52 protein-coding genes (2 of these 52 running past the window's edge) are annotated in these 57671 nt (G+C 59.0%); 18 read left to right on the forward strand and 34 right to left on the reverse strand.

Annotated elements, in window-relative coordinates; all coding sequences use genetic code 11:
• The 6 genes from K0B93_RS16900 to K0B93_RS16925 form a co-directional block, all read right to left on the reverse strand.
• Window positions 1-2108, reverse strand: the 5' portion of a protein-coding gene (locus K0B93_RS16900; RefSeq protein WP_219868433.1) for a putative bifunctional diguanylate cyclase/phosphodiesterase. It extends 166 nt beyond the left edge of the window; 2108 of the gene's 2274 nt are visible here — the first part of the coding sequence; its start codon is at window positions 2106-2108; its stop codon lies beyond the left edge, outside the window.
• 89 nt (window positions 2109-2197) lie between these two features.
• Window positions 2198-3319 (reverse strand): dihydrolipoamide acetyltransferase family protein, encoded by a 1122-nt coding sequence (locus K0B93_RS16905; protein ID WP_219868434.1) that lies wholly within the window; start codon window positions 3317-3319, stop codon window positions 2198-2200.
• Window positions 3316-4308 carry an alpha-ketoacid dehydrogenase subunit beta gene (locus K0B93_RS16910; protein WP_219868435.1) on the reverse strand — a complete coding sequence of 331 codons (993 nt, stop codon included), beginning with the start codon at window positions 4306-4308 and terminating at the stop codon, window positions 3316-3318. Before K0B93_RS16910 ends, K0B93_RS16905 begins: the two co-directional genes overlap by 4 nt.
• Entirely contained in the window at window positions 4308-5384 is a 1077-nt protein-coding gene (pdhA, locus tag K0B93_RS16915; RefSeq protein WP_219868436.1) for a pyruvate dehydrogenase (acetyl-transferring) E1 component subunit alpha, read from the reverse strand. The genes K0B93_RS16910 and pdhA overlap by 1 nt, the downstream gene beginning before the upstream one ends.
• A 187-nt stretch (window positions 5385-5571) precedes the next feature.
• Complete coding sequence (locus K0B93_RS16920) at window positions 5572-5910, reverse strand: zinc ribbon domain-containing protein YjdM (protein ID WP_219868437.1); 339 nt, start codon at window positions 5908-5910, stop codon at window positions 5572-5574.
• Window positions 5911-5978: 68 nt separating this feature from the next.
• On the reverse strand, window positions 5979-6551 hold the full coding sequence (locus K0B93_RS16925; RefSeq protein WP_219868438.1) for a histidine phosphatase family protein: 573 nt from the start codon (window positions 6549-6551) through the stop codon (window positions 5979-5981).
• A gap of 121 nt (window positions 6552-6672) precedes the next feature.
• On the opposite strand from K0B93_RS16925, the gene K0B93_RS16930 reads away from it, so the two are divergent.
• The 6 genes from K0B93_RS16930 to K0B93_RS16955 all read left to right on the forward strand — a co-directional run bounded on the left by K0B93_RS16930 (window position 6673) and on the right by K0B93_RS16955 (window position 13618).
• Window positions 6673-7125: a YaiI/YqxD family protein gene (locus K0B93_RS16930; protein ID WP_219868439.1), complete on the forward strand. Its 453-nt coding sequence runs from the start codon at window positions 6673-6675 to the stop codon at window positions 7123-7125.
• 111 nt (window positions 7126-7236) lie between these two features.
• A complete protein-coding gene (locus tag K0B93_RS16935; RefSeq protein WP_219868440.1) occupies window positions 7237-9027 on the forward strand; it encodes an ABC transporter ATP-binding protein in 1791 nt (596 codons plus the stop codon).
• Window positions 9028-9109: 82 nt separating this feature from the next.
• On the forward strand, window positions 9110-9883 hold the full coding sequence (locus K0B93_RS16940) for an ABC transporter ATP-binding protein (protein WP_219868441.1): 774 nt from the start codon (window positions 9110-9112) through the stop codon (window positions 9881-9883).
• Entirely contained in the window at window positions 9873-10802 is a 930-nt protein-coding gene (locus K0B93_RS16945; RefSeq protein ID WP_219868442.1) for an ABC transporter substrate-binding protein, read from the forward strand. Before K0B93_RS16940 ends, K0B93_RS16945 begins: the two co-directional genes overlap by 11 nt.
• A complete protein-coding gene (gene fhuB, locus K0B93_RS16950) occupies window positions 10792-12819 on the forward strand; it encodes a Fe(3+)-hydroxamate ABC transporter permease FhuB (RefSeq protein ID WP_219868443.1) in 2028 nt (675 codons plus the stop codon). The genes K0B93_RS16945 and fhuB overlap by 11 nt, the downstream gene beginning before the upstream one ends.
• Window positions 12806-13618, forward strand: a complete 813-nt coding sequence (locus K0B93_RS16955) for a (2Fe-2S)-binding protein (protein ID WP_219868444.1) — start codon at window positions 12806-12808, stop codon at window positions 13616-13618. Before fhuB ends, K0B93_RS16955 begins: the two co-directional genes overlap by 14 nt.
• A gap of 129 nt (window positions 13619-13747) precedes the next feature.
• Here K0B93_RS16955 and K0B93_RS16960 read toward each other — a convergent pair whose 3' ends face one another.
• Window positions 13748-15925 carry a TonB-dependent siderophore receptor gene (locus K0B93_RS16960; RefSeq protein ID WP_219868445.1) on the reverse strand — a complete coding sequence of 726 codons (2178 nt, stop codon included), beginning with the start codon at window positions 15923-15925 and terminating at the stop codon, window positions 13748-13750.
• Between the two features lie 212 nt (window positions 15926-16137).
• On the opposite strand from K0B93_RS16960, the gene K0B93_RS16965 reads away from it, so the two are divergent.
• Window positions 16138-17259, forward strand: coding sequence for a PQQ-dependent sugar dehydrogenase (locus K0B93_RS16965; RefSeq protein WP_219868446.1), 1122 nt, complete (start codon window positions 16138-16140; stop codon window positions 17257-17259).
• On the opposite strand, the gene K0B93_RS16970 is transcribed toward K0B93_RS16965, so the two are convergent.
• On the reverse strand, window positions 17253-17666 hold the full coding sequence (locus tag K0B93_RS16970) for a GFA family protein (protein ID WP_219868679.1): 414 nt from the start codon (window positions 17664-17666) through the stop codon (window positions 17253-17255). The two genes, K0B93_RS16965 and K0B93_RS16970, sit on opposite strands and share 7 nt — an antisense overlap.
• Window positions 17667-17786: 120 nt before the next feature.
• On the opposite strand from K0B93_RS16970, the gene dkgB reads away from it, so the two are divergent.
• Window positions 17787-18596, forward strand: coding sequence for a 2,5-didehydrogluconate reductase DkgB (gene dkgB, locus K0B93_RS16975; protein WP_219868447.1), 810 nt, complete (start codon window positions 17787-17789; stop codon window positions 18594-18596).
• On the opposite strand, the gene K0B93_RS16980 is transcribed toward dkgB, so the two are convergent.
• The 4 genes from K0B93_RS16980 to K0B93_RS16995 all read right to left on the reverse strand — a co-directional run bounded on the left by K0B93_RS16980 (window position 18532) and on the right by K0B93_RS16995 (window position 21520).
• Window positions 18532-19245 carry a DUF6064 family protein gene (locus K0B93_RS16980; RefSeq protein ID WP_219868448.1) on the reverse strand — a complete coding sequence of 238 codons (714 nt, stop codon included), beginning with the start codon at window positions 19243-19245 and terminating at the stop codon, window positions 18532-18534. The genes dkgB and K0B93_RS16980 overlap by 65 nt on opposite strands.
• Complete coding sequence (locus tag K0B93_RS16985) at window positions 19242-20177, reverse strand: aldo/keto reductase (protein ID WP_219868449.1); 936 nt, start codon at window positions 20175-20177, stop codon at window positions 19242-19244. The genes K0B93_RS16980 and K0B93_RS16985 overlap by 4 nt, the downstream gene beginning before the upstream one ends.
• Window positions 20178-20243: 66 nt before the next feature.
• Window positions 20244-20936, reverse strand: coding sequence for a glutathione S-transferase N-terminal domain-containing protein (locus K0B93_RS16990; protein WP_228743575.1), 693 nt, complete (start codon window positions 20934-20936; stop codon window positions 20244-20246).
• Window positions 20937-21046: 110 nt separating this feature from the next.
• Window positions 21047-21520: a sterol desaturase family protein gene (locus K0B93_RS16995; RefSeq protein ID WP_219868451.1), complete on the reverse strand. Its 474-nt coding sequence runs from the start codon at window positions 21518-21520 to the stop codon at window positions 21047-21049.
• A 329-nt stretch (window positions 21521-21849) separates the two neighbouring features.
• Here K0B93_RS16995 and dacB point away from each other — a divergent pair, with 329 nt between their 5' ends.
• Window positions 21850-23406, forward strand: coding sequence for a D-alanyl-D-alanine carboxypeptidase/D-alanyl-D-alanine-endopeptidase (dacB, locus tag K0B93_RS17000; RefSeq protein ID WP_219868452.1), 1557 nt, complete (start codon window positions 21850-21852; stop codon window positions 23404-23406).
• A gap of 65 nt (window positions 23407-23471) precedes the next feature.
• Here the strand turns inward: dacB and K0B93_RS17005 are convergent, their stop codons facing one another.
• Both K0B93_RS17005 and K0B93_RS17010 read right to left on the reverse strand, forming a co-directional pair.
• Window positions 23472-24872 carry a DUF4397 domain-containing protein gene (locus K0B93_RS17005; RefSeq protein WP_219868453.1) on the reverse strand — a complete coding sequence of 467 codons (1401 nt, stop codon included), beginning with the start codon at window positions 24870-24872 and terminating at the stop codon, window positions 23472-23474.
• A 158-nt stretch (window positions 24873-25030) separates the two neighbouring features.
• Window positions 25031-25273, reverse strand: a complete 243-nt coding sequence (locus K0B93_RS17010; RefSeq protein WP_219868454.1) for a DUF2798 domain-containing protein — start codon at window positions 25271-25273, stop codon at window positions 25031-25033.
• Between the two features lie 141 nt (window positions 25274-25414).
• Here K0B93_RS17010 and K0B93_RS17015 point away from each other — a divergent pair, with 141 nt between their 5' ends.
• A complete protein-coding gene (locus K0B93_RS17015) occupies window positions 25415-26320 on the forward strand; it encodes a DUF6279 family lipoprotein (protein WP_219868455.1) in 906 nt (301 codons plus the stop codon).
• Here the strand turns inward: K0B93_RS17015 and K0B93_RS17020 are convergent.
• The 5 genes from K0B93_RS17020 to K0B93_RS17040 are packed head-to-tail and all read right to left on the reverse strand — an operon-like array spanning window position 26317 to window position 30950.
• The gene (locus K0B93_RS17020; protein WP_219868456.1) at window positions 26317-27087 is read right to left on the reverse strand and encodes an SDR family oxidoreductase; all 771 of its coding nucleotides are present in this window, start codon (window positions 27085-27087) and stop codon (window positions 26317-26319) included. The two genes, K0B93_RS17015 and K0B93_RS17020, sit on opposite strands and share 4 nt — an antisense overlap.
• Window positions 27088-27103: 16 nt before the next feature.
• On the reverse strand, window positions 27104-27793 hold the full coding sequence (locus tag K0B93_RS17025; RefSeq protein WP_219868457.1) for a histidine phosphatase family protein: 690 nt from the start codon (window positions 27791-27793) through the stop codon (window positions 27104-27106).
• Window positions 27793-28857, reverse strand: coding sequence for a phosphotransferase family protein (locus K0B93_RS17030; protein WP_219868458.1), 1065 nt, complete (start codon window positions 28855-28857; stop codon window positions 27793-27795). The genes K0B93_RS17025 and K0B93_RS17030 overlap by 1 nt, the downstream gene beginning before the upstream one ends.
• A 36-nt stretch (window positions 28858-28893) precedes the next feature.
• Entirely contained in the window at window positions 28894-29715 is an 822-nt protein-coding gene (locus tag K0B93_RS17035) for an SDR family oxidoreductase (RefSeq protein WP_219868459.1), read from the reverse strand.
• 23 nt (window positions 29716-29738) lie between these two features.
• Window positions 29739-30950: an acyl-CoA dehydrogenase family protein gene (locus tag K0B93_RS17040; protein WP_219868460.1), complete on the reverse strand. Its 1212-nt coding sequence runs from the start codon at window positions 30948-30950 to the stop codon at window positions 29739-29741.
• A 123-nt stretch (window positions 30951-31073) separates the two neighbouring features.
• Between K0B93_RS17040 and K0B93_RS17045 the strand changes: the two genes are divergently transcribed.
• Window positions 31074-31967, forward strand: coding sequence for a LysR family transcriptional regulator (locus K0B93_RS17045; protein WP_219868461.1), 894 nt, complete (start codon window positions 31074-31076; stop codon window positions 31965-31967).
• 9 nt (window positions 31968-31976) lie between these two features.
• Here the strand turns inward: K0B93_RS17045 and K0B93_RS17050 are convergent, their stop codons facing one another.
• Both K0B93_RS17050 and K0B93_RS17055 read right to left on the reverse strand, forming a co-directional pair.
• Window positions 31977-32333 carry a hypothetical protein gene (locus K0B93_RS17050; protein WP_219868462.1) on the reverse strand — a complete coding sequence of 119 codons (357 nt, stop codon included), beginning with the start codon at window positions 32331-32333 and terminating at the stop codon, window positions 31977-31979.
• 28 nt (window positions 32334-32361) lie between these two features.
• Window positions 32362-33126 carry an EAL domain-containing protein gene (locus tag K0B93_RS17055; RefSeq protein ID WP_219868463.1) on the reverse strand — a complete coding sequence of 255 codons (765 nt, stop codon included), beginning with the start codon at window positions 33124-33126 and terminating at the stop codon, window positions 32362-32364.
• A gap of 194 nt (window positions 33127-33320) precedes the next feature.
• Between K0B93_RS17055 and K0B93_RS17060 the strand changes: the two genes are divergently transcribed.
• Window positions 33321-34475: an isocitrate/isopropylmalate dehydrogenase family protein gene (locus K0B93_RS17060; protein ID WP_219868464.1), complete on the forward strand. Its 1155-nt coding sequence runs from the start codon at window positions 33321-33323 to the stop codon at window positions 34473-34475.
• 73 nt (window positions 34476-34548) lie between these two features.
• Here K0B93_RS17060 and K0B93_RS17065 read toward each other — a convergent pair whose 3' ends face one another.
• From K0B93_RS17065 to K0B93_RS17075, 3 genes are all read right to left on the reverse strand, one after another.
• A complete protein-coding gene (locus K0B93_RS17065; RefSeq protein ID WP_219868465.1) occupies window positions 34549-35121 on the reverse strand; it encodes a DUF1439 domain-containing protein in 573 nt (190 codons plus the stop codon).
• 97 nt (window positions 35122-35218) lie between these two features.
• Window positions 35219-35410 carry a CPXCG motif-containing cysteine-rich protein gene (locus K0B93_RS17070; protein WP_219868466.1) on the reverse strand — a complete coding sequence of 64 codons (192 nt, stop codon included), beginning with the start codon at window positions 35408-35410 and terminating at the stop codon, window positions 35219-35221.
• A gap of 9 nt (window positions 35411-35419) precedes the next feature.
• Complete coding sequence (locus K0B93_RS17075) at window positions 35420-36646, reverse strand: pyridoxal phosphate-dependent aminotransferase (protein WP_219868467.1); 1227 nt, start codon at window positions 36644-36646, stop codon at window positions 35420-35422.
• Window positions 36647-36873: 227 nt separating this feature from the next.
• On the opposite strand from K0B93_RS17075, the gene K0B93_RS17080 reads away from it, so the two are divergent.
• On the forward strand, window positions 36874-37857 hold the full coding sequence (locus tag K0B93_RS17080) for a D-2-hydroxyacid dehydrogenase (RefSeq protein WP_219868468.1): 984 nt from the start codon (window positions 36874-36876) through the stop codon (window positions 37855-37857).
• 58 nt (window positions 37858-37915) lie between these two features.
• Here the strand turns inward: K0B93_RS17080 and K0B93_RS17085 are convergent, their stop codons facing one another.
• The 5 genes from K0B93_RS17085 to K0B93_RS17105 all read right to left on the reverse strand — a co-directional run bounded on the left by K0B93_RS17085 (window position 37916) and on the right by K0B93_RS17105 (window position 45344).
• Entirely contained in the window at window positions 37916-39001 is a 1086-nt protein-coding gene (locus K0B93_RS17085; RefSeq protein WP_219868469.1) for a fatty acid desaturase family protein, read from the reverse strand.
• Between the two features lie 257 nt (window positions 39002-39258).
• Window positions 39259-39924, reverse strand: coding sequence for a LuxR C-terminal-related transcriptional regulator (locus K0B93_RS17090; protein ID WP_218637053.1), 666 nt, complete (start codon window positions 39922-39924; stop codon window positions 39259-39261).
• 41 nt (window positions 39925-39965) lie between these two features.
• Window positions 39966-41915 (reverse strand): acetate--CoA ligase, encoded by a 1950-nt coding sequence (acs, locus tag K0B93_RS17095; RefSeq protein WP_219868470.1) that lies wholly within the window; start codon window positions 41913-41915, stop codon window positions 39966-39968.
• 351 nt (window positions 41916-42266) lie between these two features.
• Window positions 42267-43805 carry a fatty acyl-CoA reductase gene (locus K0B93_RS17100; protein ID WP_219868471.1) on the reverse strand — a complete coding sequence of 513 codons (1539 nt, stop codon included), beginning with the start codon at window positions 43803-43805 and terminating at the stop codon, window positions 42267-42269.
• A 237-nt stretch (window positions 43806-44042) separates the two neighbouring features.
• Window positions 44043-45344: an AAA family ATPase gene (locus K0B93_RS17105; RefSeq protein ID WP_219868472.1), complete on the reverse strand. Its 1302-nt coding sequence runs from the start codon at window positions 45342-45344 to the stop codon at window positions 44043-44045.
• Between the two features lie 223 nt (window positions 45345-45567).
• Between K0B93_RS17105 and K0B93_RS17110 the strand changes: the two genes are divergently transcribed.
• The 4 genes from K0B93_RS17110 (at window position 45568) to K0B93_RS17125 (ending at window position 51686) form a co-directional block, all read left to right on the forward strand.
• Window positions 45568-47547 carry an HDOD domain-containing protein gene (locus K0B93_RS17110; protein WP_219868473.1) on the forward strand — a complete coding sequence of 660 codons (1980 nt, stop codon included), beginning with the start codon at window positions 45568-45570 and terminating at the stop codon, window positions 47545-47547.
• Between the two features lie 24 nt (window positions 47548-47571).
• The gene (locus K0B93_RS17115; RefSeq protein WP_219868474.1) at window positions 47572-49746 is read left to right on the forward strand and encodes a putative bifunctional diguanylate cyclase/phosphodiesterase; all 2175 of its coding nucleotides are present in this window, start codon (window positions 47572-47574) and stop codon (window positions 49744-49746) included.
• 235 nt (window positions 49747-49981) lie between these two features.
• The gene (locus tag K0B93_RS17120; RefSeq protein WP_219868475.1) at window positions 49982-50635 is read left to right on the forward strand and encodes a class I SAM-dependent methyltransferase; all 654 of its coding nucleotides are present in this window, start codon (window positions 49982-49984) and stop codon (window positions 50633-50635) included.
• A 43-nt stretch (window positions 50636-50678) separates the two neighbouring features.
• Window positions 50679-51686, forward strand: coding sequence for a DUF2156 domain-containing protein (locus K0B93_RS17125; RefSeq protein WP_219868476.1), 1008 nt, complete (start codon window positions 50679-50681; stop codon window positions 51684-51686).
• On the opposite strand, the gene murI is transcribed toward K0B93_RS17125, so the two are convergent.
• The gene (gene murI / locus K0B93_RS17130; protein WP_219868477.1) at window positions 51664-52524 is read right to left on the reverse strand and encodes a glutamate racemase; all 861 of its coding nucleotides are present in this window, start codon (window positions 52522-52524) and stop codon (window positions 51664-51666) included. The two genes, K0B93_RS17125 and murI, sit on opposite strands and share 23 nt — an antisense overlap.
• Entirely contained in the window at window positions 52521-53348 is an 828-nt protein-coding gene (nudC, locus tag K0B93_RS17135) for an NAD(+) diphosphatase (RefSeq protein WP_219868478.1), read from the reverse strand. The genes murI and nudC overlap by 4 nt, the downstream gene beginning before the upstream one ends.
• 141 nt (window positions 53349-53489) lie before the next feature.
• On the opposite strand from nudC, the gene plsB reads away from it, so the two are divergent.
• Window positions 53490-55958: a glycerol-3-phosphate 1-O-acyltransferase PlsB gene (gene plsB, locus K0B93_RS17140; RefSeq protein WP_219868479.1), complete on the forward strand. Its 2469-nt coding sequence runs from the start codon at window positions 53490-53492 to the stop codon at window positions 55956-55958.
• 6 nt (window positions 55959-55964) lie between these two features.
• Here plsB and K0B93_RS17145 read toward each other — a convergent pair whose 3' ends face one another.
• The 3 genes from K0B93_RS17145 to tsaB form a co-directional block, all read right to left on the reverse strand.
• Window positions 55965-56759 carry a class I SAM-dependent methyltransferase gene (locus tag K0B93_RS17145; protein ID WP_219868480.1) on the reverse strand — a complete coding sequence of 265 codons (795 nt, stop codon included), beginning with the start codon at window positions 56757-56759 and terminating at the stop codon, window positions 55965-55967.
• 38 nt (window positions 56760-56797) lie between these two features.
• Entirely contained in the window at window positions 56798-57160 is a 363-nt protein-coding gene (locus K0B93_RS17150; protein WP_219868481.1) for a UDP pyrophosphate phosphatase, read from the reverse strand.
• A gap of 80 nt (window positions 57161-57240) precedes the next feature.
• On the reverse strand, window positions 57241-57671 hold the 3' portion of the coding sequence (gene tsaB / locus K0B93_RS17155; protein ID WP_219868482.1) for a tRNA (adenosine(37)-N6)-threonylcarbamoyltransferase complex dimerization subunit type 1 TsaB. 268 nt of this gene lie beyond the right edge of the window; the window shows 431 of its 699 coding nt (coding positions 269-699); the start codon falls outside the window, past its right edge — the gene reads right to left on this strand; its stop codon occupies window positions 57241-57243.

The following is a 57671-nucleotide window of genomic DNA, read 5'->3' on the forward strand; positions in this document are numbered from 1 at the left end:
GCGACGATGCTCTCCACCATTTTGCGGGCCTGTTTGTCTTCATTGATGCTGTCCACAAAGGTCTTGTCGACCTTCAACTCATCGATGGGCAATGAGCGCAGCAGACTCAGGGAAGAGTATCCCGTTCCGAAATCGTCCATGGACAGCCGGATTCCGGAATCCCGCAACTGATTCAAAACCGGCAGGATGGTGCTCTGGCGGGACATGAACATGGTTTCGGTGATTTCGAGGGTCAGCTCGTTTGGGGCCATGTGATTTTGGCGAAGCTTTTCGAGCACCGTTTCTGCAAACCCGGGCTGCATGAACTGCAGCACTGAAATATTGACGGAAAGCTCCAGTGGAAATGCCTTCTGCCGCGGCAACGTGCTGAAATCCTCAAGGCTACGATCCAGTACGTAGTTGCCAAGCTGAACCATCAGGCCCGAGGCCTCGGCGACAGACACAAATTCGTTCGGCGGTACATACCCCAGTTCGTCGTCATACCAGCGTGCCAGCGCCTCCATGCCGACCACCCGCCCCTTGGCATCAACCTGAGCCTGGTAGGCCATGGTAATCAGATGGGGTTCGAGCGCCCCTCTCAGGCGTTGTTCAATGTGAACCCGCCGCAGGTACCGGGTTTCGATGTCACTCTGGAACAGGCACACGTCGTTTCGGTTCTTCTTGGCCTTGTGGAGTGCAAGGTGAGCGCTGCGCACAATGCTGCTGAACGAATCGCCATTGGCTGGAAAAATCGCGGCACCGATGCTGGCGCCAATCTGCATGTTGAGCGCTCCACTGAGTACGCAGCTGCCGGTTTCGGTCAACAGGCTCTGGCAGTACTCGTAAACCTGTTGTTCGTCCGACACTCCCGCAACCACCGCAAATTCGTCACCACCAAGACTGGCCACCACGGAATCTTCGCCGGCGGCCTGGCGCAGGCAACGGGACCAGTCAGCCAGCACCCGGTCACCAAAATCCTGACCAAACCGATCGTTGATGCCGCGGAAGTTATCAATGTCCACGAGCGCGATGCAAAAGGGGCGCCGGGCATCAATCCGCGCGTGGATCTCATCGATGAGCCCTACCCGGTTCATCAGTCCGGTCAGGTCATCATGCCTGGATTGATGAAAGAGCTGGTCCCGCCGTTTCTTTTCAACGCGATCAATCAGACTGAACAGGTAATAGAGAAGGGCCGATATAACCACAAACAAACCAACGAAAATCGCCAGCTGCCGGAAGAACTCCCGGAGAACGCCGGCCATGTCGGATTCCGAGATAACCCAGAGTTCAAATCGTGAATCATAGACCGCCGCTCCCAGATAGGTACCGCTGTCCCGTTCGGAGTAATAGATGACGATATCCGCGTCTCTCTTGATGGCCTCGATACTCTTGCCGGACTCCCGCTCAAGGCGCTCGGTATCCGCCCGGATCTGATCGTCCGGGCGGCGAACCGTGGAGTAGACTTCAGGCCCGACGTCCTCCCGCGACAGAAACTGTAAGTAGCCATCCCGTTCACGAAACAGCATGAGGCTTTCGTCGTCTTCGTTGGGCCGATCACTGCTGAAAATACCATGCTCACCCTCAATCCGTATCCCGGCCGTCATTACCGCCAGCACTTCACCGGCGTCATTACGCAAGGCTTTGCGAACGGGAATGATCCACTCACCAAGAGGTTCGAAGAAATAGGTGCGCCCCAGAATCATCTTCTCTTCCATCAGCGCCTGCTGGAAACTCGGGCGCGTTCGTTCCGATTCCAACAGGTTGGGTAGCCGGTCCATATTGATGTTGGAGCTGAGCGCAATCAGTTGGCCATTGGGTCGGGCCAGGCCCAGGCCGGCCAGCGAAGGACTGGATTTCATGGCGCTGTCCAGCAGTGGCAAAGCCTGCGGTTCCACCGGGAACCTATTCCGACGCAACAGTTCCCGGCCGACCACATCCAGTACCAGTTCCTGCGTGCCAAGGATGTTGGCGACCGATTGGGCAAAGAACTCCACACGGGATTCGTGGTGACGTTCGTATCGGTCAATCGTGGTATTCCAGGAGGATGAAACAAGAGCAATGAGCAGCACGAGGCCGCCGGCATAAACCAGCCAGAAGAGCGTCCAGATGTTACGCTTGAGTGTGGTCAAAGTACCTCCCGGGCATTCCCGCGAGATGTCGAGGGCATCCAGCCAATGCATTGAGTATAGGCTGACTCTCGCCCTCCGTATGCCCGGACCTATTTCGCCATCAACGCCTCGACCATGGCGCCCAGAAACCGCGAGGCCTCACCTCCGGTCGCCGCCCGGTGATCGAACGTGAGGGACAATGGCAGAATGCGCCGCACTGTCGGTTTTCCACCGCGAGGAACGACTTTCTCGCGGATCCTGCCAGCGCCAACAATCGCCACCTGGGGAGGGGTCACAATGGGGTTGGCGTACTGACCGGTCATGGTGCCGAAGTTGGACAGGGTGATCGTGGCCCCCTGCATTTCCCGGGGTGGAATCTTGCGGGTGGCAACCGCTTCCCGCAGGTTTTCCAGCCCCTGGCGCAGATCCTGTTGCGACCGGTGATTCACGTCCCGCAGCACGGGCACGAACAGCCCCTCCGATGTATCCACCGCAATGCCCACATGCACTTTATCCAGCAGCCGCCGGCTCAGGTTATCGCCATCGAACCAGGCATTCAGCTGCGGAACCGCCTCACAGGCAAGGGCGATCGCCTGCACCAGGCGCATGGTGATGTCCGTGCTTTCGTTCCAGTCGCCGATGTCAGCGTCCTCGTAAATGGAGACTGGCACCACCTGGGCGTGGGACAACGCCATGTTCTTGGCCATGGTCCGGCGCGGGCCCCGCAGCATTTCCGCCTCACCCAGCTGTTTCTGATGGCTGGCCTGTTTGTGCACATCGTCGTTGGTAATCAGGCCGCCGGGGCCGCTGCCCTTGATCGATTCGAGGCTGACACCCAAGCGCTCCGCCAGCGCACGGACTCCCGGCGTCGCACGGTTGGCCCGGGCCCGTCGGCTGGACACCGCTGCGCCGATGATGAACTGATCCCGGGTGGATTCTGCCCCATTGCCCTTGTCGGAGGTTTTCAGCTCACCCACCACAGTGCCGGTGTCATCCCCCTCACCTTCAAACGCCAGCAAAGGCTCACCGGTGTGGATGATGTCGCCTGGATCGCCGTAGAGCTTCGCGATGGTACCCGCCTCGGGAGATGGCACCTCCACGATGGCCTTGGCGGTCTCCACGGAAACCAGCACCTGATCGACGTCGACAACGTCGCCCACTTTGACGTGCCACTCGACAATTTCAGCCTCGGGCAGGCCTTCGCCAAGATCGGGGAGTTTGAAATTTTTCATAGCGCAATCACCTGTTCCACAGCCTCGACAATGTCGCCTACGGTGGGCAGGTAGGCCATCTCATTCCGGTAATACGGCATGATGGTGTCGTAACCGGTTACCCGAACCACGGGTGCCTGGAGATCAAGAAACGCGCCTTCCGCAATGGAAGCGGCAATTTCAGCGCCCACGCCGCCATTGCGGCAGGCCTCGTGAATGATCACGGCGCGGCCGGTTTTGGCCACCGAACACAGCAGCGTTTCCCGGTCCAGCGGGCTGACGGAGGCGACATCGATTACCTCCGCGGACACCCCCTGCTCGGCCAGTTTGTCGGCCGCCTGCAGGGTTTCCATCACGCACGCCCCCCACGTGATCAGGGTGACATCATCCCCTTCCCGGAGCGTGAAGCAGGTATCGAGCGGTAAGGCCTCACCGTTGTTTTCCACGCTCTGGGTCACCGCGCGGTAAATGCGTTTGGGTTCGAGGAACACCACCGGATCGGGGTCACGAATGGCGGCCAGCAACAGGCCGTACGCCCGTTGGGGCGAACTGGGGATGACCACACGCAGGCCGGGAATGTGAGCAAACAGGGCCTCGGTGCTTTCCGAGTGGTGTTCCGGTGCGTGAATACCCCCGCCAAACGGCGCCCTGTAGACGATCGGGCAGTGCAACCGGCCCCGGGTACGGTTGCGCATTCGGGCAGCGTGACTGACGATCTGCTCCATACCGGCGTAGATGAACCCCATGAACTGGAATTCCGCCACGGGTTTCAGGCCCTGGGTGGCCATGCCCACGGCCGTTCCGGCAATCAGGTTTTCCGCCAGGGGCGTGTCCATCACCCGCTTGAAGCCGAAAAGTTCCTTGAGCCCCACCGTGGCCCGGAACACCCCGCCATTGGTGGCAATGTCCTCGCCCAGCAACACCACATTCTCGTCATGAGCCATTTCCCAGGCCAGAGCCATGTTGACGGCCTCCACCAGGGTGACGTCACGAACCTCTGCCGAGCTCATTATTCACCTCCCCGGTATTTGGCGGCAAGGCGCTCCCGCTGCGCCCGCAACGAGACGGGCAGGTTTTCGAACAGGTAATCCACCATGGCCGTGGGTGGTTCGGCTTCGGTGGCGAGGTACTCTTCCACCGCCTTCTCAACCGTTTGCTTGCACTCGGCCTGCAGCGCCTTTTCCTTGTCCGGATCCCAGAGGCCGGCATCGTGCAGGTAGTTCTGCAAACGTTTGATGCCATCCTTCTCCCAGGCTTTTTTCAGATCCTCGGCACTGCGGTAGCGGGTGGCGTCGTCAGCCGTGGTGTGATCCCCCAATCGATAGGTGACCGCCTCGATCACCATGCCGCCCTTGCCGGCGTGAGCCCGCTCGAGGGCAGCATCCAGGGCCTCGATGACGGAAAAGTAGTCATTGCCGTCCACAATGTGGCCTGGCAATCCGGCGCTGATGGCTTTCTGAGCAATGGTCTCGGCACCGGTCTGGATGCCGCGGGGCGTGGAAATCGCCCATTGATTGTTGATCACCATGAACACCACGGGCAGGTGCCAGGCGCCGGCGAGGTTGATGCTTTCGAGGAAATCGCCTTTGGACGTGCCACCATCTCCCACGCAGCAGACCACCGCCCGCTCCTCACCACGGATGCGAATGGCCGACCCCACACCCACGGCATGGCAACACTGAGTGGCAATGGGAACGGCAATGGGAAGGTCTTCCGGGCAGTTTTTCCACGCACTGCCCCGTTCGTCACCGCCCCAGTACAACAGCATTTCCACCAGTGACGCACCGCGAAGAATGTGCGCAGCCTGGTCCCGGTAGTAAGGTACAAACACATCGGTTTTTGCCAGGCTCTGGCCAATTGCGGTGCCAATCACTTCGTGCCCTAGCACCGAGGGGTAGGTGCCGCATTTGCCGGTGCGTTGCAACGCGATGGCTTTGGCATCGAAAGTGCGGGTGAGCACCATATTTCGGTAGGCAGCCAGGGTACGCTCGGTATCCTCGGCCTGGGCCGGCAAATCATCCAGTGGCTTGCCGTGGTCATCCAGATAGCGGGTGCTATCCACATGAAATTCGAAGCGTTGTTTCATCCCACCCTCCTTGCCCCCGCTTCCTGGTGAAAGCGCAACTGCAGGAGTTCTCCGCTTGTGGCGGAGGGGCCGGCAGTTTAGGAGCCAGTCGTCTTGTCGTAACGCGGGTCGCACGTTGTTGGGATTTACTCAGAGCATTCGAAGACGCCCTGAGTAATATCTAGACGATCCGGAGGGATTGGGCAATTCAGGCTTTTTTCACGAACTCCGACTTCAGTTTCATGGCACCGATACCCTCAATTTTGCAGTCAATATCGTGATCACCGTCGACAAGGCGGATGTTCTTCACCTTGGTGCCCACCTTAACGACCGAGCTGGATCCTTTGACCTTCAGATCTTTGATCACTGTGACCGTATCACCGTCCTGCAGTTCATTACCGTTGGAATCCCGAACCACTGCGCCGGCCTCGGCTGCGGCGGCTTCCGCTTCCGACCATTCGTGACCGCACTCGGGACAGACGAGCTGAACGCCGTCTTCATAGGTGTATTCAGAGCTGCATTGGGGGCAGGGAGGAAGCTGGGCCATGAGGGGTTCCTGAAAAAGTAAAGGGCGCGCATGATACCAGAAAGCACCCTTCTGCCGCCCGCCTGCCGTTACTTCCCCGGTGCCACCCGAGCCAGGATTTCCGGCGAGTCCGACAGTGGAAGTGCGATTATGACGCCCTCATTGGAGGCCGGATAAATCCCTGTCAGTGCCGTGGTGTTGACCTGATGGGATACCAGGATAATGGGCGCCCCGTCTGCCATGGCGTTCACGCCCTCAATGGTTTCCCGGGTCTGGCGGGGCCCGCTGCTCCGGTTCTGGAAGAACGAGTTCAGCGGCGGCCAGCCGGTCACCTCGCCGACATTCATTTCGGTTGCGGTATCCATGCACCGGCACCACTGGCTCGAATACACTCGCGCCCCGGTAATGCCATGCTCCGCCAGAAACGTTTTCCAGGCCCGGGCCTGCTCCCTGCCGGTCTCGTTCAGGTTCCGCTGGGTGCTGCAGTCATCCAGTTGGAAATTCGCCGGGTCGCCTGTACCCGGAGCCAGGGCGTGGCGCATCATCAGTATCGCTTCGCCATCGCGAAGTGCCTGCCATGCACTGCCGTTGTTGTCACTGGCCGCCGCCGGTAACGACAAAACCAACACCAATATTCCCAAGGCCAAACCTTTTGAAATCATGTCAGTCCCTCCTGTGCCTGAAATCTCCTGCCATAGAGTGTGATACGCCACATCAACCTACCAGGCTCACACCAACAGAAGGTAAACTTGCCGCCAGAACCAATCGATGAAGGAATCCGCCATGCCTATCTGGGTCGATGCCGACGCCTGCCCTGTCCCCATCCGGGAAATCCTCTGCCGCGCCGCCACCCGCTGGCAGGTCCAGACCACTTTCATCGCCAATCACAGCATCAACCTCCCGCCGAGCCCCTACATACAGCGCCGCCAGGTGCCCCAGGGCTTCGATGTGGCGGACAACGAAATTATGGACCAGATGAGCCCCGGCGACCTCGTGATTACCCAGGACATCCCCCTGGCGGCGGAAGCCATCGAAAAGGGTGCGGATGTGTTCAATCCCCGTGGCCAGGCCTTCACCAGGGAAAACATCCGCCAGCGCCTGGCCATGCGCAATTTCATGGAAGAAATGCGCAGTGCCGGCCAGGTGACCGGAGGCCCCGCACCGTTCAGCCAGACCGATCGCAAGGAATTCGCCGACAAACTGGACCGCTGGCTGCAACGCAATCTCAAGCAATGACTTCCTGGGCATCCGGACTTTCGTTGCGCAGTTGTTGGTAATGATTCTCTTTTATTTTTGAGACGTACCAGCTACCCTTTGCGCTTTTCCAGCCCTTCGCGGAGTGTTTTCATGCCCGGCCATGCCAGCCAAACCACCAGCAGTTTCGCCGCCCTGGCCCGCCTTTTGCGCTACGCGCGGGGCTATCGCCGACAGATTATTGCGGCCGCCACCTGCTCCATCATCAACAAGCTGTTCGACATTGCCCCGGAGATCCTGATCGGCGTCGCCATCGACGTGGTGGTCAACCAGGAACAGAGTTTTGTCGCCGGGCTGGGGTTTGAAACGGCGCGGGAGCAGATCACCATCCTGGCCGTACTGACGTTCTTTATCTGGGCCGGGGAGTCGCTCTTTGAATACATGTTCCAGATACTCTGGCGCAACCTGGCCCAGCGCCTGCAGTCGGATTTACGCCAGGATGCCTACGAGCATGCCCAGCGTCTGGACATGAGTTTTTTCGAGGCCCGCAGCTCTGGTCAGTTAGTGGCCACTATGAATGACGACGTGAACCAGCTTGAACGTTTCCTGGACGGCGGTGCCAACGCCATGATCCAGGTGCTGGTCACGGTGGTAGCCGTGGGCGCCGTGTTCTTCGTCCTGTCGCCGTTAATCGCCCTGCTGGCCTTTACCCCCATTCCCCTGATTATCTGGGGCGCCTTCTACTTCCAGCGCAAGGCGGGTCCCCTGTACGCCGATGTGCGGGAGAAAGTCGGCGATCTGTCCAGCCGGCTGGCCAACAACCTGGGCGGTATCGCCACCATCAAGAGCTTTACCGCAGAACAGCGGGAAGCGGCACGCCTGAAGGAAAGCAGCGAGGCCTACGTGGAGGCCAACCGCCGGGCCATCCGAATCAGTTCCGCCTTCATTCCGGTAATTCGCATGGCGATACTGGCCGGTTTCCTGGCCACTTTCACCGTCGGCGGCATGATGGCTCTGGAAGGCACTCTGAATGTCGGCGCCTATGGCGTGCTGGTGTTTCTGACCCAACGCCTGCTCTGGCCCCTGACTGGCCTTGCCGAAGTAATCGATCTGTTTGAGCGGGCCATGGCCAGCACCCGGCGTATCCTTGATCTGCTTGCAGAGCCTGTCTACGTGCACGACGAGGCCGGGCAACCACTGGCTGGGCCGGTCAAGGGCGAAGTCCGTTTTGAAAAAGTAAGCTTTCACTACCCCGCCAGCGGCGCCGGTATCCGGGATATCGATCTGCAGGTACCTGCCGGTCACACCCTTGCGCTGGTTGGTGCCACCGGCTCCGGTAAATCCACGCTGATCAAGCTTCTGCTGCGCTTTTACGACCCCAGTCACGGGCGAATCCTGATCGACACCCAGCCCATCCAGTCGGTCAGTCTCAAGTCACTGCGTGAGGCCATTGGCCTGGTGAGCCAGGATGTCTACCTTTTTGAGGGCAGCATTCGGGAAAACCTCGCTTACGGAAAACCGGACGCCACCGACGAAGAAATCGTCGAGGCGGCGAAAACCGCCGAAGCCTGGTCCTTCATTGAGGCCCTGCCCGAGGGACTGGAAACGCCGGTTGGCGAACGCGGCATTCGTCTCTCCGGGGGCCAGCGCCAGCGCCTCTCCCTGGCCCGGGCGTTGCTGAAGGACCCGCCGATTCTGGTGCTGGACGAAGCCACCAGTGCCGTTGACAATGAAACGGAAGCTGCGATCCAGCGCTCACTCAAGCGCATTGGCCACAACCGGACGGTGATCATGATCGCCCACCGCCTGTCCACCATTGTCGACGCCGACACCATTGCCGTCGTGGACGCCGGCCAGGTCGTGGAAGCCGGAACCCACCAGCAACTGCTCGACCAACAGGGTGCCTACCACGCCCAGTGGCGGGTGCAGACCGGGCAGGCCTGAGACCCTGCCTCACCCTCAGATCATATTGATAGTAATTCGCATTTAGATTATCCTGCAGACCTTCAGATAGCCCGGAGCCTGCATGTCTGCCTTTTTCGAAGTGACCAACCTGGGTGTCCGCATCGGCGACACCGCCATCGTCAGCAACCTTAACATCGGCTTTCGGGAGGGCGAGGTTACCGCCCTCCTCGGCCATAACGGCTCCGGCAAATCCACCCTGCTGAAAATCCTGGCCCGGCAGCTCTCACCGTCCACTGGCGAGGCCAGCCTGCTCGGGCATTCGTTCCGCGACACCGGGGCCCGGGAGTTTGCCCGTATCGTGGGCTACCTGCCCCAGCACCCTCCCGGAACCGATGGCCTTACCGTCCGTGAACTGGTGGCGCTGGGCCGCTACCCATGGCGTGGGCCGTTGGGACGCTACACCGATGAGGACCACCAACTGATTGACCAGGCCATTGAGGACACCGGCCTGAGCCGCTTCCGGCACCGCTCGGTGGACACCCTGTCCGGCGGCGAACGCCAGCGCGCCTGGATTGCCATGCTGCTGGCCCAGAAAACCCGCTGCCTGTTGCTCGACGAACCGATTTCGGCGCTGGACGTGAAGCACCAGGTGGAAACCCTGCGACTGGTGCACCGCCTCGCCGAGGAAAGGGACCTGACCGTGATTGTGGTTCTGCACGATGTTGATCTGGCCGCCCGGTTCTGCGACCGCTTGGTAGCTCTGCGTGAGGGCCAGTCGATTGCGGACGGGACACCGCAGGAAGTTATGACCAGCGACACTCTGGAAACCATATACGGTGTGCCGATGGGTGTGATGGAACGGGCGCCCGGCCAGTGGGTGTCCTATGTCCATTAGTATCCTTCTCCGAATCACTGCCGTTCTGTGCCTATGTGTCTCCGCCACGGTGGCCACCGCAACAACCTGGCAGCATGAGCAAGGAACCCTGACCCTGAGCGAAACTCCCAAACGCGTGGTTGCCCTGAACTGGGCCGCAACCGAAGCCCTGCTTCTGCTCGGCGTGACTCCGGTGGGAGTGGCGGACAAGGCCGGTTATTCGGTATGGGTCAAGGAACCCGAATTGCCGGAAGCGGTCCCCAATATCGGCACCCGCGTCGCCCCCAGCCTCGAAGCGATTGCCGAACTGAAACCCGACCTGATCGTCACCAGTTCCGAGATGGCCCCTGCGACCGACCTGTTGGAGCGCATTGCACCCACCTACGTGATCAGTGTCTACAAGAAGGACTCCAGGCCGTTTTCAAAAGCCCGGGAAATGCTCCTCACCCTGGGTGAAATCCTGGATCTGGAGGAACGTGCCCAGGCCATTCTGACCGATATCGATCACACCCTCGCCGCCCAGCGCGAGCGCCTCCGGCGGCATGGTGCCGATGATCAACCGGTGGCCCTGGTGAATTTTCTTGACGACCGGCACGTGCGAATCTATGCCCCGAACGGGCTGTATCAAACCGCCCTGAACGCGCTGGGATTGACCAACGCCTGGCCACATGCGGGCAACTACTGGGGGTTTTCGGTGGTCGGCCTGGAGGCCATCGCCGCCTACCCGGACAGCCGGATTGTGGTCATTGAACCCACCCGCCCGGGTCTATCCGAACATCTTGAAGACAGCCCATTCTGGACCTACCTGCCGGCTGTTCAGCGCGATGAGATTTACCAGGTCGATGCGGTGTGGCCATTCGGCGGCGTGTTCCCGGTAATGCGACTGGCCAGCAACCTGACAGACGCATTGATTCAGGGAGGCACCGACAATGTACGCTGAAACCCGGCTGGCCACGAACACGCCCGGGCTTCCCGCCAGACTTCCGCTGGCCGCGGCCCTGCTGTGGCTTGGAGCACTGGCCGCCAGTGCGTCGCCCTGGCTGGCCGAACTGGATCCGGCGGCATTGATTTCCGCGTTCTGGACCTACAACAGCCACGACTACACCTCGGTACTGGCCCATTTCAGCTGGGCGCCCCGGGTCTCCGTGGCCATCCTGATTGGCTGCGGACTGGGGCTGGCCGGGGCAGTAACTCAGCAGGTTCTGGGTAATCCGCTAGCGTCCCCGACCACGCTCGGTGTCGAAGCCGGGGGGCAATTCGGCGTGACCATTGCCACCCTGTTCGCCCCGGCGGTGTTGGCGTTCAGCCCGGATCTGGCCGCCGTCGCCGGCGGCTTGCTGGCCATTTTCCTCGTCATCGCGCTGACCTGGCGCCTTGGTTTTTCCCCGGTCACGGTGATTCTCGCCGGCCTGGTCATCACCTTCTTCATGGGCGCCCTGAACATGGCGTTCCTGCTCCTCAAGGGCGAATGGCTGGGCAACCTCTTTATCTGGGGCGCCGGTTCGCTGGTACAGAACAACTGGACGCCTTTTATGGATCTATGGCCGCGGGTTCTGGTTCTGGCTCTGGCTCTGGTGCTGCTGATGCGACCGTTGCAGCTGTTGCAACTGGGTCAGGCCTCCGCCAGCTCGCTTGGTGCCCGTGTCGGCATGATCCGAATGCTGGCGCTGTTTTTGGTAGTGCTGATGAGCGCCACGGTGGTTAGCCGGGTTGGCGTGGTGGCGTTTGTCGGGTTGGCGGCGCCGGTACTGGCCCGGCTGCTTGGCGCCCGGAACCTGGTGGAACGGCTGGTATGGAGCACACTCTTCGGCGGTGGCCTGCTGCTCCTGGCAGATACCCTGGCGCACTGGGCCTCCACCTGGGGTGACGGCTCGCTGGTGCCAACCGGCACAACGACCGCGCTGATCGGAGGCCCCATCATCCTGCTGGCCCTGCAGAGCTTCAGGAACACCCACCACATGCCGGGCCAGGATGCCAGCCCCACCGGATTTATACCCATAAGACGCCCGGCCGTTGTGATCGGCTCGGTATTGCTGACGCTTCTGCTCGCTACGTTTATCGTATCCATGGGCTGGTCGCCTGGCCTTCAGGAATGGAGCTGGACGCCCCTGAGTCAATGGGACGATGCCTGGGTCTGGCGCGGTCCGCGCATGCTCGCGGCCATCCTTGCCGGCGTATCCCTTGGCCTGGCCGGCACCCTCATTCAGCGCATGACCGGCAACGTGATGGCCAGCCCGGAAATGCTCGGCATCAGTGGCGGCGCGGCCCTGGTAATGGTGCTGATTGTCCTGAGCGGCGCTGAAGTAGGACGTGCGGGCCAGCTGACCGCCGCCACCGTTGGCGCAGCCGGCGCCCTCGGCCTGTTGATCCTGCTGGCCCGAAGGCACCGGTTCGCGGGCACTCAGTTACTGCTGGGCGGGCTCGCCTTGTACGTGTTCATGGATTCCGGTTTGCGACTGGTGATGGCATCCGGTGGCACCGTGGCGTCCAAATTGCTGAACTGGATGTACGGGGCCACCTGGCTGATCTCCGAATCCGAGGCCCTGGCACTGCTGAGCCTGATTCTGCTGATCAGCCTGTGCCTGTTCACGGTGATTCGCCCGCTGACCATCCTTCCGCTGGGTGATACCTCGGCATCCTCCCTGGGGCTGCCTGTTGGCCGGGCACGGCTGGCGCTGCTCTTGCTGGCCGCACTACTGACGGCATCAGCTACGGTGGTCATCGGGCCACTGAGTTTCGTGGGCCTGATCGCACCGCACCTGGCCCGGGTACTCGGGCAGCATACCGTGGGCCGGCAGATGATGGTGGCGGCCCTCGCCGGCGGCCTGCTCCTGGCCGTCGCCGATTACCTGTCCCGGATTGTGGTCTACCCCGGCCAGTTACCCGCCGGGCTGCTGGCGGCACTGGTCGGTGGTCTTTATTTCCTGTGGGGGCTGAGCCGCCATGGTCGCAGCTGATCCCTCCGGCGCCGACTGGCCCGGGCGGTATCGGCACTTGCTGGCCAGCGCAGGCCTGAATGCCGAATCCGTCATCGGCCAGGCTTTACAGCCTCACGACCTGGATCGTCCTGCACTGCTCTCGCTCGCCCAGTGCCTCGAACGGCCGGAACTGCTGCAACAGCAGCTCACAAAGGACTACCCCGACGCCAGCAACGCCCGCGCACTACGGGCGTATCTCTCCGTCACCCAGCAGGATCTGGCGCTGTCGGTGATTGCACCGTTGACGCTGAGACTGTTTCGCGATGGCAAGTCACCTTTACCCGACCCCCAGCAGATTTTTCTCGGGCGGGCCCGCGAGGGTGCGACGGCAGCGCGATGGTTTCATGCCCCGTCACAGCCAGCGGTTGGTTTAGCAGACTTCATCGGGAAACTGGATGAGCTTGTGACTGCCTGGTATCCGGTTTTCCGGCAGGGATTCGGGGTCAGCCCGGGGGCTTACTGGAGCAGTATCGGTCTTGGTCTGGGAGCGCCTTTTTCGGTCGTGTGGAACCTTGCGGATGCAGAGGCCGTATGCAACCTGGCACAGGCCTGGCTGGAGGAGTTTGCATGTGGTGCGAACCGGTTCGTTGATTGGGTACCGGCCGAGTTCAGTGGCCGGCAATGCGCCATTCCGCAGCGCAAGGGCTGCTGCCTGAAGTATCTGCTGCCGGAAGGTGGTTACTGTGGCACTTGTGGCATTTATCGTAAGGCGCGTCTGGCTGAGACTAGCCGCCGATCCCGGAGCCCAGCGCCAGACCAGCGACTGCCAGCGCAATAAACAGTCCGGCGCCGGCAGCGATTTTCAGCCCTTCGATCATTTCCTGTTCCGGTGTCATCACTCTTGCTCCCTGCATCCATCGACCAGAAGAGAATTCCGGAGCGGACAAGGCCCGCTCCGGAACCGGGTTCAGTACGCCCAGGAGACGGTCAGGCTGGCGTTAGCCGGCTCGCCGTAGAAGCCCTGGGCCGAGGCGCCGAATTTCTTCAGGCTCTCAATGTATTTCTCGTCGGTGACGTTGTTGACGTTCAGGGTAGCGTTCCAGTGGCGGGCAAAATCGTAGCTCGCCATCAGATCCAGGACCGCGTAACTGTCCTGCTCGGTAACAATAGTGGCACCAGCGTTCGGGCCAGTGGTCGCCACGCCCTGCTCCTGACTGATCTCGGACTGCCAGCGGACCTGGCTGCCGACCTTCAGGCCATCAATGCCGGGCACTTTCCAGGTACCCCGCAGTTGCGCCAGGTGTTCCGGTACAAAGGATTTTGCAGCGTTACCATCGGCGTCTTCGATGTCCACGAAGGTGTAGCCGGCGAACAGCTGGATCCGGTCGGTCACATCGCCAACGAACTCGAGCTCAACACCCTGACTCTCGAGACCGTCGATGCCCCGGTAGTAAACGTCGGGTGAGTTCGGATAGGTGCCGGCAGCTTCCGCCACGTTTTTCTGTTCGGTCTGAAACAGGGCCACGGTGGTGTTCACCCGGTCATCGGCGAATTCACTTTTCAGCCCGAATTCGTAGTTCACGCCGTCAATCGGGTCGAGGCGGTCGCGATTAATATCCAATTCCGTCTGCGGCGCAAAGATTTCGGTGTAGCTGGCGTACAGGGAATGGTTGTCGTTGAGGTCATAAATCAGACCTGCGTACGGCGTTTCCACCGCGTCATAGCTGGTGGTTTTGGCGGTGCCATAACTGACGCCTTCACTGTCCAGCCAGGTCAGGCGCAAACCGGTGATAGCGGTCAGTTGATCGGTCAGGCTCCAGCGCGCGGCGGCGTAGGTGGCCACTTCCTTGTCGGTCCAGTCCGAGCCACCCACGCCATTGTCAAAGGTGGGCTTGGGGTAATTGCCATCCCATTCATTCAACGGCGGCAGTGGATCGCCAATGCCCTGACCATAACGGGATTCGTCAACGGTCTCTGAGCGGGACCAGGTAGCCCCCAGAACCAGTTCGTGGGTGCGATTGGCAAGGTTGAACGGGCCAGTGGCGTAGGTGTCCACCACCCATTGTTCAACGTCGAGATCATACTGGCTGGGGTAGGCAAAGAGGCCCTCGCCGGTCTGCGGATCCGGGGTGCCATACTGGTAGAAGAGTTCGGATTCGCTCTCGTTCTTGAGCCGGAATACCGTGCCCTGGGCGCGCCAGCCACCGGCCAGCTCCTGTTGAAGCTCAATGAAGCTGTTGTCCTGGGTGTTGTCCCAGTAGGACCAGTCGGAAGCGGTGCTGGTTGACCGGGCATAGTCCGTTGCGGTGCCGTCGGAATAGAACAGGGGCAAGGCGCCCCACAGCGGACTGTCGGTGTCGGAGGTCTGGAACGAGTGTCCCAGCGTCAGCAGCGTGGTGTCCGTCAGATCCGCTTCGATGACCCCATAAAACATCTGCTTTTCGTTGCTGTACCGATCCAGGTAGGAGTCCTTGTCCTCGTATCCCGCCACAACCCGGCCACGCACAGCACCGGATTCAGACACGGCGCCGGAGACATCACCCACGATGCGCTTCTGGTCCCAGGACCCACCGGTTACGGAAACCGAGCCACTGGATTCGGCCGTCGGGCGCTTGCGGATGAAGTTCACCGTCGCGGCCGGGTTGCCGGAGCCGGTCATCAGGCCATTGGCGCCGCGAACCACCTCAATACGATCAAAAAACGCCGTGTCCAACTCACCCTGCACATTGTCGTAAACCGCCGGCAAGCCAACACCATCGTACTGGAAGTTGTTGATGTCGAAACCACGCGCGGTGTAGTAGGTCCTGTCGGATTCCACCGACTCCACGGTTACGCCGGTGGTGCCTTCAAGCACGTCGTTGATATCGTTCTGGGCGAAGTCATCCATCTGCTCGCGGGTGATAACCGTGACTGACTGCGGCGTTTCGCGGTGGGTCAGGCCCATTTTCATGGTTGTGGTCGTGGATTCCGCGGTGTAGCTGCGGGTCTCTTCCGAGGTAACCGGACCGCGGTCAGCAGACACCTCCAACGCGTTCAGGACGACGGGCTTGTCTTCCTGCGCCCACGTCAGGCCCGGCAAGGTGGCGGCCATCATGGCTGAAATCAGGGCCTTGCGGCGGAAGGCGGTTTCGGGATTTCGGGACATCTTCTTCTCCGTTTCATGGGGTCACTCAAACTTCAGACGCACATCTTAATGCGAATGATTCCGATTTCAAATGTTTAATTTGGAATGACCACCTGAAACGACTTTCTTCCAGCCACCCGGGAACCGGCGGCGTGACGCAGCAGGTGCTATTCTGAGAACTTCGCCGGCAGGTCAATCGAATGCCCCTGAACTCGACACACCGGGAGATTCCAATGCGCTCATTCCGACAACTCGCGATGCTAGCCAGCCTCTTCCTGGCGGGTCTGCCCATGGCTTACAGCCAAACCTTCTCCTCCGACGCCGGGCAGTTCCGGCTCGAAACCGTGGCCACGGGGCTGGAGCATCCCTGGAGTCTTGCCTTCCTGCCGGATGGTTCCATGCTGGTGACGGAGAGAGCCGGACGGCTTCGGATTCTTCGCGATGGCGCTCTCGACCCCGATGCGATCCCCGGTGTTCCGGAGCTCGTGGTTTCCGGCCAGGGGGGGCTGCTCGACGTTCTGTTACACCCGGACTTTGCGGAAAATCGCACCCTGTTCCTCAGCTACGCACACCGCGCGGACCGCGGCATGACCACGAGAGTGGCGAGGGCCAGGTTTGAGCAGGACCGTCTCGAGGACGTCGAGGTGATATTTGAAGCGCTGCCCCGCTCCGGTAAGTCCCGGCATTTCGCCGGGCGCATGGCCTTCGACAGCAACGGGTACCTGTACGTCGCGGTCGGCGACCGGGGAGAAATGGACCGCGCTCAGGACACTGCCGACGACGCCGGCGGCGTGCACCGGATTACCGTGAACGGCGAGCCCGCCTCCGGGAACCCGGGGATGGATAACCCGCAAGTCAATGACACGTTCTATACCTGGGGCAACCGGAACATTCAGGGGATGACGGTACATCCGGACACTGGTGATGTCTGGACCCACGAACACGGTCCCCGGGGTGGGGATGAAATCAACATCCTTCGCGCCGGCACCAATTATGGCTGGCCTGAAATCACCTACGGCATCGGCTACTCCGGCATTCCGATCACCCTGGACACCGAAAAGGAAGGCATGGCCCAGCCGCTGCATTACTGGGATCCCTCCATCGCACCGTCGGGTATGGCGTTCTACACCGGCTCAGGGATTCCGGAATGGCAAGGCGATCTGTTCGTGGGGGCGCTCAAGCTTCAGAAACTCGTGCGCCTGAAAATCAGGGACGAATCCGTGCGCGAAGAAGAGGATTTGCTGACGGATCTGGGAGAGCGGATACGGGATGTTCGCATGGGCCCCGATGGAGCCCTGTGGCTTCTGACCGACGATTCCGACGGCAAGGTGTACCGGTTGCTGCCGGCTCAGTGAGGGTCGTTGGTTCGCTCGGTTTTCTCGAACTGGGGGATGTCGTCGGTGATCTCGAACCAGTCCGATTTTGAACCTGTATACACATGTTGTGCCGGGCCCTTGCCCAGCGGTTCATTGATGACACCGACCCGCAGGCGAAGGATGCCCGGAATCGCATCCACCCGGCTGTAAAGCTGGCTGCCGCAGCGACTGCAGAAGGCCCGGTATTTACCGGGCCGGGATTCGAACTCGGTGACCAGGGCTTCGCCGCTTAAGAACCGGAACCGGATTTTCTGGATAGGCGCACTGGCCGAGAACGCACTGCCGTGAGCCCTTCGGCATTGACTGCAGTGGCACAAGGCAACCGGACCGAGAGGACCGTCGTATTCAAAGGTGATGTCGCCGCACAGGCACTGGCCGGTATACATAGGTTTTTCTCTCAATCTGGCGAGGCGCGTCAATTCAGCGCCGATGATACCCGCCGGCCACTTGAAGAACCAGAGCGCCGACTCCATCTTAGGAACACACAGCTCGAACAGGAGGAACGTATGGCATTCAGCACACTTCCGAACATCGGCATGGGGACTTTCCGGCTGAAGGGCAATGATGCACGGGAAGCGGTCAAAAGTGCCCTGTCTCTGGGTTATCGGCACATTGATACCGCCCAGATGTACGACAATGAGGCGGAAGTTGGCGATGGCATCACGTCCAGCGGCATTCCGCGCCGCGAAATCTTCCTGACCACGAAAATCTGGCACGACCAACTGCACGCAAGCGATCTGATCAACAGCCTGCATGACAGCCTGGCCCGGCTCAAAACCGACCACGTCGACCTTACGCTGATTCACTGGCCCTCCCCCGACGACGAAGTGCCCATGGAGGAATACCTGGGCGCCCTGCGAGACGCCCAGCGGGAAGGGCTGACCGATCACATCGGCATCTCCAACTTCACCTGTGCCCAGATGGACAAGGCGGTCGAGATTCTTGGCCATGGCACCATCTTTACCAATCAGGTGGAAGTGCACCCGTTCCTGGCGAACCGCAAGGTCGTGGAGCACGCCCAAAAGCTCGGAATTACGGTAACCGGCTACATGCCCCTTGCTGTCGGCAAGGTTATGGAAGATGAAACGCTCCAGCGCATTGCCCAGACCCACAACGCATCACCCGCCCAGATAGCGATTGCCTGGGTGGCGTCCCGCAGCGTTGTGCCGATCCCGTCCTCGACACGACCGACGCATCAGAAAGCCAATCTTGATGCCCTGAACATCGAGCTGAGCGAGGACGAGATTCGCCTTATCGACGAACTGGACCGTGGTGAGCGGATTGCGGACCCGGGCTTTGCACCGGCCTGGGACTGAGCCAGACACCCGCGACCAAAGAGGCCAGCGTAGCCAAGGGCAGGAGTAACAACCACTGGGTCTGCAGGGCCCAGTAGGTGGCCGTGCTGAAGAGAACCCAGGTAATCGGCACCGGCAGCAGCAACCAGAACGTTGCGCGGCCGAAACCTCCCACCAAAAGGACACTGGCCGCAACGGTAACGCCCGGCGACAGCCCAAACAGCGCCAGGGTCGTTGGCTCCCCGGACTGGACAACAGTAAGCCAGGGCAACAGCACCACCGCCGCCAGCCAGAACGCGGCAAACCACCCTGTTCTGCCGATCGACAGACGGGGGCAACCTCGGGTAACGGCCAGTGCCGCAAGCAGCCCGCCCTGTACGGTGAACGCCCAGCCAATCCAGACCGCCGGCCAGTTGATCTCACCGAAGTAGTTCACCAGAAAGCCACCGCCACTGAGAATCCAGGCCGCAGCAACAATCACCAGTGCCAATCGACGCCAGACGATCTCGGGCCGGCCTGCCATCCAGGGGACAATGAGGCTTAACGGAACAACGAGGAGCTGCCACGGCCAGAGGTCCTGATTGATCCGCGCAAACAGTCGCAAAAACACCTCTGGCCCAAACATCAGGAAATCCTGCAGGGAATAGCTCAGCCAGGCTGGATCACTCACAGAGACCTCACGTAGGCCACCATCCGCTGCCGCTGCTGTTCATCCGGCAACTCGCCATACATGGCCGCCATATTCTCCTGCATATGCTCAACACTCGAGGTTGCCGGTATGGCGCAGGTTACCGCCGGATGGGCAACAATAAACTTCAGGAAAAATTCGGCCCAGGTGCTCACGCCCGCTTCCCCGGCCCACGCCGGCAGGGGCTCGGACTGAAACCGCCGGAACAGCGAACCGCCCTGGAAAGGCCGGTTTACGATGACCGCAATGCCCCGCTCCTGCGCCAGAGGTAACAAACGGGCCTCGGCCTCACGGTCCAGGACGTTGTAGGTCAGCTGAACGAAATCGAGCGGCTGGGTTTCCATGATGCGGGCGAACTCGCCATGACGTCGCCCGTGGGATGTGGTGATACCAAGGTAACGCACCTCTCCCGCCGCCTTCATGGCCTTCAGCGTCTCCAGGTGTCCCTGCCAGCCAAGAAGATTGTGGACCTGCAGCAGGTCGAAGCGTTCCACACCCCACTTTCGACGGGACGATTCCGCCTGCTCCCTGGTCGCCGATTCATCACCAGTCCAGATCTTGGTGGCGGCGAAAAGCTGATCCCGGGCCCCCAGGGCATCAAGGGACCGCCCCAGAACGTCGGCGGAGGAACCGTACATCGGCGAACAGTCGACCACACTGCCACCATGATCAAAGAACGTCTTGAGCACCTTGGTGCGTTGCTCAATCAGATAGGGATCGCTGCCGACATTGAAGGTAATCCAGGTCCCCATGCCGATGGCGGGGAGGCGTTCGCCGGTCGAAGGAACAGCGCGCCTGATCGGTGCCGGGAGTTGAGTATTCCCGTGCATCGCGAACAAGCCGGGCGCATGAAGAGCCAGCCCCGAAAGACCAGCACCCACAAGAAGCTGTCTGCGCGTAAGATGTTTTGCCATGACCACTTTCTCACTGTCGCGGTGTCAGTGCGAATGGTACGAATGCCGACACTGCCTGGACTCTGATCAGGCAGCGTAATGGGTATCCAGGTATTTCAGGATCCTGGCGGACTCGAACATACCCTCGCCGGTGTTCGGATCTTCCAGATAGGGTACCTGAACCCGCTTGTGCACCTGAAAGAAGGCATCGCGCTTGCCACCCGGAATGGGCGTATACGGCCCCGGCTTCAGGCGCTGCCTTGCCGGGCCGACCTCGGACCAGTGCTCCTTCCCGAGGTTATGGAGCGTGTAGGGAATCTCCAGTTCACACAGTTTTTCACGCACCAGTCGGGAAAACGGACTGCCCTCGAAACTCCAGAGATGCAGAGGCTGTTCTGGCCGCTTTCCAGCTTTTGCCCGCAAGCCCCGCAAGGCACTGGCAGCTGAGGCGACGGACCCCAGTGCCGGCTGCCAGGCCTTGCCCCGATAGAACTTCGGGACCGGCCGGCCAGCGTACTCCCGGAACAGGTAGGCCACGATATTGTTCGATTCGTACATCACCGTGCCGGTATTTTTGTCCACCAGCAACGGGAACTGCTGCTTGCCGCCGAGGGCGGCAGCCTCCTCCCGGAAATTCTGGCCGCCCTTCGGGCAGGGCCGGATTTCCACATCCAGATGGAGCGCGGTGAGCGCCTCGCGCACACGGCGGCAAAACGGGCAGGCCTCCATGTCATAGAGAATGATGGGCTGTTCCGGCTGCACGCTCTTTTTCACGACCATACAGCCCCGCCAGGCTGTCAATGACGAGGTTGTCACGGAACCGAGTAAATTGACGTTGTGTGTTAGCCCGTTGGACATAGTTGAACCCTTGATTGGAATTTCCCTCATTATCACGCAATCGCCCGATTTTCCATTGGCTCGCGGGTACCCATGATGTAATCAAACCAGGGCCTGGTCACACACCAGTTGGCGTCGGGATTCGACCCCATATGATGATCATAGTGCCAGGGCAGGTGTTCCCGGGCCCAGCCCGGATCAAGATGCGATTTCCGGTGGACGCGGTAGTAGTTCCAGGCGCAGTAATACAAGGTTCCCACATAGAAGGGGGCCACCGGCATCAGCGGCGTAACGGCGGCCGCACCCGCGACCAGGGCCGCCACTTCCTTGGTCTGGGCATTCCAGTTCCAGGGCGGTTCCCGGTAATCCTCATCCAGAAACCCGTTCTTGCGCACCTGACGGTGGTGGTCATGCCAGTGAAACGACCAGAAACTGTCGCGGTTGCGCCCCAAATTGTGCAGGACATGTTTGTGGAACACCCACTCGACCGCGTTAGCGGTAATCAGCCCCAACGGTATACCGATCATGATGGCCTCCTGTTCTTGTTTTCGAAACCTGTGGTGACACATTCGATAGCAAACGCTCTTTTGCCGTCGGTTTCCATGACCGAAATGCCGGAAAATGCCCGGATAAAAAGAATTACAAAGTCATTGACATGGAAAATGCAAAACTTCCGAACGCTAACCCTATGATTCACAAAGGACGACTTACAGGAAGTCACAAAAACCAATACAAACAACGACTCTACTGCCATTTTTTAACGTCATGTAGAACTTCTCTGCATAGTACACGCCCCAAAGATGGGCTATTGTTGAAGGATAAGAATTCATGGATGGTTAGCAGGATGATTTGGGGTATGCGACGCGCTCACACGACAGGTAACCTTGGGTCGATTTTCAAACGAACGGTCGTGGCAACGAGCGCGGCACTGGCTGTGGCTGCGAGCCCCGCCCTGCTGGCTCTGGACAAAGACGACTCCAGCTTTTCCTCGGCTCGAGTCTGGAGCAGCCAGGTCCGCGATTATGCCGTCAAATCGCTCAACGACGAAAACGCCCTGAGCATGGCGGCCATTCCGCTGAATGGCCCCGGGATCGACCAGTACATCAACGCCGACGAATTGATGAGCCCCGGTTCCATCATGAAACTGGTGACGACCTATGCGGCACTGGAAATTCTCGGCCCAACCCATCATTGGGATACCGACTTCCTGACCGATGGTGAACTGGTCGGCGATACCCTCAAAGGCAATCTTTACGTCCGCTTCGGCGGGGATCCCAAGCTGACCATCGAGCGGCTCTGGGGCACGCTGCGCGAACTCCGCAGCATGGGTATCACCAGCATCGATGGCAACCTGGTGCTGGATGGAACCTATTTCGAAGTAGACGGCGGCTTCCCTGCGTTCGAGGACAACGGCGACAATCCCCATGCGCCGTTCCTGGTTGAGCCCTCCGCCTACCTGACCAATCTCAACCTGCTGCACTTCCAGATTCGGGCGGATGAGCGAGGCACCCAGGCCTGGAGCACGCCGTCACTGGATCAGGTAATGATTGATAACCGGGTAACCGCCACGGCCGAGGGCCCCTGCCCCCGCCGTCGCAACTTCGAGTGGGAGCCAATTTTCCACGATGACAACAAAGTCACCGTTCGGGTGACCGGAGAACTGCCCCAGGGGTGCCGCACCACCCGTTACCTGTCTCTGCTGCCCCATGAGCAATACAGCGCCGGCCTGATTCGTTCCCTGCTCAATGAGACCGGGGTGGCTATAACCGGAAACGACACCGTGGGAACCACCCCGGAAGATGCCCGTCTGGTGCTGAAAACGACGTCGCCGGATCTGGTTACCATGGTGCGCGACATCAATAAGTGGAGCAGCAACGTGATGGCCCGCCAGATGTTGCTGACAATTGGTGCCGAGAACCGGCTGGATGAGGAGGCGGATGATCGCGTCGCCGGCATTCGCGTGATCTACGACTGGCTGGAGAAGAAAGGCATCAATACTGCCGGTATGGTTATCGACAACGGCGCCGGCCTCAGCCGTCACGGCCGGATTACCGCGCGGCAGGGTGCTGAACTGCTGCAACACGCCTGGAACAGCCCCTTTGCTGCCGACCTCATGGCCTCCATGCCGATCATCGCCATGGACGGAACCATGGCTCGCCGGCTTCGCAACACAGGTATGGACGGCAGCGGCCGGATCAAGACCGGCTACCTGGAGAACGTCCGCTCCATCGCCGGCTTTAGCCGGGATGAACACAACACCACCTGGGCCGTTGTCGGAATGGTGAACAATGACCCTGCCTGGAATGGCCAGTCTGTCCTGGATCGCATTCTCTACTCCCTGCATTACCGGCCACCCACCGGCACGGCCATTTCCCGGGCCGACTCGGGTTCGTCGAAAACGACCATTCAATAAAAAAGCCCCGGCCATGCCGGGGCTTTTCAGTTCTGACGCAGAGTGCGAAGCGATCAACAACCTGGTTATGGGCTCACAAAATCGTCCAACAGCGTAAGGCCAGCAATATCGGTCTCGGCGCCGGTCGCCAGGCGCGCAATGGCCGTGTATACACTTCCAGCGGCCAGCGTAATACTGCCGGTCTTGAGCAGCGGGCTGCCGTCGGTGGTTGTGATGAAGACCACATAGTCATCCTCCGGCACCTGCAAGTACCCGGATGAATCACCGAACTCGAAATCGTTCAGCGCCGGCTCAGAGTTGTTGATCTCCGTGGCAGATGCACCGCCTTCCGCTGTGGGAATCAGATAAACATCAACCACTCGCGCCTCAAATGCACCGTGAATCACCCTCAGTTTCGCCGCCGTTGCAATACTCCGGTTGTCATCGGCAGCAACGATCGCCTGAATGCTGCTGTCGGCCACGGTTCCAGCCGCAATCACAGTGAACACATCACCCAAGGCCAAACTGAGTGTTTCATCAATGGCTGCAGTGGTCCCCCCTGTCCCGGTGACAATGATCTGATTCTCACCCGCGCCAAGCGGGACATAATCCCCCGTCACCGGCGCAGCGGGAACAGTGTCAGGGAACTCCAGACCAACAATCGCCGCGACATCAACGCCGGGCGATCCATTAACGTAAATATCCACCGGGCCGACATCCGATGAATTATGAACGGCCCGGATACCAGCTCCGGTATTGGTATCCAGAATCTCGGTTACCGCATCGCCGTCTATGGCGATGAGGCTCACGGGTGCTTCGCCAGAAACGGTGTTATCAACCGCACCGATCAGCAAATCAGCTCCCGCCTGCAGTGGCACCGTTCCGCTGTCATAGACCACCGTATCCGCCCCCGCAGGGGTCACCCGAATCTGGTAGTCACCCGCTGGCACCTCAAGCGGCCCTACGCTCTCTTTGAAGGCAAAGGTAAAGGTGGCTTCGTCAGGCAGTGCTGCGCCTGCCGCCGTCACATAAACATCCACCGGTCCAGCCGCGGCAGCCTGGGCGCCGGGGGAAAGGTGGGCAACGCGAAGGCGCACAGAATTCGCCGAATCCCGGCTTCCGTCGTCCGTGAGGATGAGCGGTTCGATGGTCTGGTCGCCGACCTTGCCCACCGCAATTACGTCATAACTGGTATCAAACCGGAGCGATGCATCCGCCTCGATCACGGTAGCGGTTTCACCGCCGGGGAGAATCCCGTCAACAGCGATGGTCGCACTCCCGGACCTCGGGTTCAGAACTGCGGCCTGCTTGAAATCTGCGCCTGAAACCACGGTATCGTCATTCAGGCGGACATTAACGGCCGGCGCATCAGAGGAGGCATGTACCACCCGGACGCTGGTATTTGTAGGATCGTCATCATCGTCAAAACAACCGGAAAGCAGAACGCTCCCGGCTACCACTAACGGCAAGGCAAGTTTTGTATTCATTGTCCTGTTCCTCGATTGCTGAGGTTGATTACCAAGGTGAAGTGGTTCGAACCTGCACTCATTCATTCCATGAACTGTGCTTACCAGCAATCTACGGGGCCTCCGAACAATCGGATTAACACGATTTTACATTTGAGCGAACAGGTGTTTTCCAGCAATCATGACTCAAACAGGCGGAGCGTCCCCTCCGTCAGGCGGCCCGCCAGCGGCGCGATGAAAGTGACCAAAGGAAACGCAACCGCCCAGGCAACCAGGCCGGCCGTGGCCCAGCGAGCGGGGAAGCCGGCATCAATACCGGTATTGAGAAACGTGATCACACCCGACATCAGAAAAGACATTATTCCAGACATATAGACGCCAAAGACGAGTTGGCGAACGCGTGCAGGCTTTATCCTGCGCATAATACCTCCAGCGGGATCACCCGGATTGTGGACACCCCATCCGAAAACAAGGGAATGTCGTACACTGAGTCAGAAAGGGATACGCATTTTAGTAAGCTTGCGATCTTTTTGCGAGAGCCCTGTTCACCTCGGCGAGATACTATGAACAGTCCAAACTCCTGTCCACCTGGCAGCATCCGCTGGATCGCAATCATCTGCGCCAGCCTGATGATCGTGTCGGGCTGCAGCTCGACCCGAACGGCCTACCGATACGCGGATTGGGGTATCGTCTGGTGGGTTGAGGATTATGTCACCCTGACCGATGCCCAGGCAGCTCAACTCAACGCCGGTATCGATCAGCTACGGCAGTGGCATTGCTCCCGGGAACTGCCCCGATACGGACGTTGGCTCGAGTCCCTGGAAACCGACGTTCGGCAGCGAGACCTCGACCCGGACACCATCGCCTATCATCAGGAACAGCTCTTCGGCTTTTTCCCGCCACTCTTGGACAAAGCCACGCCCATCGCCACCGACTTGCTGGCCAGCCTGACCGACGCCCAGGTCCGGGAGCTGGCCGAGAACATGGAAGATAGCCAGCGTGAGCGGGAAGAGGAGTATCTCTCTGACAGCATGAACGAGACCGCCTCGGCCCGGGCCGAACGGACCGAAGAGCGAGTGGAACGGTGGCTGGGCGACCTGAACGGAACGCAGAAGAGGATTGTCGCCGAATGGTCGGAACAACGGGGACGGCAGACAGAAATCTGGCTGGAGGGCCGGCGAAAATGGCAACTGGCCTTGCTTGAGGCACTTGAGCGGCGCAATGCCCCCGGCTTCGCGGCCGACGTCGAGCGACTGATCAAGGATTCGGAGGAAATCCGGGGCGAAGAGTATCAGGCCATGATGGTCGACAGCCGGGCCGCCATGAAGACCCTCATGCATGATCTGATTGAGGCGGGCAACTCAACTCACCTCGCACACCTGCAGAACCGGGCGGCTGAACTGAACAGCGACTTCGAAGCCCTGACCTGCTCGGCGGGCTCCGAAGTCGCGAGTAGCGCTAGCGATTAAACCGTCAGGTAACCGCCATCCGCATTAATACAGGCGCCGGTGGTGTAGCTGGAGGCACCGGACACCAGGTACAGAACCGTGCCCGCCATCTCATCAGGATCGGCCACGCGCTTCATGGGAATATGCGCCATGGCCTGCTTCTTGATTGCCTCATTGGTGGTCAGCGCGCTGGCAAATTTGGTATCAGTCAGGCCCGGCAGCAGCGCGTTTACGCGTATGTTCTGCTGGCCCAGTTCCATGGCAAACGACTTGGTCATGGAGATAACCGCGGCTTTGGTGATGGAATAGATGCCCTGGAAATGCCCCGGGTTAACACCGTTCACCGAGGCAACGTTCACGATGGCACCGCCACCGGCCTTCTTCATCATCTGGGCGCCGCGGGCGCACATGAAGAAATAGCCCCGGATGTTCACATCGACCGTTTTGTTGAATGCACCGAGATCGGTATCCTCAACTGGCCCGAAATAGGGATTCGAGGCGGCGTTGTTGACCAGAATGTCGAGCTTGCCGTGTTCTTTCTCGATGTGCGCCCAGATCTTTTCGATCTGATCCATCTCGCCAATGTGGCAGGCATGGGCTTCGGCGCTGCCACCAGCTTCACGGATGCTGCTGGCGACCGCTTCGCAGCCATCAATCTTGCGGCTGCTGACAATGACGTGGGCCCCGTAATTGGCCAGCGTGCGCGCAATGCTTTCACCAATGCCCCGGCTGGCGCCGGTAATCAGGGCGACCTTGCCGGTCAGATCAAACAGGTCTTTATTGCTCATTCACACACCTCAATCGTTATCGGAAGGTCACCAGGGCGGGGTCTTCCGCTTCCAGGTGACTGTAATTGTTGAACACCGACAGGCTGCGGCGGGGCCCGGAGTAAAGCACGCGGCTGACACTGGTGTTGGCGATGACCTCGTTGAGTGCCAGAGCGCGTTTGTCGTCCAGTTCCAACAGGTGCTGACAAATCACCGAGATCGGACCACCGGAGGTAGCCACCAGAACATCGCCGCCATCGGCGAACTCGATCATCTCGTCAAAGGCCTGCAGCACCCTGGCCTTGAAGTCCGGCCAGGTCTCGTCGTATTCGTGATCGTGCTCGCCCGAGGCCCAGCGACGGACCGCCTGGACGAAAGCCTCCTGAAACGCCCTCGCCGGTTTCGGGAAGGACTGGAGGTCCCTGGCCATTACCGTCCGATCACTCCACGCCGGGCGAAAGCGAGTGACCACCTCGTTATGGTCAAACTCGTTGAATCCAGGGACAACCTGCATGTCCGGCAGCTGGCTGCCATATCCGGTAGCGATGGCCTCGACCGTTTCCCGGTGCCGTTCCAGATTGCCGCCAAAAACGGCATCGGGCGTCACCTTACCAACCAACCAGCGACCAAGTGACCGCCCCTGCTCCCAACCGGTCGGCGAAAGCTGATCGTAGTTGGCCTTGCCGAAGCTGGCCTGTCCGTGACGAACCAGATACACCGTAGCCATTACAGTGAACTCTCGGCGATCAGCCGCTGACACCGCTTTTCCAGATAGTTGGCAGCGTGGCCGAAGGCAGCAAACCGCTTATCCTTGGTCTGGCCATGGTAGAAACGGTAATAGATCTGCTGGATGATCACCGCCAGCCGGAACAGACCATAGATTTCATAGAAGTCGAAGTTATCGACCCGGAAGCCCGACTTCTCCATGTAATACTCGACTACCTCTTTGCGGCTCAGCATGCCCGGCCGGTGCGTGGGCTGGCGCCGCAGCATCTGGAACGGCCCTTCATCATCAGCTTCGATCCAGTAGGCAAGACTGTTGCCGAGATCCATCAGTGGATCACCAATGGTCGCCATTTCCCAGTCCAGTACGCCAATGACTTCGAAGGGGTTATCCGGATTCAGCACCACATTGTCGAAGCGGAAATCGTTATGGATAACGACCTGGGCAATATCATCGGGCATCTTGTCGTTGAGCCAGGCCATGACCGACTCGAAATCACCGACATCCTCCGTGCGGGCCTTGCGGAACCGGTCGCTCCAGCCACCGATCTGGCGCTGAACGTATCCCTCGCCCTTGCCGAGCTTGTCGAGACCAGTGGCCTTGGCATCCACCCGATGCAGATCCACCAGCTTGTCGATCACGTTCAGGCACAGCTTGCGGGTATCGGCTTCGCTCAACTCAAAGCCTTTCGGGAAATCCTGGCGCAGGATGATGCCTTTGAGGCGCTCCATCACATAGAAATCGCACCCCAGCACATCGTGGTCATCGCAAATGGCGATGATGTTCGGGACATAGGGATAGACAGGCTTCAGAGCCTGCATCACTTTTGCTTCGCGGAGCATGTCATGAGCGGACTTGGCGATCTTGCCAAACGGGGGACGCCGCAGCACAAACGAGCGATCGCCATAATCCACCTGATAGGTCAGGTTGGACGCACCGCCCGGATACTGGCGAATTTCAGGTTCACCCCCGAGGTCCGGCATGGACTGTTTCATGAACCGGTCCACGGCCGCTACATCCAGCTCCTCGCCTTCGCGAACATCCATCGCCTGATCAATCTCAGTCATTCAGGGCTCTCCTATTCTGTTACCTGCCGGTTTGCCTCAGGCCTTGGCCATGCCGCCCATTTTGCTCATCCAGCGTTTGCTTTCCTTGTACATCAACCAGTCGAAGGCCTTGGGCGCATGTCGCTTAAGTAGCCACATACGCCGTTCTTTCGTGTGAGGCAATACCCAGAAGCTCTTGTCTTTCACCGACCGCACGATATCCTCAGCCACGTCCTCAGCGGTGATGTTGGACCGCTTCATCAGTTTATTCACGTTCTGCTGCACGCCGGGCAGATCTGACCTCATGCTGCTGGCCAGGTTGGTCTGGAAAAATGCCGGGCAGACACAACTCACATGAATGCCATCACTGCGCAATTCCTGACTCAATGTCTCGGACAACGCAATAACTCCTGCCTTGGATACATTGTAGCTATTCATCAACGGCGCCAGCATCAACCCGGCCATGGAGGCAATGTTCACAAACGTGCCTGAGCCCTGCTTCTTGAACTGGGGCGTAAACGCCTTACAGCCGCGCACAACACCCAACACGTTGATGTCCAGGATCCACTCCCAGTCGGCCATGGTGGTGTCTTCGATAGAACCCGCCGAAGCAACACCAGCGTTGTTCACCACCACGTCTACCCCACCCCACCTGGCGGTCAGATCGTCACAGATTTTCTCGAGATCCGTCAGCCGGCGAACATCGCACTCCACGAAGTAGCCTTCGCCACCGGCGTTGTTGATCTCCTGTTGCACGCTGGCACCCTGCTCCGGATTGATGTCACCGATGCAGACTTTGGCGCCCTCTTTAGCGTAACGCAGGGCGATGGCGCGACCGAGACCGCTCGCGCCGCCCGTGATAAATACTCTCTGTGTCATAGTGTTTCCGTCTCGCTGGAGGTTCAGTTTTTGTATTTGCGCAGTTCCAAGCGTGCCACCATAGCCCGATGCACTTCGTCGGGGCCATCCGCCAACCGCAATACCCGAGCATAGGCAAACAACTGGGTCAGCGGGAAGTCATCGTCACTGACACCGGCGCCACCGTGGATCTGAATGGCCTGATCAACAATGGTCTGCAGCATGGAAGGAATCACCGCCTTGATCATGGACACCTCCTGCAACGCACCACCAATGCCCTTGGTATCCAGGGCCCAGGCACATTTCAGCGTCAGCAGCCGCGCCTGTTCTATCGCCATGCGCGCATTGGCAATGATATCGGGGTTTCCGCCGAGCTTGGCAATGGGCCGGCCAAAGGCCTCGCGTGTTGTCGCCCGCTTGATCAGCAGTTCCAGGGTGCGTTCGGCCGCGCCGATAGCCCGCATGCAATGGTGTACGCGGCCGGGCCCCAAACGGCCCTGGGCAATTTCAAAACCGCGCCCCGGGCCGGCGATGAACGCGCTCTTGGGCAGGCGGACATCCTCAAAAACCACCTCGCCGTGACCATAGGGCTCATCGTATTCACCAAACACCGGCAGCATACGCTCGATTCGCACACCCGGCGCATCCAGAGGTACCAGAACCATGGAATGACGGCGATGTTTCTGCGCGTCCGGATCCGTCAAGCCCATGAAGATCGCCACCTTACAGTCCGGGTGGCCGATGCCGGTGCTCCACCACTTGCGACCGTTCAGCACGACCTCGTCGCCTTCGACGACCGCAGTAGCTTCCATGTTGGTGGCGTCGGAAGAGGCCACGCCCGGTTCGGTCATGCAGAAGGCCGAGCGGATTTCGCCACTCATCAGCTTCGGCAGCCACTCGGCTTTCTGCTCGTCGGAGCCGTAGTGGATCAGCACCTCCATATTGCCGGTGTCAGGCGCGTTGCAGTTGAAGATTTCCGGGGCAATGAAGCTACGCCCCGTCTCCTCGGCGATCAGGGCATAATCGGAGTTCAGCAGGCCACAACCATGCTTCTCATCCGGGAAAAACATGTTCCACAGCCCCCGGGCCTTGGCCTTTTCCTTCAATTCCTTGATAACCGGCAATACTACCCAGCGATTTTCCAGGGAGGCCAACTCCCTGTGATACTGCTCCTCGATGGGAAAAATCTCGTCCGCCATGAACTTTTTCACGCGGTTGAGGTAGTCCTGACCTTTTTCGGAAATAGCGAAATCCATCGTCATACCCTCACTGAAAAAATCACAATGATTGCAGTCTAGGGACGAGCCAACTATTACGCGACTGAATTATTCTTATCGTTTATCATTACCGAAACTAATTCACAGACCCGGATCTTCGACATGGCCCTGAATCGCCTGGACCTGAACCTTCTGCATGTTTTTGACACGATCTATCGGGAGGGTAGCCTGACCCGTGCAGCCCGGGCCCTGCACCTGACACAGCCGGCGGTCAGCCATTCGCTGTCGCGGCTGCGGGACCATTTTGACGACCGCCTGTTCACCCGCCAGGGCAACCAGATGGTGCCCACGCCGCTGGCCCGGCGTTTCCTGGAATCCATGCGCCCCGGACTCACCCAGATCCAGAGTGCAGTCAACCAGTTCCACGCTTTTGATCCGGCCAACCAGAGAAAGACTTACTCGCTGGGACTGCGGGACATCCTGGAATCAACCTTCCTGCCACAACTGATGAGGCGACTGGATCCCTACCCGAATCTCGAAATTTTCAGCCAGCGTATTGCCCGGCGAGAGATGGAGACCCAACTGGCGGCTGGCAAGCTGGATTTTGCCGTGGACGTGCTGTTACCGGTGAGCGACCAGACTGCCCACGAGCTGCTCCGGCGGGACCGGCTGGTCGTGCTTGCGAGGACGGGGCATCCGTTGGCGGACGGGGGACTGTCGATGGAGGATTACCTGACCGCCCGACACGTTCTGGTGTCGTCGCGGACGGAAGGACCGGGCATTGAGGATTTCGAACTCTCCCGGCTTGGCGTTCAACGCAGCATCCGGCTTCGTTGCCAGCACTACTACGCGGCATGTCGGGTTGTGGAAAAAACCGATCTGCTGCTGACCATGCCGGAAGCCTATGCCCGCATCATTGCCCAGAGAGCGAACATCGTCATCATGGATCCGCCAGCGAACCTGCCGTCAATTGACGTGCATCTATACTGGCACAAAGCCTATGAACGGGAACCGGCACTGATCTGGTTCCGGGAACAGTTGCGGGAAATCAGTTGAGGGTGTCGCCTAGTAGGCGCCCACGGCCATCAAGAACCCAAAGAAGCCAATGGCGGTAATGCCCAACGCGGCCACCACGATCCCGAACCCCCACCAGATGGCAGCCCCGTCGGAAACATCAACGTTGTGCCCACGCAACGTGCGATAGAACGCCCAGGGGCCGAGAATGAAGGCACCGACCACAGCGAAGACGAGCCCGACACTGATGCCGGCAAACGTCCAGGTAGCCAGTGAAGTGGCCCGATCCGAGACCTGATCGGTGACGCCGTGGTGCTCAAGAAATTTCTTGCAGAAAAACCACAACAGCGCGAACAGTGCGGCAACAAAAACCAGTCCGCCGACGAAAGTAATTATTCGATAGAGCAAAGGAATATCCTGTCAGGTAAAGGCTGCCTCACACCGGAAAAACCGGCTCTGGCAGACATTCGAATCCGGGTTTGGCGAACAGGAAGCCCTGGTAGAGGTGAATCCCCTGAGAGCGCAACCAGAAGTACTCTTCCCTGGTCTCCACGCCTTCCGCCACAATCCGCCCCCCCAACTGTTTCATCATGCTGATGATGCCGTTGACAACAGCTTGCTTGTTGGGTTCATTGTGAATATTTCGAACCAGTCCCATATCCAGTTTCAGCAGGTCCGGGGGACTCGCCATCATAATGTCATAGCGGGAATAACCGGCACCAAAATCATCGATGGCAGTACTGAACCCCATTTCCTGATAGGCCTCGATGATTGAGGCCAGGTGCTCCACTGATGTCAGCTTCTCATTTTCCGTCAGCTCGAAAATGATCTTCCGGGTGTCGAAGTCGTAGGTTTTTGCTGCCGCCAGTGTCGTTCGGATACAGTACTCCGCCTGATAGACCGCGTTCGGCATGAAATTGATGCTGAGCATGGTATCCATGTTGAGACGGGAGGCAAGTTTTACGGCTTTGACCCGGCAAACCTGATCAAAGGAATACTGGTTGGTCTCGTTCACCTTTGACAGGATGTGTGACGCCCCTTCTCCATCCAGCCCCCGGACCAGGGCTTCATGGGCAAAAACAGACTTGTTTATGACATCGACAATGGGCTGAAAGGCAAACGTGAAGGAAAAACCCAACCCTTCACCACACGCACATTGATCACAATGAGACTCATCAAAAAGGACTGCGGGCTGGTTCACTTCCACTCCTGAACATCACTCTGAACTGTTTACTGCGCCGATCAGACAGACAACTTCATTCACTATAGCTTTCGGACCCGCTGCGACACAACGCTCGAACGCTATTACCTTGATTTTGGTGGCATCCCCACGCTAGAAGACTAAACTGGGACACTGGTGCACCTACGAGCCAATTGAATAAAGGAGTCCCCCGAATGGCCGAAACTACCCGCATCGCAATCACCCCCGGCGACGGCATTGGACCGGAAGTGGTTGGCGAAGCTGTACGCTGCCTGGAAACCCTGCGCGCCAAGCACGGGCTTGCCATGGAGTGGACCCGATTTCCCTGGCCGTCCCACGCTTGGCATGAGGAGCACGGCGACTCCATGCCGGAGGATGCTCTGAAGCAACTTCAGGCCTACGATGCGATTCTCCTCGGCGCCTTGGGAGACCCGGGGCCGATGGACGACCCTGACCGGTACCTGCTGCCGGACAGCATTTCCCTGGCACCTCTGCTGGATATGCGCAAGGGCTTCGATCAGTGGGTGTGCGAAAGGCCCGCCCGCCTGTTGCCGGGCGCGCGCCAGTACCTTGCCGATGAGCGGGCGAAGGACATAGACATGCTGGTCATTCGCGAAAACTCCGAAGGTGAGTATGTGAGCCAGGGTGGCCGCTTGCGCAAAGGCACCGCCGATGAAGTAGCGACACAAATGGAAGTGTTCACCCGCAAGGCGACTGACCGGATCATCCGATATGGCTTTGAGCAGGCCCGGATTCGTGCAGGGGAAAGGGTGAAAGAGGGGCGAACGCGTAGTTTCCGCACCCTCGACGGCCGGACCTGTGAGAGCCAGGTGTGCCTTGTAACCAAACGCAACGCGCTCCGCTACTGGGGCGACATGTACACCGAGGCGTTTGAAGAGATCGGCAAGGAGTTTCCAGACGTGGCGACCCACCACGAACTGGTGGACGCCGCCTGTATGAAATTCGTGCAAAGCCCCTGGGCCTTCGATGTCGTGGTCGCCAGCAACCTGCAGGGCGATATCCTGACCGATCTGGCCGCGGTATTATCGGGAGGCATGGGGGTTGCCCCATCCTGCAACCTGAACCCGACGGACCCGACGATGCCGTCGATGTTCGAGCCCACCCACGGCAGTGCGCCCGACATTGCCGGCCAGGGCCTCGCGGACCCGACCGCCATGCTGTTCACCACCGCACGCATGCTGGAATGGCTGGGCCGCAAGGATCCGACGCTTGCCGCCGCAGGCAAGGAGCTGTTCGAGGCGGTTGCGGCGGACCTGGCGGAGAACGCAGGGAGCCAGCGCGGTACCCGCGAGATCGGGGCGGCTATCTGCAAGCGATTGACCGCCTGATACACGCCATCAGCGGCGCGCGATCAGTCCAATAGCGCGCCGCTCGGTTGATTTGGCTTCCACCACAGGGGGCTCACTGGTCCGCCATGACGAATTCGAGACGTCCCGGCGCGACACGCACATCCACCGGCATCGCTCCGAACATTCGCTGGGCAAAATCGGTTTCATCCAGACGGTAAACCGGCATGGTTTCCAGCATTTGGGCCACCGCTCGCATGACAGTGTCGGTCACCGGTTTCAGATCTCCCTTGAAATAGGGGGATTCAATATTGCTTTCAAGCAACTGAAGCCGACGGATGAAGATGGCTTTTTCCGTGCTGTCGTATACCGGCGCACCCTCGACTTTCAGAGCAATATCGACCGGCAATTTGGCCAGCAAGGCGTTCACAGCGATCTGGCCCTTGACGTCAATCACGGCAACATCCCGCCCATCGGGGCCAAGGGTAATATCGGCGTCGTTCAGGCTCAGGCTGAGCGGCGAACCACTCTGCAACTGCTGACGATCAAAATCCCTCACCACATCCTGAAGGTGCCGTTCCAGCTCCCCCTCGGAAATGGAATACGGCGAGAAACTGGCACAGCCACTGGTCAATCCAACAACCATGAAAACCAGCGCCCACAGGCCTGTCTTGGGTAATTTAAGCATTGGTTTATCTCCGTAAAGTCGGCTTATATCCTGCGGCAGGGCGGCAGCGGGGGCAAGGTGGGCAGATTAAGGATTGGTCAGGATAGCGCCGGGCCGGTTACTCGTTCTCGGCCCGGACATCCACATGAGGAGTCAGGTCGTCGTCGAAAGTTACGTGAATCAGAATGGGACGACAGCAGACCTGGCAGTCCTCGACGTACTCCTGCTCCGGCACCGACGGGTCGACGCTGACATCCAGCGTCTCCCAACAGTAGGGGCATTGCACGAGGACCGACTCCAGGGCAGACATGACGTCACCTCAGAACTGTTGCTTCGCCATCCAGGGAATGATGCGATCGAACGCTTGCTCGAGTTTCTCGCAGGTTGTTGAGAAACTGATTCGAACGGCGTTGGTGGATTCCTCACCGAAGGCATCGCCCGGCACCACACAAACCCCGGTTTCCTTGAGCATTCGCAATGCCAGGTCCGAACCGTCCACATGAGGCGGCAGAGCCGGAAAGGCGAAGAAGGCACCGCCGGGCTTGTAGCCAGTCATGTGCGGCGTCTGCTCGATCAATTCCACCGTTTTGTCGCGACGCTCGCGGTAGATATTCACCATGTCCTGGACACACTGCTGATCACCGGTAAGTGCGGCCACGCCAGCGAACTGGGACGGCGTGTTCGCCACGGACGTGGTGAACATGTGATAGCGCCGCAGGGACTTGATCGCGGCCTGGCTCGCGATCACCCAGCCAACCCTCAGACCGGCCATGCTGTAGGTTTTGGAAAAACTACTGATGCACATGATGTTGTCCAGGTCCATTGAGCAATTCAGGACACTGGCAAAATCATCATCATCGAAAATCAGGTGGTCATAGACTTCGTCCGCGTAGACCTGAATGCCCCGATACGCGCATTCTTCAAGTATGGTTTCTACGGTACTGCGCGGATAGACCGCCCCGGTCGGGTTGTTGGGATTGTTGAGAATCAGTGCAAAGGTGCGCGACCCCATGGCCCGGATGACTTCATCCGGATCAAGCTGGTGGTCGTTCTCCGCCCGCGTCGGAACAAACTTGACCTCACCGCCATTCATCCGGATCAATGGGGCATACAGCAGGAACGACGGATCGGTCACGATGAATTGCCGACCCGGTGCCGACGTCGCCGAAATGGCCAGGTACATGGCCTCGGTCGCACCACTGGTGATCAGGATATTGTCACGGGTCAGCTTCCGGTTGTAGCGCTTGCCGTAATAGTCTCTGAGCGCAACCAGCAACTCGGGGAGCCCGGCATCCATGGTGTAACCGGTCTGCCCGGCATTCAGGGCATCAATATAGGCATCGATGACGTGCTTGGGCGTCGGCAGGTCCGGCTGACCGATGGAAAGATGGATAACATCTTTCATGGTGGCCGCCATATTCACCATGCGACGAATGCCCGGCACCGGAATCGCCTGCATGGCAGGGTTCCAACTGGCCTTGTTTTTCCGGTACTTCACTTTACGCGGTCTGGACTGGCCGGTTTCGTGGTTGGCGGCTTCTGCCATAAACACCTCCTGCAAACGGGGCAAAAAAACCTACCCCTGCAGGTTAGCCAGTAACACCCGGCCACACAAGGCAAAAACTGAGAAAGATGCGGCGCTTGAAACCACCATCAGGATCGCTTTTCCGGAAGCTCAGGAGTAACAGCAAGTTGACCGCACTGCACCGGCATACCAGACTGTCGTGAGGCCCACACAGACGATCGTCAGTCACACACACAGGCGGAGGTTCAATGACACAGCCAAGCAAGCCCGTTGTAACCGTTCTCACTGCTCCGGGGGAGCCGGAGCCACCGGGAATGGATGCTCTCAGGACACGCGCGGAAGTACGGTTTGCCTGTGACGAACAGACACTGAGGGACACCCTTCCCGGCACCGATATCATGATGGTAACGGACTTCCGAACCGAAGCTCTGGAAGCCGCGTGGCCATCGGCGGATAAGCTGCAGTGGATTCATGCCACCAGCGCGGGCGTGGATGCCCTGATGTTCCCTGCCCTGATCAAGGGCGATGTGGTGGTGACCAACGCCCGCGGCATCTTTGATCGCACCATTGCCGAGTACGTGCTGTGCACTATCCTGATGTTTGCCAAGGATTTCCCGGGTTCAATCCGGCTGCAGATGAAGCATCAGTGGAAACACCGGGATACCGAGCGGGCCGAGGGCAAGCAGGTGTTGGTGGTCGGAGCCGGATCTATTGGTCGGCAGATTGGCCGGCTGGTTGCCGCTGCCGGCCTGAAACCCCATGGTATTGCCCGCACGCCCCGTCACGACGACCCGGATTTTGTGAAAGTCCACGGCAATGACGAACTGTTCGAACAGTTAAGCCATGCCGATTTCGTGGTGATTGCCGCTCCGCTGACGCCGCAGACCGAGGGCCTGTTTGATGAGAAGGCCTTCAAGGCCATGAAAAACACGGCACGACTGATCAACATCGGCCGAGGCCCGATCGTGAAGACCGACGATCTAATCACGGCGCTCCAAAACGGCGAGATTGCCGGCGCTGGCCTCGATGTCTTCGAGGAGGAGCCGCTGCCGGAAGGCCATCCGCTCTGGGACATGGAAAATGTCACCATGACGGCCCACATGGCCGGTGATTTCATTGGCTGGAAACGCGCCCTCACCGACCAGTTCCTGGAAAACTTTGATCGTTGGCACAAAGGCGAGGACCTGTTCAATTTCGTGGACAAGGAACTCGGCTACGCCGGCAGCAAATAAAGCCGGTCAAGATAGAAAGGGTGGGCCTCGGCCCACCCTTTTTTCATCTGGTTCGGAGTTAACGGTTACTGGCCGCGTACTGCTTTTGCAATGGAAGCAGATCAACCACCCGCCCGGGGTTGTTGGGATCGACCAGTTCCGTGGCTGAACGGTAAACCCGCGGCGTGCTATACAGCAGCTTCAGTGCCGTGGAGTGCGGCATCGCCACGTAGCGATCGCCATGGTGCTGCTCCAGCCAGACCCGCACCCGCGGCGCCTTGTTGGAAGACATCTTCGGAAAGAAATGATGCTCCACATGGTGACTGAACCGGAAATGCAGACGATCCAGCACCGGATGGCTTCGCAGACTCATGGAGTTATCCAGCGGGTTGTTGGTCGCGGTCTGGGGTCGCAGGAAATGGTTGGTCAGGATGTAACCCTGCCCCAGGGCGTTCGCCACCATAAACGGCACCAGCACGGTGAAAACCACCAAAGGGCCGGACAGCACCGCAAGCACGCCCCAGGCCGCCACGCAGACAAACGATTGCCGAATTGCCTTGCCGCGGTCGAAGCCCTTGAAGGGCTTCCGCTTCCTGGCCTGGAACCACAGCACCAGCTGTGCGTGAAAGGTAAACGAGTAAACCAGAAACAGATAGCTGTACCAGGTACCCGATCCCGGCGCCAGTCGGGTGAATCTCTTCTGTTTGGGGTCCGCCTTGTAGCGACGCAGTGTGCCGAAGCTGTCCGGATCGGCATCACCGGCATTGGTATTGCCGTGGTGAACCACGTTGTGCCACTTTCGCCAAAACTCAGGCGGCACCACAAACGGACCAAAGCCCAGCCAGCCAAAGAAATTCTGCCAGCGCCGGCTCATGCCCAGTGCACCGTGTAGTACCTCGTGCGCCAACAGCGCCTGGCAACCAATGCTGTGCCCGACCACCAATGCCAGCGTTAGATTGCCATACCAGGGCAGGCCCGCCAGCAGAATCACGGCCATCCCGCCCCAGATGAGCATCTGCAGCGGCAGGAACCAGATCACCCGCCAGGTCTGAGCCCTGAATGTGTCCGGCGGCAGCTCTCTCTTCATTCTGTCCCGAAGCTCACGTTCATCGGGTTTCCCATATACGGTCTCACCCAAGATGTCGGAGTTCACAGCTACATTCATCGGTCACCTTCGCCTTCCTGACATTTGAACTCATACATATCGCCACTCCTATTTAGGAGTACAGTTGTACGCTGAAGTTAACCAATTAAGACAGCAATAACAATGGCATTGTTATTGTTTCTCGACACAGAAATAGTTATACAAAACAGATGTACCGTTTTTTAGGGATGGAGGCGGGCAGATGACGATGGTCTGGAGGGATAAAAAAAGGGAGCCCGGAGGCTCCCTTTTTCCTATTCGCGGACTAGCGCTGGCATTCAGCTACCCGACAGCGACTGATCCGAAGGATCGATCTCCATCTGCTGAATGGCAATCACGGCCTGGGTGCGGTTGCGAACCCCAAGCTTACGGAACACCGCGGTGATGTGAGCCTTGATGGTAGCCTCCGACACGTCCAGATCGTAGGCGATCTGCTTGTTCAGGAGCCCCTCGGCCAACATCCCCAGCACCCGGAATTGCTGCGGCGTCAGTGAGGCCAGCTTTTCCGAGAAATCGGTGGCGTCCGAATGCATTCGCTCAATCTTGTCGGCCACCCCATCGGGCAACCAGACATCCCCTTCCAGGACTGCCTGAATCGCCTCGGTGATGGTGGGCAACGGGGCGGACTTCGGGATGAAGCCGGACGCCCCGTAGTCGATTGAACGACGCATTACCTGCAATTCTTCCGAGCCTGACACAACCACGACGGGAAGCCCCGGATACTGGCCACGCATGAACACGAGTCCGGAGAAGCCATGGGCACCCGGCATGTTCAGATCCAGAAGAACCAGATCCGCGTCCGGGTGCGACTCTACCGCCGCCTGCAGTGCCTTGATGCTGTCGACCTCTACGGTCTCCGCATCCGGAACCGCCTGACTGACCGCCTGTTTCAATGCTGCCCGAAACAGCGGGTGATCATCGGCGACGATAATTGTTTGTGCCATTCAACAGTTTCCTTAACAGGTTTACGTTGGGTACTGAGATCCTACTTGAATTCACGACTGCTGATCAGCTCATCGACCACACCCGGATCTGCAAGAGTGGATGTGTCTCCTAACTGATCGTGCTCGTTGGCCGCAATCTTACGCAAAATCCGACGCATAATCTTGCCCGAACGCGTCTTCGGCAACCCCGGAGCCCACTGGATCACATCCGGCGAGGCAATCGGACCGATTTCCTTGCGCACCCACTGTACCAGTTCTTTCTTCAGCTCGTCCGACGGCTCTCCGCCCTGCACCAGAGTCACGTAAACATAAATGCCCTGACCCTTGATGTCATGGGGATAGCCAACCACAGCCGCCTCGGCAACCTTGTCATGAGCAACCAGCGCGCTTTCGACCTCGGCGGTGCCCAGACGGTGTCCGGAGACGTTCAGAACGTCATCGACACGGCCGGTGATCCAGTAGTAACCATCTTCATCACGACGGGCGCCGTCGCCCGTGAAGTAGCGCCCCTTGTAGGTACTGAAGTAGGTCTGCTTGAAGCGCTCATGGTCACCATAGATGGTACGCATCTGGCCTGGCCAGCTGTCCAGAATAACCAGGTTACCCTCGGTTTTGCCTTCAAGGATGTTGCCATCGTTATCAACCAGCGCCGGCTTGATACCGAAGAACGGCACCGTCGCCGAGCCAGGCTTGAGATCAATTGCACCGGGAAGTGGCGAAATCAGAATGCCGCCGGTCTCGGTCTGCCACCAGGTGTCCACGATCGGGCATTTGCTGTTGCCGATCACGCTGTGGTACCACTCCCAGGCTTCCGGGTTAATCGGCTCGCCGACCGAGCCAAGCAGCTTCAGGCTGTCGCGGGTCGTCCCATCCATGCAGGAAGCACCTTCAGCCATCAGCGCGCGGATTGCCGTCGGGGCGGTATAGAGGATGTTGACCTTGTGCTTGTCGACCACCTGCCCCATGCGCGAGCTGTCGGGGTAGTTGGGCACACCCTCGAACAGCACGGTGATCGCACCGTTGCACAGCGGTCCATACAGAATGTAGCTGTGCCCGGTAACCCAGCCAAAGTCAGCCGTGCACCAGTACACATCGCCATCGTGGTAATCGAACACGTACTCGTGGGTCATGGAGGCGTACACCATGTACCCCCCAGTGGTGTGCAGCACACCTTTCGGGGCGCCGGTCGAGCCTGATGTGTACAGCATGAACAGGGGATCTTCGGCGTTCATGGGTTCCGGCGGGCAATCCGCGGAGGCAGACTTCATCAGATCCTCGTAACGCTCATCCCGAGCGTCGTTCCAGGGCACATCCTTGTTACCGGTCCGGGTGACCACGACCACTTTTTTAACGCCGGCTGTATCTTCGTTTTTCAGGGCCGCATCCACGTTCTTCTTGAGCGGAATCTTGCGACCGCCACGAACCCCCTCATCGGCGGTGATCACGAACCGGGAATTACCATTAACGATCCGGGCACCCAGGGCTTCCGGGGAGAACCCACCAAACACGACCGAGTGAATCGCGCCAATACGGGCGCAGGCCAACATGGCAACCGCGGTCTCAACGATCATCGGCATGTAGATGGTGACCACGTCCCCTTTCTTGACACCCAGCCCTTTCAGCACGTTGGCGAACTTGCTGGTTTCCTCGTGCAACTCACGATAGGTCACGTGACGGGAGTCGGCCGGATCATCACCTTCGAAGATGATAGCAGTCTGATCGCCTTTGTCGGCGAGGTGACGGTCAAGACAGTTGGCTGAGGCATTCAGCTCGCCGTCTTCAAACCATTTGATGGAGAGGTTGTCGTAATCGTACGTGGTGTTTTTCACCTTGCTGTAGGGCTTGATCCATTCAAGGCGTTTGCCGTGTTCGCCCCAGAACGTATCCGGATCTTCAACGGATTGACGATACATGTCGTCATACTGTTCCCGATTCAGCAAGGCCCTTTTGGCCACGTCCGGGCTTACCGGATAAACCTGTTTATCGGTCATTGTGCTCCCCCTTTAGTCAGAGTCTGTTGTCATTGTCGGTTATTGGAATACAGAGCGAAGAGGCCTTCGTTGGCCTTTAAGACGGATAGCCGTAGTTCAACATGTGAGCGACTGAACAATGAATTAGACTAACGTCCTAATGTGCCTGAACTTTTAGCCGAAACGTCTCGGCAACCTGCACGCCACCAACAGCATATTGTGTGGGATAAGAAGCTTTTTTAAGGATAGACCTAAAGGACCTGTTCGCAACCAGGCTCATGTAACGGAGGAGCAGCTTCCACGCTGGGCAATGCCCGGAAAGGAACGTTAAAGGAAGCCCGGTCCGGATGGACCGGGCGTTGAGGGTTCGGCTTACGCCGCTTTTTTCCGGGCCTTCGCCGAACGCAGGCTGTACAGTTTCCGTTCCTTGAGGGCATAGCGGTTCAGACCGGCCAGGTGGATCTTGCGGAGGTAAACACTCCAGTCGATCTGGCGGGCGTCCACCGGAAACAGAACCTTGTCGACCTCGCCCATCCGGGAAGAGAGGGACAACAGCTCGTCATTCCGGAAAATGTAGTTCGGCGCCGTATAGAAACCGAAGATCGTGGCGAGCGACCGGGTGGTGTCCAGATTCTTCAAAACTTTCAGCTCGCGATTGTGCCCGAGCATTTTCAGGACCCGGCCGGTGAGGCTGAGCGGTATTCGCACACCGCCGACCACTGCATCAAACAGCTTTCGGTTAACTGCCACAAAGGGCTTCGTCGGCTGCCGATAGAACAACTGGTCATACTCTGCGTAACTGGCCTTGGCTTCAACCATCAGGTGATCGATAAATTCACCGAGGGAAATCGGATTCGAACTGCCGCTGCAACACTGGTAGATCCGCTGCCCTACAGGCTCGGAAAGTGCTTCGGCCAGGGACAGAATAATGGCATTGGCAACCAGGTCCACCGGAATGACATCAATGACGCCTGAGCGCTTACCCGGAAACAGAGTTACCTTCTCGCGGGCGTAGGCAAGGATAATGGCATCAGCCACCTTCACGCCCTCAATCCAGCCCGGCGCAGGTTCCTCCAGCGCACTCTCTATAATTGAGGGACGAACTATGGTCAGGGAACGGCCAGACAGAGCTTTCATGAGCAACTGTTCCCCCAGCCACTTGGTGAAGGTGTAGGTATCGCTCCAGCCATAACGGTTGGCTTCCCGAATGCCCAGGTCCACCAGTTTTTTCTCCAGTGTCTTGCCGGAATACCGGGAACGCACGTCCGCAATCTTGTCTTCCAGCAAGCGGACCAGCTCATCAATCTCGTAGTAGCCCTCCGGGCTGCAGGGAATGTCCTCTCCGGCGGGCTTGATGATGGATTCGGTAACCTGGCCGGAATTAATCCCGTTGACGTAACAGGTGGACACCTGCAGAACCGAGAGCTCCCTGTTCTGACGGGCCAGTTCGGCGACATTATCGAGGCACCGGGTGTTGATGGCGAGGGCCTTATCCAACTCCTCCCGGAAGTTCACACTGGCGGCGGAGTTGATAACGGCATCAATCCCTTTGGCCAGGTTGCGGAACTGGTCGGGAGAAAGGCCGAACAGGGGCTCAGTTACTTCGCCGGTGACACAGTGAACCCGCTCTTCCACGAAGGTTTCGAAGGCTTCGTTGTCGTCGTGGCGCAAACGCTCAAATACCGAAGACGTTGCTATTTCATCCAGAAAGCGACCGCGGGCATCTGGGTGTCGTTTGTTCCCCCGGATCAACAGGTGAATGCCGCCAATATCCGGTACCGCCCGGATCAGTTTTTCAAGTACAACTTTGCCCAGGAATCCGGTCGTGCCGGTGATAAGGACATGTTTGCCTCGGAGCTGTTCAAGAACATTTGACGACGACTCTCCGGATTTCAACTGCTGTGCTGCCATGGGTGGAACTCCTTCTCAACTTTCAAATCTACGACCGGTCGAACACCTTGCCGGCGGGGAAAATGTGTTTGTGAATTGCTCACAGGAAAGAAGTTGCATTATACGGGCCACCGCCGAACCCCATGATTAATATTTGCACACTATTCGTGACAGAGCGGTGACACACTGCAAAATTACGCCACAAAAGGTGCTAATAAAATGACAGGGAACTGGGCAGGTTTTTTAGGGGATCCGGGGTCATTTCCGGTCATTGCCGGCCAGGGAGCGCAACAACTGATCCAGTGAAATCTCCGCCGGCTGCTCCTTGAGCGCCCTCACCAGGCGGTCCTGCTCACCGAAGCTGACACGATCATAGACAGGCTCTGCCTGACCCGGGCCCGTCGATACCGGGGCCGTATCCGGTCCCTGTTCCGGAGCGATCTGGTCGGCCAGGTGCCTCAGGTGCATGGCCAGATGACGTTTCTTCTCATCACTCAGTTTTTCCCATTCGAGGGAGCCAAGCCCGGTCTGGATAATTTCAATGGTGTCACTGTCCGGCGTGCTCCCAAGAAGTGCAAAAAGCCGGGTAAATGCTTCATAACGCAGCATTGCATTGTCGGGCGTTTGCGCCAGCGTTGCCTCAAGATCACTCACGGCATTCAGGCAACGCTGACGTGGATTCGCCGGTTCGACCAATCCCGCTTGCACCGGCCTGGCCTCCAGCTGCTGGCGCGAAACCCGGTGCCAGTAGGCGGCGATTCCGGTCTTTCTCGGCGGCGACTGAGAGAGGCGAACATTGAGCATGTCGGCAAGGGTATGAAACTGACGACAGGAGGGATCGCCAACCGGCAGCAGTGCAACCGGTTTCTGGTTGAGCACCGACTGCCGCAGGGTTTCGTCTCTCCAGATCCCCCCCATGTAGTGAAGGGTCAGGTCGAGATGACGCCGGGCGGCCGAATCCAGGCGCTGGAATACAGACCGGGCCTGACTGGCGCCCTGAGCCATGTTGACCAGGACACTTGGAACCCGCTTGTAGCCCCGACGCCGGATGACTTTGATGAGCGAAAATGCATCGGTCAGTGAGGCCGGATCCGGGGTCACAACAATACAGGCCAGCTCCGCCGCCGCGATCATGTGCAGGCTCGGCGCCTGCAGCCCGGCCGCAGTATCCGTAATCACATAGTCGTACCGGCTTTCCAGCTGAGAGAGCGCCCGCAGAATACGCAGGCTATCGGAGGGGCTCATGTCCATGCACTCCTGAACGCCAGAAGCGCCGGGGACAATATGCAGGCCATAGTCCGTCTCGAGCAGGGTGTCCTGTAACCGGCATTCACCGGCAATCACGTTGGCCAGGGTTTTCTCGGGATAAAGACCGACCATGATGCTGACGTTGGCAAGGTCAGTGTCGCCATCAAGTAACAGGACTCGTTTACCCTGGCGCGCCAATGTAAGCGCCAGGTTGAGAGCAACCGACGTTTTGCCGACCCCGCCCTTACCGCCGGTAACGGCAATGGTTCGAGGTTGGTTCGATTTGGGCGTGCCAGATTCTTCTACGGTCATGACCGGAGCTCTACGTCCCTGATTGTAAGGAATCCGCCATTTTAACCTGTAAAAATTCTACACATATCACAAGACAGATAATATACTGCTTAAAAATACACCAATAAGTATTTAATAACGACGGATTATTGTCTAAGCTCCATTGCAACAACAACTACGAATACCCCGTCATGCGTGAACCGACGACGGCATGACACCGAATTAGGCGCGACAGGTAAGCTCTATGGATTTAGCTCCTGATCTACAGTTACCGAGTCTCCCGGAGGTTACCCTCCGGGCACTTGAGGCCTGTCACCAGGACGAGAGCTACCGAACCATCAGCGAGATCGTGTCCGTGGACACGGCTCTCGTTGCCAGAATCCTGGCGCTTGCCAACTCCGCACTCTATCGCCCGGCCACACGCATTACCTCGGTGGACCAGGCCTTGTTGAGACTTGGCACACGTCGTTTTCAAACTCTGGTGTTGACGGCCGCCCTGCGCCAACTCCTGTTCGAACTGGGGGGCGACGAATGGCAGCAGCTCAGGGATTTCTGGCGACACTCACTGACCACGGCCCTGACAGCCCGGGCTCTGGCCACGCTCACGCGTTACCGGGAACCCGACGAAGCGTTCATGTTGGGCATGGTCCACAACATCGGCGAACTGATCGCCATCAAGACGCCCGCACCCGACGCCAAGCAGTACTTTATCACTCACCAGTCCGACATAGCTGCAGAGCTGGTGACGGCCTGGGGCCTCGGCCCTATGGCCGCAGACGCCATGCGCTACCAGCAGGCGCTTCCCCACGAACTCCGGGACGCCGGACACCTGGTCAAGCTGATAAGCCTCGCTACACGACTGGCACTGTCCGATGCCGGGGGTATCGCCGCAGCAGCTACGGTTTTTGGCCTGAGTGAAGAACTAACAAGGGAGATAAACCGGCGAATCTCCCACGAAGTCTCCGGCATGGCCGCGTCATTGGGAATTCCCCTGGACAACGAATATGACGGTGAAACCGCCACCCGGAAACTGAAACAGACGATCCTGCGGCAGGCGATGGCCAACCAGTCGCTCGGTTTTGCCAATCTGCATGGCCCGGTCGACGACGTTCTCTCGGAGACCGTAAACAGCCTGACGCTGGTTACAGGCCTGCCCGCGCTCTGTTTCGGGCATAGCGACGATAACCTGGTTCTTTTGTCGGGCACCACCGGCGCGGTTCCGGAGCTTGCGGTTTCCGCCAACCCCGGCGGCAGCGTGCTGACCGATGCCTTCAGTTCGGGCAAGCCGGTCAGCCTGGCCGACCGCGCGCCCACGGTTCTCGATCGCCAACTGCTGACCCTGCTGCGGACCCCCTCGCTGCTCGCTGTGCCAGTAGTCACAGGTAACGACCGCCCCGGCGTGTTTGCTCTGGGCACCGATGAAAAAGACCCGACGACCACATCCGAACTCGCCACTCTGTTCGCCCGCCAACTGTCGGTGGTCCTCGAGGACCGATCGCAGACCCCCGATGCGGATGGCCAGCAGGATGCCATCCAGCAGGAAGTTGCTCGCGAAATGGTTCGAAGGCAGGTTCACGAAGTCAGCAATCCCCTGACAATCATCCGCCAGTATATTTACCAGCTCAGGAATCGGCTTGAGGACTCGGACGTTCAGCGGGAGCTGGACGTTATCCGTGACGAACTCGATCGTGCCGGCAATCTCCTGCTGCAGATGGGGCACACCACCACAGATGACGATGCCGAGGGCGCCGAGCTCAATGCCGAACTCAAAAGCCTGTCACGCATTCTGGAGGACAGCCTGTTCACGGACGGCAAACGTCAACTCAACGTGATAATGTGCAGGCAGCCGACGCTGCTGACGGTGGGTGCGGCACCCATTCGCCAGATCGTCATCAACCTTGTACGCAATGCCGTGGAAAGCCTGCCCGAGAAAGGCGGCAAGGTTGAGATACGGACATCGGCCCCGGTCTGGCAGAACAACCGGACCTGGGTGGAACTGGAAATAACGGATACCGGGACAGGAATTCCCGACGAGATCCGAAGTTCCCTGTTCACCCCGGTGAAAACCACAAAAGGAAAAGGCCACAGCGGATTGGGCCTGAGCATTGTGAAACAGCTAATTGATGACATGGAGGGCATCATTGCTTGTCGCACAGGGCAGGAAGGCACAGCCTTCAGGATTCTGCTTCCGGCGGCCAACCACAACAAGAACGAGACCGACTGACGCAGAAACGACGGACATAGAGCGATGGCACCTGAACTCACTGATCAGCTTCTCAGTAACGAGTTAACGGCACGCATCCTGGTGGTGGACGACGAACCCCGCCTGCTGGATTCACTCGCCGCCCTGCTACGTGACAGCGGTTATCAGGTCACCGAAGCCCACGGAGGAAAACGCGCCTGCGAGCTGGCGGATTCGCAGTCGTTTGACCTGGCCTTGCTTGACCTCAGAATGCCGGACGTGGATGGCTTCGATGTCATGGCTCATCTGGCCGACGTGCAGCCCGACTGCGGTGCCATCGTGGTCAGTGGCGAGAGCTCGTTCAGCGCCGTCAGCCGGGCCCTGCGGCGGGGTGCGCTGGATTACATCCGAAAGCCCTTCGATCCGGAAGAATTGCTGGCAACGGTTGCCAGCGTGACCAACAAGCAGTCCCTGCTCAAGGCCCACGAACATATCCAACTGCGCCTGGAAAAATCCGAGGCGCTGCACCGCTACATCGTCAACAGCTCACCCGATATCGTGTTCATGCTCGACGACGACGGCCACTTCTGTTTTGTGAACAGCAAAGTGGAAAGCCTGCTGGGCTACCCGCCCTCCGAACTGTGCGGGCATCATTTCCGCCATATCCTGGATGACCGGGACGTCACTCGGGGCATGTATGCCCTGAACGGACCCAACATAACCGCCGATAACCCGCGAACTCTGGAGGTCCGGCTGAAGACCAGGGGCAGCCGGCGAGCTACCCGCCATTTCGAGATCACGGCGTTTCCAATTGACCCGCAGACCTGGCCATATTCCCATGCCACGCAAGGCGGAGGGAACGGCCAGACCGCCCGCTATTACGGTACCGCCCGCGATGTCACGGAACGTAAGGAAGCAGAGGCGTTCATCAACTTCCAGGCGTACCACGATCTGCTGACACGACTGCCCAACCGGGCCCTGTTCAAGGACCGTCTGGAGCTTGCCATTACCCACGCCCGCCGCAGCGACCAGAAACTGGCGGTCATGTTTTTGGACCTCGACCGGTTCAAGGTGGTGAACGACACCCTCGGGCACGCCATGGGTGACCGGCTGCTGCAGGCAGTCACGCACCGGTTGGAAAAATGCCTCCGCAAAGGCGATACCCTGTCCCGCTTCGGTGGCGATGAATTCACGCTTCTCTTGCCATCCATCCACAGTCATGAGGATGCGAGACAAATCGCAAAGAAGTTGATCAATGCGCTGCGGGCGCCTTTCCAGCTCGGCGACCACGAGGTGTTCGTGGGAGTCAGCATAGGTATTTCAATCTATCCGGAAGCTGGCGACAGCATGGACCACCTCATCCAGAATGCCGACATCGCGATGTACCATGTCAAAGCCAGAGGCAAGGACGGCTACCGTTTCTACTCCGAAAGCATGAGTATCGATTCCGCCAACCGCCTCAACCTGGAACGGGATCTGCGCTTGGCACTTGAGCGGGACGAATTACGGGTGTTCTATCAACCCCAGGTGTGCTCAACGACCAATCGCATTGTCGGACTTGAGGCTCTCGTTCGCTGGCAGCATCCGGAGCGCGGACTGCTCTATCCGCGGGACTTCCTGCCACTGGCCGAGGAAACCCGCCTGATCGGCCAGCTCAGTGAGCGCGTCCTCGACCAGGCATGCCAGGACGTCGGACTGTGGATTCGATCGGGGCATTCCGACCTGCGACTGGCGGTCAATCTCTCGCCGGTTCAGGTCGAACATCCGAAGTTTGTGGATACACTCATGCAACGGGTGAGAGCCCACCGCTTCCCTGCCCAGAACCTGGAAATCGAGATCACCGAAAACGTGATCATGAACGATCTTGAGCAAATCAGCCAAAAGCTCCGGGAACTGGCCGCCCTGGGCGTGCGCATAGCCATCGACGATTTTGGTACGGGTTATTCATCCCTGAACTACCTGCACCGGCTTCCCATCCATACCCTGAAAGTCGATCAGTCCTTTGTCAAAGCGATCCGCAGCGGTGACGACGGCGCCTGCATCGTCAACGCCATTGTTGCCATGGCCCACGGCCTCAAACTGGAAATCGTCGCGGAAGGGGTTGAAACCGACGAACAGCTCGAATACCTTCGAAAGCTGGGCTGTCATCAGGTTCAGGGTTTCTACTATGGCCCCGCTCGACCGGCGGAGCATATCTCCAGAACCCTGGCGTTTCCGACAGCCCAAGCAGCCTCCATCTGACACCCAATTATCAATTGTCCGACACTCCTAACTAAAACCTTGATGCGGTTTGCAAAGTATTGCAAAGCGTTATTTTTTGTATCCCGAAATGCGTAGTGCTGCACATAAATCCCCACCCCTGTTCTCTAAGCTCGAGATCGTTAGGCGTTGATCACCGGAATCCCGACAGGCCGTCGGGCAACAACGACAAAAACGGTGACAACATCCCGAGGAACAAGAACAGGCAGCAGTCATCATGCGCGACAAGTACAAATACATTGGCCCGGTTTACGATTTCCTGAGCAATTTATACAGCGGCAAGAACATACATCGCTGCAAAACCGCCATGCTTGATGTAGAAACCGTTCAGCCCGGGGATCGCATCCTTTTTGCCGGAGTCGGCCATGGCAGAGACGCCATCCGCGCCGCCGAGCTGGGCGCTGACGTAACCGTTGTCGATCTTTCCGAAACCATGCTGCGCAAGTTTGGAGAAGCCCAGGAAAAGAAGGCGCCAAACCTGGCCATCCGCCGCATCCACAGCGACATCATGAAGGTGGAAGAGTTCGAACAGTACGACATGGTGGTAGCCAACTTCTTCCTGAACGTGTTCGACGAAGACATGATGGTCCGGGTCCTGGAACATCTGATCCGCCTGGGCAAGTCCGACGCGCGGGTCGTGGTTGGAGACTTCTGCTACCCCACCGGCAATATAGTCGCCCGCATGTTCAAGAAGCTCTACTGGTACATGGCGGTCTTTACCTTCTGGCTCTTTGCCAACAACGCCTTCCATAAGATCTACAACTACCCCGAGCACATGCAGCGTCTGGGCCTGCAGGTCACCGAAAAGAAGCATTTCAAGCTTCTGAACATGGACTGCTACTGGTCCATCCTCGGTCGCAAACAGGCCTGAGTGCCGCAGCCATCCAACCAACAATAAACCGGGGAGCAGAGACATGTCGGATCAGATTCTTGCACTGGACGGACTCCGTGAACTGGCAGACAACTCATTTACCTTCGCGGAACGGGTTGGCTACCTTAAGAAATACGGGCTCCACTCCCAGTCTTTTTCAACCCTGCAGCCCGGCATGCAGTACTTTGACGTTCCCGGGATCGGGTACCTGGCTTACATGCGCAAATGGGGTGGAACCTTTGTGCTGTCGGACCCGGTCTGCGCCCCCGAGAACTTTTCGGTGATTCTCGAGCATTTTCACAACCGTTTTCCCAATGCCTGCTACATTCAGGTTTCCAAGCCCGTGGTGGATTTCCTGCACCTGCGGTTCGGCCTGTATGGCACGCAGTTTGGCAGCGAATCGCGGATCGACCTGAGGAAGTGGTCACTGGCCGGCAAGAAAAAACAGATCCTTCGCACCGCACTGAACCAGGCCGAGAAGAGCAACATCACGGTGAAAGAGCGGTTCAGTGATGACCACACCCGGGAGATTTCCGAAGCCTGGATACGGACCCGGAAGTGCAAGAGCAATGAGATCCGCTTTCTGATTCGCCCGATGGAGATGGAGTACCGGGAAAACGAGCGCCATTTCTACGCCTATCAGGGGGACAAGGCCGTCGGCTTCATCTATTTCGACCCGATTTACCGCAACAATGAAATCATCAGCTACGTGCCGAACATTTCCCGGGCCAACGCCGATTTCCGCCAGGGCATTTTCTACACCTTGATGGCACACGCCATGGACGTGTTCAAGGCCGAGGGGGTTCCCTACCTCGACCTGGGCCTGATTCCACTGTCACTGGATGCCACCACCGAACACCAGGAAAGCCGGTCGCTGAAACGACTCCTGCACCTGGTCTACGAGAAGGGGAATTTCCTATATAACTTCAAAGGCCTGGAATTTACCAAGTCGCGTTTCCGGGGGGATGGCTTCAAAACCTACTGCTGCCACAAACGCGCGATCCCTGCCCTCGAATTCTTGGCCATGTTCAAACTGACGCGGCTGTTGTAACCGGACGGGGTTGCGCGGGCCAGTCAGCAAGAACTGATCTTGGCGCCAGGCCCAGAGCTTCCATGAATCCGGCCACTCCCTCGGGAGCCGGGCCGGAAAAGAGCGCAGCCCGCACCGGTTGGCTATTTGCCGGGTTTTCCCGACTCGCGTCAGGCGCCTTCCCCAGCTCCTCGAGCAAAACCGCCACCCGCCGGGCGATGGCTTCTCCAGAGTCCACCCAGAATTCAACGTCGGGCAGGACTTCCCTCAGAGCATCCAGCAATAAGGGGTAGTGTGTGCACCCCAGAACCACGGTGTCCACCTCCGCCTGATGAAAGCCCGCGACCGCTTCGGCCAGTTCATGGCGGGGCACATCCGCACCACTCACCGACTCTTCCACCCAGCGCACCAGATCCGGGTGCCCGATACGCTCGACCTGGCAGTGTCCGGCGAACTCGTCGACCAGGTTGTCCAGATAAGGTCGGCGCACCGTGGCCGGGGTTGCCAGCAGACCGATACGACCATTCCGGGTTTTGGCGGCAGCCGGTTTGATAGCGGGCACCACGCCAACCACCGGTGTCGATGTCATGGCCCGGAGATGGGGCAGAACTACCGTACTGGCGGTATTGCAGGCGACGATGATGACGTCGCAGGGATACTGGGCCAGCGACTCGCCAATCAACCGGCAGCAGCGCTCAATAACTACCGACTCTGGCTGGTCACCATAAGGAAACCCGGCATTGTCGGCCAGATAGACGAGCTCCGTTCCCGGCAGATGCTGGATGACGCTGGCCGCAATACTGAGGCCACCGACGCCGGAATCGAACACCAGAACCCGAGGGGAAGAATCCGTCTTCAAGACGCTGATCCTCTCGGAGAAATAGCGCTCTCCATGGCCCGGATCAGGCGACCGGCAATGGTCGTTTGAGGCGGAACCGGGGGAGTGTCGCCCGGCACAAACCAATCCGCATCGGCCAGCTCGTCTTCCTGGAGTACAAGATCGCCGCCGGCGTAGTCAGCAAAGAACCCAACCATAAGCTGGTGCGGGAACGGCCACGGCTGGGACGATTGATACCGGACGTTGGTCACGTCCAGGCCAGTTTCCTCTTTAACCTCACGGACCACGGCTTCCTCAAGACTTTCGCCCGGCTCGACAAAGCCGGCAATCAGACTGTAGAAGTGATGACGGGCCCGGGAAGACCTGGCGAGCAACAGGCGGTCATCCCGCCGAATCACCACGATTACACAGGGCGCCAGTCTCGGGTACCAGGGAATCCCGCAGGGTCCGCACCATTTTGCCCGCTCGTGTGGATGAAATTCGGTTTCCTGCCCACATCGCCCGCAATAGCGATGATCCCGCCACCACTGCCATACCTGGAATCCGGTACTCAACAATTCGGCAGGAGCCTCCTCCATCATCAACAGGGCATCCCTGAGGGGCACGGGTTCCAGCCCGCCCCTGACAGGGTCCGGCAATTCCGTGACATAGACGGGCTTACCGTCCACGATACCAAGGGAGACAGGCTCACAGTCGATTCCCTGGTGCACGTCAGAACCCCATAAAAGAAACCAGCCCTCTTCCGGCTTGAGAATGGCCGAGCCGGAAATCGCCAGCAAACGGTCTCCGGCCTGTGGCGGGTTCGTGGTCCAGCCCGGAGTCCAGTCTGTGTTCGAGATTGCCATTAACTGTCCACACCTGCGTGATGAATGGGCCAAGCTGAAATGTACCACACTGAATGACGGGGCAAGTAAGAGGAGTGACTTTCCGCACCGTACTCAACCAAGTAAACTTGGCCCCTATCTGATTCACCGGAGCAACAGTTTATGCGACTTTACCAGGGCATTCGCAGCCTGATCCTGACCATTCTCCGCAAGATGCTGTTCCTTTGGGTCAGGACCGACGTCAGCGGGAATAGCCTTGAAGCTCTGGGACTGGATCCGGACAAGCCCGTCTGTTACGTGCTTCAGTACAGCAGTCTGTCGAGCCGGTTGGTACTGGAGCAGGAAGTCATCCGCGCCCACCTGCCCGGTGCCACCGATTCGTTGCCGGTAAAAAACGGACCGTCCCACTCGTTCTTCTTTCTCTACCGTCGCACCGGCGGTCTGTTTCGCCGTCGGCAGACCCCAGTACTGACCACCGAGTTCGAGGCATTGATTCAGTACGGCCTCGAGCATCCGGACGAGGATGTCCAGATCGTGCCGGTATCCCTGTTCTGGGGTCGCTCGCCGGACAAAGAGAAATCCCTGGTAAAATTGCTGTTATCCGATACCTGGACCGTGGCAGGGCGGCTACAGAAGTTACTGATCATCATGGTTCATGGCCGCAACACCTATGTGCAGTTTAATCAGCCCCTGTACCTGAAGCAGGTCATCGATGAATACCGGCACTCCGAAGAACGTGCGAGACGCAAACTTGCGCGCATTCTGCGCACCCACTTCCGACGCGTTCGTCAGGCTGTTCTCGGACCGGACCTGTCCCACAGGCGAACCCTTGTCGGCGGATTGGTGCGCACCCAGGCGGTCAAGGAAGCTATCCGGGAAACCGCTGCAAAGGATGATATTCCGCCCGAGAAGGTTCGCGCCAAGGCCTGGAAATACGCGGACGAAATTGCCGCCAGCATGTCGATCGTTACCATCCGGTTCCTGGAAGTGGTATTGGCCTGGCTCTGGAACCGCATCTACAACGGCATTGCCATCAACAATATTCGTGTGGCCAAGGAAGTGGCCCAGGAAAACGCCGTGGTATATGTGCCCTGCCACCGGTCACACATCGACTACCTGCTGCTGTCCTACGTACTGTACAAGAACGGCCTGATGCCACCCCACATTGCCGCCGGCATCAACCTTAACATGCCGATTGTAGGTCCGATCCTGCGCCGCGGCGGCGCTTTTTTCATGCGCCGGAGCTTCAAGGATAACCCCCTTTACGCCACCGTATTCAACGAGTACATGCATGTAATGTTCTCCCGGGGGTACTCCGTTGAGTATTTCGTCGAGGGAGGTCGTAGTCGGACCGGTCGCATGCTGCAACCACGGCCCGGCATGCTGTCGATGACCGTTCGCAGTTTCCTGCGCGATCACCGCAAGCCGATCGTCTTTGTGCCGGTCTACATTGGCTACGAAAAGGTGATGGAAGGCCGCTCCTATCTGGGCGAACTCCGGGGCAAGAAAAAGCAGAAGGAGAACGTGTTCGCACTTGCCAAAACCGTTCGCAAACTGAGCAACTCCTTCGGCCGCGTGGCAGTCAACTTCGGCGAAGCCATCCCGCTCGCCGACGTGCTTGATGAGGTTCACGACAGCTGGCGGCAGGAAGCCTACGATTCGGAATATCGCCCGCCGTGGCTCAAAGAGGCGGTTGACCAACTGGCGTTGCGAGTGGCCTCCAATATCAACGCCTCCGTTGCGGTCAACCCCATCGGGATGACCGCAACGGTCCTGCTCGGAACCGATCGTATGGCCATGGACGAAGGCCAACTGATTCGCCTGATGGATCAGTACTCTGGCCTGCTCAAAGCCTATCCTTACGCCGAAACAGTGACGTTGCCGGAGGGATCTGGCAAGGACTGGGTTGCCTACTGCGAGAACATGGGGCTGATCACGCGGCAGCCGCAGAAACTGGGCGATATCATCGCACTGGAAGGCAGCAATGCCATCCTGATGACCTATTACCGCAACAACATACAGCACCTGTTCGCGTTGCCGTCACTGGTCGCCAGCCTGTTCGAGAACACGGATTCGCTGCGACGGGACAAGGTCGTGTTCCTGGCCAGCGTGGCCTACCCCTACCTGCGGTCTGAACTGTTCCTCAAGTACCAGACGGAGGATGTGGAAACCGTCATCAATCGCTGGATCGATGTGCTGATCGAACAGGGGCTGCTGGAAAGTCTGGATGACGATCGCATTGGCCGGCCCGAGGAAGGCACGGAGGCCATGTTACGACTGAGGGTACTGTCGCACTTCATCATCCAGACCCTCGAGCGCTATCACATTGCCCTGGGCATCCTGCGCAAGTACGGCTCGGGCAAACTCAGCGCAGCCGAGCTCGAAGAACAGAGCACACTGCTGGCCGAACGCATGTCAATCCTGTTTGGCCTGAATGCCCCCGAGTTCTTCGACAAGAGCCTGTTCCGGAATTTCATTGCCAACCTGCAGAAGAACGGCGTCATTACCACCGACGAAACCGGATTGATCTGCTATGGCAAGGGGCTCGATGACGTCGCCGAAGACGCCCGACTGGTGCTCAGCGTTGAGAAACGGCAGGCGATCCAGCAGGTCACGATGCTGGGAGCTTAAGGGAGATTACCGGGCGGGCAGCGCTTTGAGAGAATAGATGTCGTAGCGACTGCTCTTGCCCTCTATCCGTGTTGCGGGCTCGGGGCCGGCGATCGTCGGAGCCTTGCGGGGACGCTTGACGACGACCCGGTAGGTCGCGCATCCAAGTGCCGCTTCCAGGAGCGCTTCGGCGTCGGTGTCGTCACCCACCACCGACCGGAATACCTGCATTTCCTTTTTGACCAGGGCTGACTTGTCCCGATGCGGGAACATGGGATCCAGATAGATTACGTCTGCCGAACCCGGCGCTGCAGCCTCCAGCCACGTTAGACTGCTGCCTTCCTTGAGCGACATGCGCGCGATAATGGGCGCGCAGTCCACGTTGAGCGATGCCCTTGCCAGGCCGTCGGCCAGCAGGGCATGAATCACGGGATTACGCTCGAACAGGGTCACCTCACATCCCAGACTGGCGAGCACAAAGGCGTCCTGACCAAGGCCGGCAGTGGCATCGACCACGCGCAAGGTCGCGCGGGTTTTCTGCAAACCCACGGCTTTTGCAACCATCTGCCCGGCCCCGCCGCCGTGCTCTCGGCGATAGCCCATTTTCCCGGTGACAAACTCCGCGCGCACCGGCCCTGGGGCGCCTTTACCGGTCACCTGCAAACCCAGCCCGTTCTCATCCAGATACAAAACCATCGCGAAGTCCCGGATCTCCTTCGGGCGAACGATGCCAAGGTTTTCGATGGCCAGGGACTGGCTCAGTGCGACAGCCTGTTCGGCATCCCCGAGCGGACTGCGCCCCACCGCTAACGCACTGGGCATGTCAAAATCATGGGCGGGAAAGGAAGGGAGATCGGTCATCAAACCAGAATATCAATGCCGGCAAGCGTAGCGTCGCCGCCGGACGCCTGCCCTGCGGCTGCAACCGCTGCAAACGTCGACAGCGCCCGAGCCGTCGGCAACGGCAGGTCGTCAGCCCGAAAGCGCTCCAGGCGGGCATCTTCCGCGGCCCGGCGGGCCTCTACCCGTCGTTCCAGACTGGTATCGGGGACACACTCAATGGGGGTAAGCGAACGGCCATCGGCCAGATTACGGCGTGCAGACTCGGTGGACTTCTCCGGGGAAGACGCCGGCGCACGGGCAACATCGCTGCGCTCCCGGGCCGGACTATTGTTTCCGGGCTGGTAGCCGTAACCGTTTCCTGAATGAATACCACCGATCATGAACTGATCTCGCTGGCTCAGTGACAAAGATGTAGAAGGAAAGTATGGAAGAATCCCGCCGGGATTAAAAGCGCCTGATGTTATTCACGACCCGGCAGTTTTTTCCAGGCAACCTCATCCCGGATATACACCGGCTGCGCCTGGTCGGCAGGAACCGCCTGACCCTCCCGGTATCCGGTTTCCGCCAACCTGGCGACCCAGGCTGCCCGCGGGACCAGAGTGTCGTCGACAGACGCAACCCGGGCCAGCACCTCTGCGGGCATATCATCCCGCAAGCGCCAGCCCTGCCCTGCTCCCACCCAGTGCCCGAAATCGCCTTCGAGGGCAACCAGGGCAGGTGGACATACCCTTTCTTCGCCCAGCAATACCGGGAGTCCGTCGCGGCGGGAAAAACAGCCCCAATAGACCTCTCCCATACGGGCATCGAACGCCACGGCAACTGCACCATCACCCTGCAGGTCCATGGACTCCATCGCTCCAAGCGCTACGGCCGCCAGCGAGGACACCGGCA

The organism is Marinobacter sp. F4218, assembly GCF_019443085.1.
In the GTDB taxonomy this organism is placed as follows: Bacteria; Pseudomonadota; Gammaproteobacteria; order Pseudomonadales; family Oleiphilaceae; genus Marinobacter; species Marinobacter albus.

Bases quoted from the DNA above. Each gene is read 5' to 3' on its own strand.
- K0B93_RS16905 (WP_219868434.1), bottom strand. From the start codon at position 3,319: ATGAAAAATTTCAAACTCCCCGATCTTGGCGAAGGCCTGCCCGAGGCT.
- K0B93_RS16910 (WP_219868435.1), bottom strand. From the start codon at position 4,308: ATGAGCTCGGCAGAGGTTCGTGACGTCACCCTGGTGGAGGCCGTCAAC.
- pdhA (WP_219868436.1), bottom strand. From the start codon at position 5,384: ATGAAACAACGCTTCGAATTTCATGTGGATAGCACCCGCTATCTGGAT.
- K0B93_RS16920 (WP_219868437.1), bottom strand. From the start codon at position 5,910: ATGGCCCAGCTTCCTCCCTGCCCCCAATGCAGCTCTGAATACACCTAT.
- K0B93_RS16925 (WP_219868438.1), bottom strand. From the start codon at position 6,551: ATGATTTCAAAAGGTTTGGCCTTGGGAATATTGGTGTTGGTTTTGTCG.
- K0B93_RS16930 (WP_219868439.1), top strand. From the start codon at position 6,673: ATGCCTATCTGGGTCGATGCCGACGCCTGCCCTGTCCCCATCCGGGAA.
- K0B93_RS16935 (WP_219868440.1), top strand. From the start codon at position 7,237: ATGCCCGGCCATGCCAGCCAAACCACCAGCAGTTTCGCCGCCCTGGCC.
- K0B93_RS16940 (WP_219868441.1), top strand. From the start codon at position 9,110: ATGTCTGCCTTTTTCGAAGTGACCAACCTGGGTGTCCGCATCGGCGAC.
- K0B93_RS16945 (WP_219868442.1), top strand. From the start codon at position 9,873: ATGTCCATTAGTATCCTTCTCCGAATCACTGCCGTTCTGTGCCTATGT.
- fhuB (WP_219868443.1), top strand. From the start codon at position 10,792: ATGTACGCTGAAACCCGGCTGGCCACGAACACGCCCGGGCTTCCCGCC.
- K0B93_RS16955 (WP_219868444.1), top strand. From the start codon at position 12,806: ATGGTCGCAGCTGATCCCTCCGGCGCCGACTGGCCCGGGCGGTATCGG.
- K0B93_RS16960 (WP_219868445.1), bottom strand. From the start codon at position 15,925: ATGTCCCGAAATCCCGAAACCGCCTTCCGCCGCAAGGCCCTGATTTCA.
- K0B93_RS16965 (WP_219868446.1), top strand. From the start codon at position 16,138: ATGCGCTCATTCCGACAACTCGCGATGCTAGCCAGCCTCTTCCTGGCG.
- K0B93_RS16970 (WP_219868679.1), bottom strand. From the start codon at position 17,666: ATGTATACCGGCCAGTGCCTGTGCGGCGACATCACCTTTGAATACGAC.
- dkgB (WP_219868447.1), top strand. From the start codon at position 17,787: ATGGCATTCAGCACACTTCCGAACATCGGCATGGGGACTTTCCGGCTG.
- K0B93_RS16985 (WP_219868449.1), bottom strand. From the start codon at position 20,177: ATGGCAAAACATCTTACGCGCAGACAGCTTCTTGTGGGTGCTGGTCTT.
- K0B93_RS16990 (WP_228743575.1), bottom strand. From the start codon at position 20,936: ATGGTCGTGAAAAAGAGCGTGCAGCCGGAACAGCCCATCATTCTCTAT.
- K0B93_RS16995 (WP_219868451.1), bottom strand. From the start codon at position 21,520: ATGATCGGTATACCGTTGGGGCTGATTACCGCTAACGCGGTCGAGTGG.
- dacB (WP_219868452.1), top strand. From the start codon at position 21,850: ATGCGACGCGCTCACACGACAGGTAACCTTGGGTCGATTTTCAAACGA.
- K0B93_RS17005 (WP_219868453.1), bottom strand. From the start codon at position 24,872: ATGAATACAAAACTTGCCTTGCCGTTAGTGGTAGCCGGGAGCGTTCTG.
- K0B93_RS17010 (WP_219868454.1), bottom strand. From the start codon at position 25,273: ATGCGCAGGATAAAGCCTGCACGCGTTCGCCAACTCGTCTTTGGCGTC.
- K0B93_RS17015 (WP_219868455.1), top strand. From the start codon at position 25,415: ATGAACAGTCCAAACTCCTGTCCACCTGGCAGCATCCGCTGGATCGCA.
- K0B93_RS17020 (WP_219868456.1), bottom strand. From the start codon at position 27,087: ATGAGCAATAAAGACCTGTTTGATCTGACCGGCAAGGTCGCCCTGATT.
- K0B93_RS17025 (WP_219868457.1), bottom strand. From the start codon at position 27,793: ATGGCTACGGTGTATCTGGTTCGTCACGGACAGGCCAGCTTCGGCAAG.
- K0B93_RS17030 (WP_219868458.1), bottom strand. From the start codon at position 28,857: ATGACTGAGATTGATCAGGCGATGGATGTTCGCGAAGGCGAGGAGCTG.
- K0B93_RS17035 (WP_219868459.1), bottom strand. From the start codon at position 29,715: ATGACACAGAGAGTATTTATCACGGGCGGCGCGAGCGGTCTCGGTCGC.
- K0B93_RS17040 (WP_219868460.1), bottom strand. From the start codon at position 30,950: ATGGATTTCGCTATTTCCGAAAAAGGTCAGGACTACCTCAACCGCGTG.
- K0B93_RS17045 (WP_219868461.1), top strand. From the start codon at position 31,074: ATGGCCCTGAATCGCCTGGACCTGAACCTTCTGCATGTTTTTGACACG.
- K0B93_RS17060 (WP_219868464.1), top strand. From the start codon at position 33,321: ATGGCCGAAACTACCCGCATCGCAATCACCCCCGGCGACGGCATTGGA.
- K0B93_RS17065 (WP_219868465.1), bottom strand. From the start codon at position 35,121: ATGCTTAAATTACCCAAGACAGGCCTGTGGGCGCTGGTTTTCATGGTT.
- K0B93_RS17070 (WP_219868466.1), bottom strand. From the start codon at position 35,410: ATGTCTGCCCTGGAGTCGGTCCTCGTGCAATGCCCCTACTGTTGGGAG.
- K0B93_RS17075 (WP_219868467.1), bottom strand. From the start codon at position 36,646: ATGGCAGAAGCCGCCAACCACGAAACCGGCCAGTCCAGACCGCGTAAA.
- K0B93_RS17080 (WP_219868468.1), top strand. From the start codon at position 36,874: ATGACACAGCCAAGCAAGCCCGTTGTAACCGTTCTCACTGCTCCGGGG.
- K0B93_RS17085 (WP_219868469.1), bottom strand. From the start codon at position 39,001: ATGAATGTAGCTGTGAACTCCGACATCTTGGGTGAGACCGTATATGGG.
- K0B93_RS17090 (WP_218637053.1), bottom strand. From the start codon at position 39,924: ATGGCACAAACAATTATCGTCGCCGATGATCACCCGCTGTTTCGGGCA.
- acs (WP_219868470.1), bottom strand. From the start codon at position 41,915: ATGACCGATAAACAGGTTTATCCGGTAAGCCCGGACGTGGCCAAAAGG.
- K0B93_RS17100 (WP_219868471.1), bottom strand. From the start codon at position 43,805: ATGGCAGCACAGCAGTTGAAATCCGGAGAGTCGTCGTCAAATGTTCTT.
- K0B93_RS17105 (WP_219868472.1), bottom strand. From the start codon at position 45,344: ATGACCGTAGAAGAATCTGGCACGCCCAAATCGAACCAACCTCGAACC.
- K0B93_RS17110 (WP_219868473.1), top strand. From the start codon at position 45,568: ATGGATTTAGCTCCTGATCTACAGTTACCGAGTCTCCCGGAGGTTACC.
- K0B93_RS17115 (WP_219868474.1), top strand. From the start codon at position 47,572: ATGGCACCTGAACTCACTGATCAGCTTCTCAGTAACGAGTTAACGGCA.
- K0B93_RS17120 (WP_219868475.1), top strand. From the start codon at position 49,982: ATGCGCGACAAGTACAAATACATTGGCCCGGTTTACGATTTCCTGAGC.
- K0B93_RS17125 (WP_219868476.1), top strand. From the start codon at position 50,679: ATGTCGGATCAGATTCTTGCACTGGACGGACTCCGTGAACTGGCAGAC.
- nudC (WP_219868478.1), bottom strand. From the start codon at position 53,348: ATGGCAATCTCGAACACAGACTGGACTCCGGGCTGGACCACGAACCCG.
- plsB (WP_219868479.1), top strand. From the start codon at position 53,490: ATGCGACTTTACCAGGGCATTCGCAGCCTGATCCTGACCATTCTCCGC.
- K0B93_RS17145 (WP_219868480.1), bottom strand. From the start codon at position 56,759: ATGCCCAGTGCGTTAGCGGTGGGGCGCAGTCCGCTCGGGGATGCCGAA.
- K0B93_RS17150 (WP_219868481.1), bottom strand. From the start codon at position 57,160: ATGATCGGTGGTATTCATTCAGGAAACGGTTACGGCTACCAGCCCGGA.